Source organism: Kribbella kalugense, from assembly GCF_004365875.1.
In the GTDB taxonomy this organism is placed as follows: Bacteria; Actinomycetota; Actinomycetes; order Propionibacteriales; family Kribbellaceae; genus Kribbella; species Kribbella kalugense.
In genome coordinates this window covers 226,742-284,412 of the sequence record NZ_SODF01000004.1, presented here as the reverse complement: position 1 = coordinate 284,412, position 57,671 = coordinate 226,742, and the positions used below count along the sequence as shown (strand labels likewise).

General features: G+C 67.8%; 50 protein-coding genes and 1 riboswitch (2 of these 51 running past the window's edge). Of the genes, 23 read left to right on the top strand and 27 right to left on the bottom strand.

The annotated features are described in order from the left end of the window. Nucleotides 1–498 carry the 3' portion of a transglutaminase-like domain-containing protein gene (locus EV650_RS38660; protein ID WP_134124202.1) on the top strand. Its footprint begins 357 nt before the window's first position, so only the last 498 of its 855 coding nucleotides appear in the window; the start codon falls outside the window, past its left edge; it ends in the stop codon at nt 496–498. Here EV650_RS38660 and EV650_RS38655 read toward each other — a convergent pair. After that, entirely contained in the window at nt 495–1,103 is a 609-nt protein-coding gene (locus EV650_RS38655; RefSeq protein WP_134124201.1) for a TetR/AcrR family transcriptional regulator, read from the bottom strand. The genes EV650_RS38660 and EV650_RS38655 overlap by 4 nt on opposite strands. Nucleotides 1,104–1,152: 49 nt before the next feature. Here EV650_RS38655 and EV650_RS38650 point away from each other — a divergent pair, with 49 nt between their 5' ends. Further along, the gene (locus EV650_RS38650; protein WP_134124200.1) at nt 1,153–2,676 is read left to right on the top strand and encodes an MFS transporter; all 1,524 of its coding nucleotides are present in this window, start codon (nt 1,153–1,155) and stop codon (nt 2,674–2,676) included. Here EV650_RS38650 and EV650_RS38645 read toward each other — a convergent pair. The 3 genes from EV650_RS38645 to glgP form a co-directional block, all read right to left on the bottom strand. Further along, entirely contained in the window at nt 2,626–3,057 is a 432-nt protein-coding gene (locus EV650_RS38645) for a PadR family transcriptional regulator (RefSeq protein WP_202875310.1), read from the bottom strand. The two genes, EV650_RS38650 and EV650_RS38645, sit on opposite strands and share 51 nt — an antisense overlap. Continuing rightward, complete coding sequence (locus EV650_RS40820) at nt 3,057–3,239, bottom strand: hypothetical protein (RefSeq protein ID WP_202875309.1); 183 nt, start codon at nt 3,237–3,239, stop codon at nt 3,057–3,059. The genes EV650_RS38645 and EV650_RS40820 overlap by 1 nt, the downstream gene beginning before the upstream one ends. A 148-nt stretch (nt 3,240–3,387) precedes the next feature. Then, nucleotides 3,388–5,982, bottom strand: a complete 2,595-nt coding sequence (gene glgP / locus EV650_RS38640; protein WP_134124198.1) for an alpha-glucan family phosphorylase — start codon at nt 5,980–5,982, stop codon at nt 3,388–3,390. A gap of 190 nt (nt 5,983–6,172) precedes the next feature. On the opposite strand from glgP, the gene EV650_RS38635 reads away from it, so the two are divergent. The 3 genes from EV650_RS38635 to EV650_RS38625 all read left to right on the top strand — a co-directional run bounded on the left by EV650_RS38635 (nt 6,173) and on the right by EV650_RS38625 (nt 9,430). Further along, nucleotides 6,173–8,161 carry a maltotransferase domain-containing protein gene (locus EV650_RS38635; protein WP_134124197.1) on the top strand — a complete coding sequence of 663 codons (1,989 nt, stop codon included), beginning with the start codon at nt 6,173–6,175 and terminating at the stop codon, nt 8,159–8,161. Nucleotides 8,162–8,534: 373 nt separating this feature from the next. Then, on the top strand, nt 8,535–8,804 hold the full coding sequence (locus tag EV650_RS38630) for an Lrp/AsnC ligand binding domain-containing protein (RefSeq protein ID WP_134124196.1): 270 nt from the start codon (nt 8,535–8,537) through the stop codon (nt 8,802–8,804). A 17-nt stretch (nt 8,805–8,821) separates the two neighbouring features. Continuing rightward, complete coding sequence (locus tag EV650_RS38625; protein WP_134124195.1) at nt 8,822–9,430, top strand: hypothetical protein; 609 nt, start codon at nt 8,822–8,824, stop codon at nt 9,428–9,430. 508 nt (nt 9,431–9,938) lie between these two features. On the opposite strand, the gene EV650_RS38620 is transcribed toward EV650_RS38625, so the two are convergent. Then, nucleotides 9,939–11,096, bottom strand: coding sequence for a threonine synthase (locus tag EV650_RS38620; protein WP_134124194.1), 1,158 nt, complete (start codon nt 11,094–11,096; stop codon nt 9,939–9,941). A gap of 11 nt (nt 11,097–11,107) precedes the next feature. Further along, nucleotides 11,108–11,719 (bottom strand): winged helix-turn-helix domain-containing protein, encoded by a 612-nt coding sequence (locus EV650_RS38615; RefSeq protein WP_134124193.1) that lies wholly within the window; start codon nt 11,717–11,719, stop codon nt 11,108–11,110. Nucleotides 11,720–12,038: 319 nt separating this feature from the next. Here EV650_RS38615 and EV650_RS38610 point away from each other — a divergent pair, with 319 nt between their 5' ends. Next, nucleotides 12,039–16,397: a S8 family serine peptidase gene (locus tag EV650_RS38610; RefSeq protein WP_238174757.1), complete on the top strand. Its 4,359-nt coding sequence runs from the start codon at nt 12,039–12,041 to the stop codon at nt 16,395–16,397. Here the strand turns inward: EV650_RS38610 and folP are convergent. Together folP and EV650_RS38600 are read right to left on the bottom strand one after the other, a co-directional pair. Beyond that, a complete protein-coding gene (folP, locus tag EV650_RS38605) occupies nt 16,390–17,247 on the bottom strand; it encodes a dihydropteroate synthase (protein WP_134124191.1) in 858 nt (285 codons plus the stop codon). The genes EV650_RS38610 and folP overlap by 8 nt on opposite strands. Before the next feature lie 19 nt (nt 17,248–17,266). After that, nucleotides 17,267–17,356: riboswitch (ZMP/ZTP riboswitch) on the bottom strand. A 14-nt stretch (nt 17,357–17,370) separates the two neighbouring features. Continuing rightward, nucleotides 17,371–17,901 (bottom strand): winged helix-turn-helix domain-containing protein, encoded by a 531-nt coding sequence (locus EV650_RS38600; protein WP_134124190.1) that lies wholly within the window; start codon nt 17,899–17,901, stop codon nt 17,371–17,373. A gap of 261 nt (nt 17,902–18,162) precedes the next feature. On the opposite strand from EV650_RS38600, the gene arfA reads away from it, so the two are divergent. The 10 genes from arfA (at nt 18,163) to EV650_RS38555 (ending at nt 29,875) form a co-directional block, all read left to right on the top strand. Then, on the top strand, nt 18,163–19,251 hold the full coding sequence (gene arfA, locus EV650_RS38595) for a channel-forming protein ArfA/OmpATb (RefSeq protein WP_238174756.1): 1,089 nt from the start codon (nt 18,163–18,165) through the stop codon (nt 19,249–19,251). Beyond that, entirely contained in the window at nt 19,252–19,365 is a 114-nt protein-coding gene (locus EV650_RS41605; RefSeq protein ID WP_500778898.1) for a hypothetical protein, read from the top strand. Continuing rightward, nucleotides 19,362–19,892, top strand: coding sequence for a sunset domain-containing protein (locus EV650_RS38590; RefSeq protein WP_134124188.1), 531 nt, complete (start codon nt 19,362–19,364; stop codon nt 19,890–19,892). Before EV650_RS41605 ends, EV650_RS38590 begins: the two co-directional genes overlap by 4 nt. A 15-nt stretch (nt 19,893–19,907) precedes the next feature. Next, a complete protein-coding gene (locus EV650_RS38585) occupies nt 19,908–20,108 on the top strand; it encodes a hypothetical protein (RefSeq protein WP_238174755.1) in 201 nt (66 codons plus the stop codon). Nucleotides 20,109–20,137: 29 nt separating this feature from the next. After that, entirely contained in the window at nt 20,138–20,341 is a 204-nt protein-coding gene (locus tag EV650_RS38580; protein ID WP_134124186.1) for a hypothetical protein, read from the top strand. A gap of 223 nt (nt 20,342–20,564) precedes the next feature. Next, entirely contained in the window at nt 20,565–22,286 is a 1,722-nt protein-coding gene (gene treS / locus EV650_RS38575) for a maltose alpha-D-glucosyltransferase (protein ID WP_134124185.1), read from the top strand. Continuing rightward, complete coding sequence (locus EV650_RS38570; RefSeq protein WP_134124184.1) at nt 22,287–23,711, top strand: maltokinase N-terminal cap-like domain-containing protein; 1,425 nt, start codon at nt 22,287–22,289, stop codon at nt 23,709–23,711. A gap of 82 nt (nt 23,712–23,793) precedes the next feature. Then, nucleotides 23,794–26,670 carry an ATP-binding protein gene (locus EV650_RS38565; RefSeq protein WP_134124183.1) on the top strand — a complete coding sequence of 959 codons (2,877 nt, stop codon included), beginning with the start codon at nt 23,794–23,796 and terminating at the stop codon, nt 26,668–26,670. A gap of 105 nt (nt 26,671–26,775) precedes the next feature. After that, entirely contained in the window at nt 26,776–28,971 is a 2,196-nt protein-coding gene (gene glgB / locus EV650_RS38560) for a 1,4-alpha-glucan branching protein GlgB (RefSeq protein ID WP_255512132.1), read from the top strand. A 10-nt stretch (nt 28,972–28,981) separates the two neighbouring features. Then, nucleotides 28,982–29,875: an NUDIX hydrolase gene (locus EV650_RS38555; protein WP_134124181.1), complete on the top strand. Its 894-nt coding sequence runs from the start codon at nt 28,982–28,984 to the stop codon at nt 29,873–29,875. On the opposite strand, the gene EV650_RS38550 is transcribed toward EV650_RS38555, so the two are convergent. After that, nucleotides 29,865–30,677, bottom strand: a complete 813-nt coding sequence (locus tag EV650_RS38550; protein WP_134124180.1) for an aminoglycoside phosphotransferase family protein — start codon at nt 30,675–30,677, stop codon at nt 29,865–29,867. The two genes, EV650_RS38555 and EV650_RS38550, sit on opposite strands and share 11 nt — an antisense overlap. A 74-nt stretch (nt 30,678–30,751) precedes the next feature. Here EV650_RS38550 and EV650_RS38545 point away from each other — a divergent pair, with 74 nt between their 5' ends. Next, nucleotides 30,752–31,648, top strand: a complete 897-nt coding sequence (locus EV650_RS38545; RefSeq protein ID WP_134124179.1) for an alpha/beta hydrolase — start codon at nt 30,752–30,754, stop codon at nt 31,646–31,648. After that, a complete protein-coding gene (locus EV650_RS38540; RefSeq protein WP_134124178.1) occupies nt 31,645–32,598 on the top strand; it encodes an RNA polymerase subunit sigma-70 in 954 nt (317 codons plus the stop codon). Before EV650_RS38545 ends, EV650_RS38540 begins: the two co-directional genes overlap by 4 nt. Here the strand turns inward: EV650_RS38540 and EV650_RS38535 are convergent. Continuing rightward, complete coding sequence (locus EV650_RS38535; protein ID WP_134124177.1) at nt 32,579–33,994, bottom strand: MFS transporter; 1,416 nt, start codon at nt 33,992–33,994, stop codon at nt 32,579–32,581. The two genes, EV650_RS38540 and EV650_RS38535, sit on opposite strands and share 20 nt — an antisense overlap. Nucleotides 33,995–34,018: 24 nt before the next feature. Here EV650_RS38535 and EV650_RS38530 point away from each other — a divergent pair, with 24 nt between their 5' ends. After that, nucleotides 34,019–34,435, top strand: a complete 417-nt coding sequence (locus EV650_RS38530) for a MerR family transcriptional regulator (protein ID WP_134124176.1) — start codon at nt 34,019–34,021, stop codon at nt 34,433–34,435. Here EV650_RS38530 and EV650_RS38525 read toward each other — a convergent pair. Together EV650_RS38525 and EV650_RS38520 are read right to left on the bottom strand one after the other, a co-directional pair. Continuing rightward, nucleotides 34,378–35,634 carry an RNA polymerase sigma factor gene (locus EV650_RS38525; protein WP_134124175.1) on the bottom strand — a complete coding sequence of 419 codons (1,257 nt, stop codon included), beginning with the start codon at nt 35,632–35,634 and terminating at the stop codon, nt 34,378–34,380. The two genes, EV650_RS38530 and EV650_RS38525, sit on opposite strands and share 58 nt — an antisense overlap. A 60-nt stretch (nt 35,635–35,694) precedes the next feature. Then, nucleotides 35,695–36,066, bottom strand: a complete 372-nt coding sequence (locus EV650_RS38520; RefSeq protein ID WP_134124174.1) for a YciI family protein — start codon at nt 36,064–36,066, stop codon at nt 35,695–35,697. A 114-nt stretch (nt 36,067–36,180) separates the two neighbouring features. Here EV650_RS38520 and EV650_RS38515 point away from each other — a divergent pair, with 114 nt between their 5' ends. Next, nucleotides 36,181–37,617, top strand: a complete 1,437-nt coding sequence (locus EV650_RS38515) for a flavin-containing monooxygenase (RefSeq protein ID WP_134124173.1) — start codon at nt 36,181–36,183, stop codon at nt 37,615–37,617. On the opposite strand, the gene EV650_RS38510 is transcribed toward EV650_RS38515, so the two are convergent. Further along, a complete protein-coding gene (locus EV650_RS38510; protein ID WP_134124172.1) occupies nt 37,614–38,753 on the bottom strand; it encodes a citrate/2-methylcitrate synthase in 1,140 nt (379 codons plus the stop codon). The two genes, EV650_RS38515 and EV650_RS38510, sit on opposite strands and share 4 nt — an antisense overlap. Nucleotides 38,754–38,826: 73 nt before the next feature. Here EV650_RS38510 and EV650_RS38505 point away from each other — a divergent pair, with 73 nt between their 5' ends. Continuing rightward, nucleotides 38,827–40,047 carry a citrate synthase gene (locus EV650_RS38505; protein ID WP_134124171.1) on the top strand — a complete coding sequence of 407 codons (1,221 nt, stop codon included), beginning with the start codon at nt 38,827–38,829 and terminating at the stop codon, nt 40,045–40,047. Here EV650_RS38505 and EV650_RS38500 read toward each other — a convergent pair whose 3' ends face one another. From EV650_RS38500 to EV650_RS38490, 3 genes are all read right to left on the bottom strand, one after another. Beyond that, the gene (locus tag EV650_RS38500) at nt 40,048–41,445 is read right to left on the bottom strand and encodes a hypothetical protein (protein ID WP_238174754.1); all 1,398 of its coding nucleotides are present in this window, start codon (nt 41,443–41,445) and stop codon (nt 40,048–40,050) included. Nucleotides 41,446–41,536: 91 nt separating this feature from the next. After that, the gene (locus tag EV650_RS38495) at nt 41,537–42,439 is read right to left on the bottom strand and encodes a MurR/RpiR family transcriptional regulator (RefSeq protein ID WP_134124170.1); all 903 of its coding nucleotides are present in this window, start codon (nt 42,437–42,439) and stop codon (nt 41,537–41,539) included. Nucleotides 42,440–42,570: 131 nt separating this feature from the next. Next, nucleotides 42,571–43,560, bottom strand: a complete 990-nt coding sequence (locus EV650_RS38490) for an SMP-30/gluconolactonase/LRE family protein (RefSeq protein WP_134124169.1) — start codon at nt 43,558–43,560, stop codon at nt 42,571–42,573. Between the two features lie 99 nt (nt 43,561–43,659). On the opposite strand from EV650_RS38490, the gene EV650_RS38485 reads away from it, so the two are divergent. Then, entirely contained in the window at nt 43,660–44,106 is a 447-nt protein-coding gene (locus tag EV650_RS38485; protein WP_202875308.1) for a MarR family winged helix-turn-helix transcriptional regulator, read from the top strand. On the opposite strand, the gene EV650_RS38480 is transcribed toward EV650_RS38485, so the two are convergent. The 11 genes from EV650_RS38480 to EV650_RS38430 form a co-directional block, all read right to left on the bottom strand. After that, nucleotides 44,103–45,035 (bottom strand): tetratricopeptide repeat protein, encoded by a 933-nt coding sequence (locus tag EV650_RS38480; RefSeq protein WP_134124168.1) that lies wholly within the window; start codon nt 45,033–45,035, stop codon nt 44,103–44,105. The genes EV650_RS38485 and EV650_RS38480 overlap by 4 nt on opposite strands. 53 nt (nt 45,036–45,088) lie before the next feature. Beyond that, on the bottom strand, nt 45,089–46,888 hold the full coding sequence (locus EV650_RS38475; RefSeq protein ID WP_238174753.1) for an NAD-binding protein: 1,800 nt from the start codon (nt 46,886–46,888) through the stop codon (nt 45,089–45,091). Then, complete coding sequence (gene icmA, locus EV650_RS38470) at nt 46,809–48,482, bottom strand: coenzyme B12-dependent isobutyryl-CoA mutase large subunit (RefSeq protein ID WP_134124167.1); 1,674 nt, start codon at nt 48,480–48,482, stop codon at nt 46,809–46,811. Before icmA ends, EV650_RS38475 begins: the two co-directional genes overlap by 80 nt. 57 nt (nt 48,483–48,539) lie before the next feature. Further along, the gene (locus EV650_RS38465) at nt 48,540–50,171 is read right to left on the bottom strand and encodes a dipeptide ABC transporter ATP-binding protein (RefSeq protein WP_134124166.1); all 1,632 of its coding nucleotides are present in this window, start codon (nt 50,169–50,171) and stop codon (nt 48,540–48,542) included. Beyond that, nucleotides 50,168–50,674: a GbsR/MarR family transcriptional regulator gene (locus EV650_RS38460; protein WP_134124165.1), complete on the bottom strand. Its 507-nt coding sequence runs from the start codon at nt 50,672–50,674 to the stop codon at nt 50,168–50,170. Before EV650_RS38460 ends, EV650_RS38465 begins: the two co-directional genes overlap by 4 nt. Continuing rightward, nucleotides 50,674–52,128, bottom strand: coding sequence for a serine hydrolase domain-containing protein (locus tag EV650_RS38455; protein WP_134124164.1), 1,455 nt, complete (start codon nt 52,126–52,128; stop codon nt 50,674–50,676). The genes EV650_RS38460 and EV650_RS38455 overlap by 1 nt, the downstream gene beginning before the upstream one ends. Nucleotide 52,129: 1 nt before the next feature. After that, complete coding sequence (locus EV650_RS38450) at nt 52,130–53,011, bottom strand: ABC transporter permease (RefSeq protein ID WP_134124163.1); 882 nt, start codon at nt 53,009–53,011, stop codon at nt 52,130–52,132. Then, nucleotides 53,004–53,930, bottom strand: coding sequence for an ABC transporter permease (locus EV650_RS38445; RefSeq protein WP_134124162.1), 927 nt, complete (start codon nt 53,928–53,930; stop codon nt 53,004–53,006). The genes EV650_RS38450 and EV650_RS38445 overlap by 8 nt, the downstream gene beginning before the upstream one ends. Beyond that, nucleotides 53,930–55,306 (bottom strand): M14 family zinc carboxypeptidase, encoded by a 1,377-nt coding sequence (locus tag EV650_RS38440; protein WP_134124161.1) that lies wholly within the window; start codon nt 55,304–55,306, stop codon nt 53,930–53,932. The genes EV650_RS38445 and EV650_RS38440 overlap by 1 nt, the downstream gene beginning before the upstream one ends. Then, nucleotides 55,306–56,904, bottom strand: coding sequence for a peptide ABC transporter substrate-binding protein (locus EV650_RS38435; protein WP_134124160.1), 1,599 nt, complete (start codon nt 56,902–56,904; stop codon nt 55,306–55,308). Before EV650_RS38435 ends, EV650_RS38440 begins: the two co-directional genes overlap by 1 nt. A gap of 157 nt (nt 56,905–57,061) precedes the next feature. Continuing rightward, complete coding sequence (locus EV650_RS38430) at nt 57,062–57,565, bottom strand: MarR family winged helix-turn-helix transcriptional regulator (protein ID WP_134124159.1); 504 nt, start codon at nt 57,563–57,565, stop codon at nt 57,062–57,064. A gap of 32 nt (nt 57,566–57,597) precedes the next feature. Between EV650_RS38430 and EV650_RS38425 the strand changes: the two genes are divergently transcribed. Further along, nucleotides 57,598–57,671, top strand: the start of a protein-coding gene (locus tag EV650_RS38425) for a DUF4231 domain-containing protein (RefSeq protein ID WP_134124158.1). 373 nt of this gene lie beyond the right edge of the window; only the first 74 of its 447 coding nucleotides appear in the window; its start codon is at nt 57,598–57,600; its stop codon lies beyond the right edge, outside the window.

Below are 57,671 nucleotides of genomic sequence, written 5' to 3'. Positions count from 1 at the left end.
GGGTACAACCACGATCACGTCGTCGCGGAGTACTGGAACGGGGATCGGTGGGTGATGATCGACGCGCAGCTCGATCCGGCCGAGGACCGCCCGTTCGACGTACAGGATCTCCCCCGCGGGCCGTTCCGCTCGGCCGCCGAGGTCTGGCTCGGCATCCGGGCCGGCGAACTCGATCCCGACGTCTTCGGGGTCGATCCCGGGACGCCGATCGGCGGCGCGTGGTTCGTCCGGAACTACGTCCACCTCCAGCTCGCCCACCTGAACGGCGACGAACTGCTGCTCTGGGACAACTGGGGCGCGATGTCCGCGTCCCTGGACGACGCGGACGTCGACCTCACCGACCAGATCGCCCGCCTGATGGTTGCCTCCGACAACGGAGACGAGACGGCGACGAAGGAGGTCAACGACCTCTACCGCACCAACCCCGACCTGACCTTCGCCAGCCGCTCCTACATCACCTCCCCCACCGGCGCCCCCTTCGCCTGGATCGAGGTCTAGTCCGCGAAGCCGTGGCGGAGGGCGTTGAAGAGGTGCTCGACGCGGGCCCGATGGTCGTCTGCCACGGTGTCCGACGGGTCGCCGGCGGTGATTCGCCGGGCGGTTTCGACCAGGACCGTGGTGTAACCGGCGATGAAGAAGGCCGCGAGTAGCGACGCGTCGCCGGCGAAGACCGGGTCCTGGTCGAGCTCGTCAGTAAGGGTCTGCTGGAGCTCGGAGGCGATCTCGCGCGCCCGCGAGATCAGCGCGGGTGACGCCGCGACAGTCTGGTAGAAGGGGATCGATCCGTCCTTGATCCCGGAGAGCGCATGACGGGCATCGACGAGGCCGAGTGTCGCCGTACGCAGAGACGTCAGTACGTCGACGTCCGCGGCGCGATCGCGCACCGCCGAGCGCAGCAGGTCGGTGGCGTCGTCGGTCCGGTCCAGGAGGAGGTCCTCCTTGCGCGGGAAGTGCTTGAAGACCGTCACGCTCGAGACCCCGGCCTCCCGGGCGACCTCGGCGACCGTGACGGTGTCGAATCCGCGCTCCTGGAACAACTGGGTCGCGACGTTCGAGATCCGCTGACGGGTCTGCGGTCCGCCGCGGGCTCCGGTTCTAGGCATCTGACCCCACTCTCTTGTGTCACTAAGTTTAGTCACTTAACCTAGTGACATGTCCTCCGATCAGACAACTGTCATAGCAGCTCACTCGCCCCGATCCTTGCGGGAGGCGTGGGTGGCGCTGGCCGGACTGTCCGCGGTGTTCCTGTTCGAGATGCTGGACAACTCGATCCTGAACGTCGCCCTGCCCACCATCGGCCGCGAACTGCATGCCTCGACCACCGCGCTGCAGTGGGTGACGGGCGCGTACGCCGTCGTGTTCGGCGGACTGATGCTGGCCTTCGGCGCGATCGCCGACCGGTTCGGCCGGCGGCGGATCATGCTGATCGGACTCGTTCTGCTCGGCGTCGCGAGCCTCGCGACCGCCTTCGTCTCCAACGTGGAGCAGCTCATCGCCGTCCGGGTCGCGATGGGCGTCGCGGCCGCGATGACCACACCGGGATCGCTGGCACTGTCGTTCCGGCTGTTCGAGGGCGACGGTCTCCGGGTCCGCGCGACCACGCTCATCTCGACCGTGGGCCTGGTCGGGCTCGCAGTCGGCCCGACCGCGGGCGGCTTCGTGCTCGCGATCGCACCTTGGCAGGTCCTGCTCCTGGTGAACGTGCCGGTCGCCGTACTCGCGATCATAGGAGTCCGACTCGGCATCGCGTCCGACGTCCCGGCCGAACTGCACCGCGATCCGATAGATATCGCGGGCGCATTGCTGGGTACAGCGACGATCGTGCTCGCGCTGGTCGCCCCCACGCTGTTCGTCAACGAGGGCATGGAATCGTGGGCTCCGTGGGCGACCACGGCAGCGGCTCTAGTGGGGGCGATTCTCTTCTTCTTACGCGAGCGTTCGGCCCGGTACCCGCTGCTTGATCCCAAGCTCGTCGCCCACCCGCTGGTTTCCAGCGGCCTGGCATTCAAGGCCGCGGCCGGGCTCGCGACCGCCGGCCTCGGCTATCTGGTGACGCTGCAACTGCAGCTCGACTGGGGATGGACGCCGGCGCTCGCCGCGATCGGGATGCTGCCGCAGGTCGTCGTACTCGTCGCGGGCGGTGCGTTGATCGGTCCATTCGTACGACGGGTCGGCCTCGGCCGAGCCGCCTGGATGAGCGCCGCGTCAGTCGTCGCCGGGCTCGCCGTCTACGCGGTGCTCGGCAGGTTCGGGTACGTCGCCGTTGCGGTCGCTCTCGTACTCGTGGCGGCCGGGATGCGCGTGGTCGGTGTCGTTGCCGGGGTCAATGTACTGCGTGGTCTGCCGAAGAACCGGACCACGATCGGAGCGGCCCTGATCGACACCGCCAGCGAGGTCACCACCGGCGCCGGGATCGCAGTCACCGGCACGATTCTCGCCGTACTCTTCACCGGCCCGATCGCCACACCGAACTGGAGCGGGCATCAGACCGCGGAGTTCCACCAGGCAGTCACCGTTGCCGGCCTGACCCTCACCGCTTTCGCGGCGGCACTCGTTGCCTACGGCATCATCCGGACCAGAACGCAGACCGACCCGCCTGCTGATACAGGCGGGTCGGATGAGGCGTCACTCGCCCGGGTCGGTGTCGGGGACGACCGGAGCGTCGGCGAGCAGTAGGTAGAGGGAGCGGCGGGCTTCGGCCAGGATCTTGGCGGCCGCGGCGCGCTGCTGCTCCGAACCACTGCGGGCGACCTGTCGAGTCGCTGAGTGCAGCTCCTCGAGCAGTCCACGCAGGTCGGTGGCGGCTTCGGCGTTGGCGAATCCGGCGAACGGGTCGACGGACGTCTCGCGACGGCTCTCGACGTACTCGCGGCCGGAGTCGGACAGCGTGACGAGCTTGCGGCCGGCTTCCGCGGTCACGGTGACCAGGCCCTCGTCCTCGAGCTGGTTGATGGTCGGGTAGATCGCGCCGGGGCTGGGGGTCCAGCGTCCGCCGCTACGGTCGGCGATGGCCTGCATCAGCTGGTAGCCGTGCATCGGCTCCTCGGCGAGCAGCATCAGGACGGCCGTTCGGACATCACCGCGCGGGGCACGACCGCGGCCTGGGCCACGACGCGATCCACGCTCGGAGCCACGTTCAGGGCCTCGCCCACCGCGTCCGCGGTGCATCGGCATGTCTTCTCCCATTCGCGGTCCACCGCGACGGGGGTGGTGGCCGCGTCGGCGGCCTCGGGGTTCATCTGGGGTGTTCATAATATCCTCCTAGATATTGTTGATGACACTAACGATATATCGTTACCGTCATGAACGCAACCCCGGTGGGCACAAAAAACCGCGAACCCCGCCTAGTGAGGTAGGCGGGGTTCGCGGTGCCGAAGGTACGGAGGGTCAGAACTCCGAACCGGCGGGAAGATCCGGCGTCGACGGGTCGTCCGGATCGGACGGTCCGGCGGCCAGGCCGAGCTCGGCCACGCTGGCCAGGCCGACGTGGTTCGGGACGACGCGGACGGTGTAGCCGAACGGTCCGGTCCGGTCGAGCTTCAGCTCGCCGTCGTACCGGTGCCGGTTGCCCTCGAACGTCTCGGCCAGCGACAGAGTGGTCCGGACCGGGTCGGTGATCTCGTCGTTGGTGTCGACCCGGCCGTGCAGGACCTCGACGCAGATGTCGGTCGGGACCAGATCGCCGAGCGCCGCGAACGCGCGGATCCCGACCGTCGTCCCGAGCTGCGGTACGTCGCCAAGCCCCTGCAGCTCCACATGGTCGACGCGGATCTGCGGCCAGGCCGCGACGACCTTCCGCTTCCAGGCGGCCAGCTCGCGAGCGCCGTCGTACGTCGAATTCAGCGACCGCGAGGACTTCGCCGCGGGAACGTACAGCTGCTCGACGTAGTCCCGAACCATCCGGGTGGCGAGCACCTTCGGGCCGAGCTCCTTGATCGTGTGCCGGAGCATCTCGATCCAGCGACCGGGCACCTCACCGTCGTAGAAGCGCGGTGCGACCTGCTTCTCGATGATGTCGTACAGCGCGTGCGCCTCGAGGTCGTCACGCCGCTCGGTGTCCTCGATCCCCTCCGCGGACGGGATCGCCCAACCGAACTCGTCGTCGTACCACTCGTCCCACCAGCCGTCGCGGATGGACAGGTTCAGCGCGCCGTTCAGCGCTGCCTTCATCCCCGACGTACCGCATGCCTCGTAGGGACGCAGCGGGTTGTTCAGCCAGACGTCGCAGCCCGGGTACATCGGCTGCGCGAGCGCGATGTCGTAGTCGGGCACGAACACGATCCGGTGCCGCACCTCCGGGTCGTCGGCGAAGCGAACCATCTCCTGGATCAGCTTCTTGCCGCCCTCGTCGTGCGGGTGCGCCTTGCCGGCGATGACGATCTGGACCGGACGCTGCGGGTGCAGCAGCAGCGACTTCAGCCGCTCCGGGTCGCGCAGCATCAGCGTCAGCCGCTTGTACGACGGAACCCGCCGGGCGAAGCCCATCGTCAGTACGTCCGGGTCGAGGATCGAGTCGACCCAGCCGAGCTCGGCCTCGCTGGCGCCACGGTTGATCCAGGACTGCCGGACCCGGGCCCGGGTGTCGTCGATGAACCGCTGCCGCAGCAGCCGCTTGGTCTCCCAGATCTGCGCGTCGGTGGACTTGTCCAGCCCCTCGAACACGGAGTCGCTGTCGGCCGTGTAGTTCGCGTAGGTGAGGTCGTGGACCTCGCGCGCGACCCAGGTCGGCGCGTGCACGCCGTTGGTGATCGACGTGATCGGCACGTCGACGGAGTCGAAGCTCGGCCACAGCCCGGCGAACATCCCGCGGCTGACCACACCGTGCAGCTTGGACACACCGTTGGCGCGCTGCGCCAGCCGCAGACCCATGATCGCCATGTTGAACAGCGCCGGGTCGCCGCCTTCGAAGTCCTCGGCGCCGAGCTCGAGGATGCGGTCGACCGGAACCTCCGGGCCGAACACGTCCGGCGAGAAGTGCTGCTGGATCAGCTCGACCGGGAACCGGTCGATACCGGCCGGCACCGGGGTGTGGGTGGTGAACACGGTGCCACCACGGTTGACCTCGAGCGCGGTGTCGAAGTCGAGGTCCTTGTCGGCGGCCAGCTCGCGGATCCGCTCGATGCCGAGGAAGCCGGCGTGGCCCTCGTTGGTGTGGAACACCTCGGGCGCGGAGTGCCCGGTGATCCGGCAGTACGTGCGGACCGCGCGGACACCGCCGACGCCGAGCAGCAGCTCCTGAAGCAGGCGGTGCTCGGTCGAACCGCCGTACAGCCGGTCGGTTACCTCGCGCTCGGACGGCTCGTTCTCTTCGATGTCGGAGTCGAGCATCAGCAGCGGCACCCGGCCGACCTGGGCCACCCAGATCTGCGCGTGCAGCTCACGGTTGCCGGGCAGGGTCAGCGTCACGGTCGCGGGGGCGTCACCATCCCGGAGCAGGCTGATCGGCAGCCCGTCCGGGTCCACCAGGGGGTAACGCTCCTGCTGCCAGCCCTCACGGTTCAGCGACTGGGCGAAGTACCCGTGGCGGTACAGCAGACCGACACCGATCAGCGGTACGCCGAGGTCGCTGGCCGCCTTCAGGTGATCACCGGCGAGGATGCCGAGACCACCGGAGTACTGCGGAAGCACGTGGGTGATGCCGAACTCCGGGGAGAAGTAGGCCACCGCGCTGAGCGGCGAACCGGCGTCGCTCTGGAACCACCGGTCTTCGGTCACGTAGCTGTCGAGGTCGGCTACTGCCAGTTCCAGCCTGCGCAGGAACGTATGGTCGTTGGCCAGCTCGTCGAGCCGGGCCGCCGGGACCTCTCCGAGCAGCTTGACCGGGTCACCGCCGGTGCTCCGCCACAGCTGCGGGTCCACGGCCTCGAAGACGTCCTGCGTCTCGGGATGCCAGGCCCAGCGGAGATTGTTCACCAGGGTGCCCAGGCCGGTCAGCGGCTCGGGGAGAACAGGGCGGACGGAGAATCGTCGTATCGCTCGCACCGGGACACCGTACAAGCCCAGAGCCAGCACGGCACCCTCGGCATGTGTCGATCTTGCAACGCGAGCAAGATTTTGCAGCGGTGCATGTCACAGGCAAGGACCGGGAACCCATAACATCAGTCCTGTAGTTCCCGCCGTCGTTACCCAACCCGCCGGATCCTCAATCCGAAAGTGCAGGTTCGTCTACGCCATGACTGGGCGCATCCCGATCACCGACGTCACCCCGACCGTCGACGCCGGCGCGTATCCGGCCAAGTCCGCGGTCGGCGAGACGTTCACCATCGCGGCCACGGTCTTCCGGGAAGGTCATGACGCGGTGAACGCGAACGTCGTACTGACCTCGCCGTCGGGACAGACCAGACGGATGCTGATGGCACCGGTCGGTCAGGGCAGCGACCGGTGGACCGTCGACGTCACCCTGCAGGAGCAGGGCGCGTGGACGTTCGCAGTCGAGGGCTGGAGCGACCCGTACGGGACCTGGCGGCACAACGCCGAGATCAAGGTGCCGGCCGGCATCGACGTCGACCTGATGTTCGCCGAGGGCGCCGCGTTCTTCGACCGGGCGGCGGCCGGCGTACCGCCCGCAGTACGTGCGGACCGCGGCACGCTGAGCGACGCCGCGCACGCCTTGGCGAACGGCGCGTTGCCGCCGGAAGCCCGGCTGGCCGCGGGCATCTCCCCGCAGGTACGCGCGGCGCTCGGTCGCTACCCGGTGCGCGAGCTGATCACGTCGTCCGAGACCTACCCGGTGTGGGTCGACCGGACCCGCGCGCTGTACGGCAGCTGGTACGAATTCTTCCCGCGCTCCGAGGGCGCGAAGTACGACGAAGCAACCGGCGAGTGGAAGTCCGGCACCTTCCGGACCGCGGCGAAGCGGCTCGAAGCCGTCGCGAAGATGGGCTTCGACATCCTCTACGTGCCGCCGATCCACCCGATCGGTCACTCGTTCCGCAAGGGCCCGAACAACACCCTCGACCCGAAGCCGGGCGACCCGGGCTCGACCTGGGCGATCGGCTCCGAGGACGGCGGCCACGACGCGATCCACCCCGAGCTCGGCACCTTCGAGGACTTCGAGTACTTCGTCGGCCGGGCCCGCGAGGTCGGCCTGGAGGTCGCGATCGACCTGGCCCTGCAGGCCTCGCCGGACCACCCGTGGGTGAAGGACCACCCGAAGTGGTTCAGCAAGCGCGCCGACGGCTCGATCGCGTACGCCGAGAACCCGCCGAAGAAGTACCAGGACATCTACCCGATCAACTTCGACGACGACCCCGAAGGCATCTACGCCGAAGTACTGCGGATCGTCCGGCTGTGGATCTCCAAGGGCGTGACGGTGTTCCGGGTCGACAACCCGCACACCAAGCCGGTCAACTTCTGGGAGTACCTGCTCGGCGAGATCCGCAAGACCGACCCGGACGTACTGTTCCTGTCCGAGGCGTTCACCCGGCGTCCGATGATGCAGGAGCTGGCCAAGGTCGGGTTCCACCAGTCCTATACCTACTTCACCTGGCGCAACGAGAAGTGGGAGCTCGAGGAGTACCTCGAGGAGCTGACCAAGGAGACCGGCCACTTCCTCCGGCCGAACTTCTTCGTCAACACCCCGGACATCCTGACCGCGTACCTGCAGTACGGTGGTCCGGGCGCGTTCAAGATCCGGGCCGCGATCGCGTCGACGTCGTCACCGGCCTGGGGCGTGTACGCCGGGTACGAGCTGTACGAGCACGTCGCGCTGCGACCGGGCTCCGAGGAGTACCTGGACACCGAGAAGTTCCAGCTCCGCCCCCGAGACTGGGAAGCCGCCGAGGCAGAGGGTCGCTCACTGGCGCCGTACCTGACGCTCCTGAACAACATCCGCCGCCGGCACCCCGCCCTCCAGCAACTGCGCAACCTCAGCCTGCACTCGGTCGAGGACGAAGCGATCATGTGCTACTCCAAGCGCACAACCGCCCCCGACGGCCACACCGACACCGTCATCGTCGTCGTCAACACCGACCCACACTCGGTCCGCGAGTCAATGGTCCACCTAGACATGGCTGCCCTCGGCATGCGCCCCGAAGACACCTTCACCGTGTACGACGAAATCACGGGCGCAACGTGGCGCTGGGGCCAACAAAACTACATAAAACTAGACCCCAACACCGAACCAGCCCACATCCTCGCCGTCCGCCGAGGCCAAGCCTAAAAAGCGAAACCGCGTCGCGAGCAGCCGGCCTTCTAGCTGCCGCTACCGCGGCGGTCTGCGGGCTGCCGCCCGCCAGTGCGCGCTACCGCGCGGGCGACTACACCTGTCTCACGCCGTGCCGTGCTGAGTGAACTGGCTCGTGATCGATGCGGCCGGCACCTCGCGACCGGCGGCAACCACATTCGAGCTACCTCGCACGAGGCCACTCGGCGCAGGACGTTTCGCTACGCACCGATGCGGTATAGGACAGTCAGGCGAGGAGTTGGGGTCGAGGTGGACCCGCTGTGCCGACCTCGGTCAGCGCAGCGCCTGATTGTGCGGGCAAGGCGTGTTCCACCCAGTTGCGTCGCAACGAGGCGAGGTTTGACTCAACATGACTGCTGATACCCCGGTGACCGCGTTCATTCTGATCACAGTGCCTGCAAAGAAGTCGGGCGACCTCGTGCGCATCCTGATGGATGAGTTCTCCGAGTTCGTCACGGAAGCCGCAGCTGTTTACGGAGAGGCGGATGTCATTGCAAAGGTCGAGGCTCCCTCCGTGCAGAAACTACATGAGCTTGTCATGGAGAGTATCCAGAATCTGGCAAATGTAAGTGTGACGCGGACGTTCATCATCATTCCAAGTCTGCACAAGACCAAATAGCCGACATGAACGATGCTTTGATCGCTGCGGTCAGCGCAATCGGTGGAGCAACCGTTGCGGCGTCTGCCACTGTCATCGTCGCGCTGTACCAGCGCCTGAGTCAGCTCCGCAGCGAGCACCAACTGCGCGCATTCGAGCAACATCTTGCGGACTACGAGCGGATCTTCGTGACTGCACGTTCAGTTCAAGACGCCTTGCACGACTACATCGCGATCGAGAGCAAGGTCGTGGACAGGTCTGACCCGTTCCTGCGCCAGATACTCTCGATCTTGTCGACGGCTGCGCACGACTTCAACACTGCAGTGGATTGGCGTCACAACCCGGCGATGGTGTATCTCGATGTGCGCTCGGAGAATCTGTGTCTGCACGCGCGCACTCTGCTGATCTCCTGGTTGTCGGTTCAGCGCATCTCCACCGGGGACGTCGCATTTGTGAGAAGGGGCAATGACGTACGCCGGATTCTCGCGAGCGAGGTCAGGGGGCTGACTGTCGGCGCTTACGACGAGTTGATCGTCGAGAGTCGGCGGACCGTGGAGTCGCACCCGTCCGATCGGCGGCTTGGCGCCCAGATAGACAAGGCCCTCACCAGAGTGATCCTGGATCTCAAGAAGATTCTGGCGTACTGACCCCGTCGATCCAGACCGTGCCGACCGACCACCGCACTCAACACGGCGCCACAATCGCCTGACGGTTTCCCTCATCCCGTTCACTGATCGCCCCGGTCAACTTCTCGGCGCCCGCGAGGAGCGGACTGTGGTGAAAGGGACTGTGGTTCTGCCGGCAGCTCGACAGTACATATACGTCTGCTGCCTCAGGCCGTACGCCTGTCCACTGCGTCCATCACGACGCAGTGGGCCTATACGTACTGTCGAGCTGCAGACGGCTGGACCGCTTTGCGGAACATCCCTGTCACCACGAGCAAACTTTCTTCCGGAAACAGGCTGGCCATCAAGTCGTCTCGACTCGCCTCGCTCAACCGACCGTCTCAGGGGTCAACCCCTCAGATTGTCGGTTGCGCAGCCAGAATCCGCTTCCGCAACCGGCCAGCTCGGGGGTTGACCCCTGAGATGGCCTCGGGAGAGCGGACGGTCGGTTGGGTCGGGCGCGGGTGGCGGCCTGCCTCTCGCGGTGGGCCTAGAGCGGGACGGTTTCTGGGTATTTGAGGCCTGTGCCGGTGTTGAGGGCTACTACTTGTTCGCCGGCTTGGATCCAGCCGGACTCTCGCAGGGTGCGGATGGCGGCGAAGTTGGCGGCTCCTTCGGGGCAGATGAAGGTGCCTTCCAGGCGGGCGGCCAGGTGTTGTTCGGCGAGGATGTCTTCGTCGTCGACGGCGACTGCACAGCCGCCGGTTTCCGCGATCGCTTGCAGGACGAGGAAATCGCCCAACGCCTTCGGGACAGTGATGCCGAAGGCAACAGTTTGCGCGTCGACCCAGGGCTCGCTTTCCGGCAGACCCTTCTCCCATGCGCGGACGATCGGTGCGCAGCCGGTGGACTGTACGGCGACCAACCGCGGCAGCGGGCCGTCGATCCAGCCGAGCTCGCGCAGTTCGGTCAGTGCCTTCCAGATGCCGATGATGCCGACCCCACCGCCGGTCGGGTAGACGATCACGTCGGGCAGTTGCCAATCGAGCTGTTCGGCGATCTCCAGCCCCATCGTCTTCTTGCCCTCGATCCGGTACGGCTCCTTCAGCGTCGACGCATCGAAGTACCCGGGCTGTTCCCGGACGTACGCCGCCGCGTCGCCGATCAGCCCGTCGATCAACTGCAGTCGCGCACCGACCACAGTCACCTCACGCCGGCAGATCTCCGGTGCCGCGATCGGCATCGCGATCAACGCCTCCATCCCGGCACGAGCGGCGTACGCGGCCCATGCGGACCCGGCGTTCCCGTTCGTCGGCATCGCGATCTTGCGGACCCCGACCTCGTACGCGCGTGACACCCCGACCGCAGCACCACGGGCCTTGAACGTCCCGGTCGGGATGAGCCCCTCGTCCTTCATCAGCAGGCGGTCGACTCCGAGCTCAGCGCCGTACCGAGGCAGCGGCAGTAGCGGGGTCATCCCCTCCCCCAGCGTCACCACGTTCTCGGGCGAGCGGACCGGCAGCAGTTCGTGATAGCGCCACAGGTTCGGATCGCGGCCGGCCAGTTCGTCCTTGGTCAGCGTCACCGCGGGTACGTCGTACCGCGCGAGCAACGGCGATCCGCAGGGGCAGAGGCCGATGATCTGGTCGGCGTCGTGGGTGGTTCCACAACGAGGGCACTCGAGATGACTCAGCGCAGAGAAGGTCACACCGGAAGAAACTACCCCGCACGCAGATCGGTGATCATCGGGCGTTGGTGATCGGTGAGACGGAACCCGATGCCGCGGACGGCGTCGATGGTGACCGTCGTACCCAGCTCGTCGAGCTTGCGGCGCAGGCGCTTCACCACCGAGTGCACGTCGGCAGTGCCGCGAACATCCCGGTCCGGCCAGACGGTCTGGTGCAGAGCGTCGTACGACCAGACACGCAACGGCAACGACATCAGCCGGGTGAGCAGGTCGTGCTCGAGCTCGGTCAGCTGGATCTCGTGACCTCGCCAGCGGGCGACCGGCTGGGATCGGTTCTTGGCTCGGTCGATGGTCAGTACGTCGGCGTCCGGTTCGTCTCCTGGGGCATCGGCCGCGGTCGAGTCGACCGCGACAGGCGCCGGAGGTTCGGGGTGACCGGGAGCGGCCGGCGGGGGTTGCTGGGCGGGAACGAGCAGCTTGCGCAGTTCGTCGAGACTGGAGACCAGCAGCAACGGAGCGACGTCGTCGACGAGCTCGGCCAACCGGACACGCTGCTCAGCAGAAGCCGCGACCGCTATCAGTAGCGGGAACGGCTCCGAGGTCAGATCGACGTCCGGGGCGGACGGGACACGGGCGGTGACCATCCGGTCACGATGTCAACATCTGCCTCGGATCGTCAACGGAATGCCAACGTTTGCCTACGTTGCTTCGATTGGCGCGACAGCTAGTCACGTGTTGCTCACCAGGTGTGCTTGTTACCACGTTGTTCTGACACATAAGGTCCACGTCAGGCTTGCGTTGTCACATGCCGCAGCCTGGGGGGCACGCAGAGTGCTTGGGGGCCCTCCTGCAGCAAATGACTCGGGGGAGTCGACTCGGGGTCGTTCCAAGTGAGGGGCTGCAGAGATGTCACATCAACCACGAAGGGGACTCGCCAGATCCGTGGTGAGTGCCCTGGCGGCGATGGCTGTCGTCGCGTCCGGGATGGCCGCCGCCGGCCAGGCCCAGGCGTCGCCACCCACCAAGCCGGAATCAACGCCAACGCCCGCTGCCAAGATCAAGCCGGAGCTGCTGAAGCAGCTGGACGGCAAGGACGCCAAGGCCGCCACGGACTACTGGGTCCGGTTCGGCGCGAAGGCAGACCTGACCGCTGCCAGCAGGATCACGAACTGGAATGAGCGCGGCACGGCAGTGGCCGCCGCGCTGAAGAAGGCCGCCGCGGACAGCCAGGCGACGATCCGCGCCGAGCTGGACGCGCAGCACGTGAAGTACGAGGCGTTCTGGGGTACGAACGCGATCCGCATCGAGAGCGGCTCGCTCGCGCTGGCCCAGAACCTTGCCACCCACAACGAGGTCGAGGGTCTCTACGCGCCGACCCAGATCGAGGTGCCGAAGGTCACCCCGGGCCAGCAGGAGAAGGCGGTCCAGGCGGTCGAGTGGGGCGTCGCCAACATCAAGGCGGACCAGGTCTGGTCGCAGTACGGCGACAAGGGCGAGGGCATCACCGTCGCGAGCATCGACACCGGGGTGCAGTACGACCACCCGGCGCTGGTGAAGCAGTACCGCGGCAACAACGGTGACGGCACCTTCAACCACAACTACAACTGGTTCGACGCGGCCGGCACCTCGCCGAACGCACCGTCCGACGGCAACGGCCACGGCACTCACACGATGGGCACCATGGTCGGCGACGACGGCGCGGGCAACCAGGTGGGTGTCGCCCCGGGCGTGAAGTGGATCGCCGCGAACGGCTGCTGCCCGAGCGACGCCGCGCTGATCTCGTCCGGCCAGTGGATGCTCGAGCCGACCGACCTCGCCGGGCAGAACCCGGACGCGAGCAAGCGGCCGAACGTCATCAACAACTCGTGGGGCTCGACGCTGCCGTCGAACGACCCGTTCATGGAGGACATCACCCTGGCCTGGACCGCGTCCGGGATCTTCGGTGCGTTCGCCAACGGCAACAGCGGTGAGAGCGGCTGCAACACCTCCGGCTCTCCGGGCAGCCTGACGAGTAACTACTCGGCCGGCGCCTACGACATCAACAACAACATCGCGTCGTTCTCCGGTCGCGGTGTCGGCCAGGACGGCACGATCAAGCCGAACATCTCGGCCCCGGGCGTCAACGTCCGCTCCAGCCTGCCGGGCAACACCTACGGCAGCTTCAGCGGTACGTCGATGGCCACACCACACCTCGCGGCCACGATCGCACTGCTCTGGTCGGCCTCGCCAACGCTCAAGGGTGACGTCAACGCCACCCGGGCGCTGCTGAACCAGACCGCGATCGACACCCCGAACAGCGAGTGCGGCGGTACGCCGGAGAACAACAACTCCTTCGGTCAGGGCCGACTGGACGCGCTGGCACTGCTGAATGCCGCACCGATCGGCGACACCGGCACGCTCGCCGGTACGGTCACCGCCGCCACCGGTGGTGCCGCACTCGCCGGCGCCAGCGTGACGGTGCACCAGGACGGTCAGGCCGACAAGGTCCTGACCACCAGCAGCAACGGCACGTTCTCGTCCGTACTGCCGGCTGGTGACTACGCCCTCACGGTCGCGTCCTTCGGGTACAAGACCGCTACGGCGACGGCCACCATCACCACTGGTCAGACCACCACCAAGGACTTCGCCCTGGAGAGCACTCCGCAGGTGAGCGTCGGTGGCACCGTCACGGACGGCTCCGGCCACGGCTGGCCGCTGTACGCGAAGGTGTCGGTCGAGGGTCCGGGTGGCGTGTTCGACTACACGACCCCGAGCAACGGCCGTTACAGCCTGAAGGTCCCGTCCGGTGCGGCGTACTCGCTCAAGGTCGAGGCGAAGTACCCGGGCTACCAGACCGTCAGCCAGCCGATCACGGTCGGCAGCGGCAACCTGACCAAGAACATCGCGGTACCGGTCAGCTCTGACGCCTGCACCACCGCGCCCGGCTACAAGTACGGCTCGGACGGCGTCTACGAGACGTTCGACTCCGGTGCCGCGCCGAGCGGCTGGACCGTCGCCGACAACAAGGGCAACGGCCAGGTCTGGCAGTTCAACGACCCGGGCAACCGGGGCAACCTGTCCGGCGGCAGCGGCAAGTTCGCGATCGTCGACAGCGACCACTACGGCGGCGCCGGCTCGCAGGACACGTCGCTGGTCAGCCCGGTCGTCGACCTGAGCGCGGTCACCGCTCCGGTGATCCGGTTCAACGAGGACCTGAACTACCTCAGCGGCGAGAAGGCCGATGTCGACCTGTCGATCGACGGCGGCACCACCTGGACCAACGTGCTGGCCCAGGCCGCGGACGCCCGCGGAGTCAAGGAGATCGCGATCCCGCAGGCGGCCGGCAAGTCCGCCGTACAGGTCCGGTTCCACTACTACGACGCGTCGTTCGAATGGTGGTGGGAGGTCGACAGCGTGCTGATCGGCAGCCAGATCACCTGTGAGCCGACCGGCGGCGGTCTCGTCGTCGGCAACATCAACGACGCCAACACCGGCGGTTTCCTGAACGGCGCGGTCGTCACTCGTGACGGCAGCACCGAGTCCGGGACCACCATGGCGACGCCCGAGGACACCGGTCTGAACGACGGGTTCTACTGGCTGTACTCGTCGGCGGACGGCGACCAGAGCTTCACCGCCAAGGCCGGCAACTACACCAGCGTGACCGCGACCGTCCCGGTCGAGGCCGACTGGACCACCACGGCCGACTACACGCTCAAGGCCGGTCAGCTGGCCGTCACGCCGGGCGCCATCACCGGCAACCTGAAGCTGCCGACCGGCACCGTGACCAAGTCGTTCAAGGTCACCAACACCGGCGGCGCGGACGTCGACGTGAAGTTCGGTGAGAAGGACAGCGGGTTCGTCCTCGAGAACGCGAACGGCACCAAGACGACCAAGGCACAGGTGGAGACCGGGGCCGGCGCGCCGCTGCAGCGGATCGCCGTCAGCACCTCGTTCGCCCGGATGCTGTCGGGCAAGACCGGCACCGCGCCGGTCGCCGCGAAGCCGCAGGCGGCTCCGTGGACCGACATCGCCGACTACCCGGCGACCGTGATGGACAACCGGGTGGTCAGCCTCGACGGCAAGACGTACTCGCTCGGCGGTGGCAACGGTAGTGCGTCGACTGCCAACAGCTACGTGTACGACCCGGCGTCGATGGCCTGGACGGCGATCGCACCGCTGCCGGGTGCTCGCAACGCCGTCACGGTCGGTGTCGTGGGTGGCAAGATCATCGCCAGCTCCGGTTGGGCCGATGCCGGTCCGGACCCGGCGACCTGGTCGTACGACCCGGCTGCCAACGCCTGGACCGCCGTGGCGGACAACCCGGCACCTCGGGCCGCGGCCGGTCAGGCTGTCGCTGACGGCAAGCTGTACGCCATCGGCGGCTGCACGACCGCCAACTGCACGCCGATGAGCAACACGGTGGTCCGGTACGACCCGGGCGCCAACGCGTGGCAGACGCTGGCGAACTACCCGCAGTCGGTCGCGTTCGCGTCCTGCGGCGCCATCGACGGCAAGGTGTACTGCGCCGGCGGTAACGATGGCGTGAACTCGCTGAAGTCGGCGTACGTCTACGACCCGGGAGCCGACTCCTGGACCGCGATCGCGGACGCTCCGGCCGACCACTGGGCGGCGTCGTACGCCGTTGCCGGCGGAAAGCTGCTGATCGTCGGCGGTGTCCAGGCCGGTGCCGTCACCAACGCCGGGTTCTCGTACGACCCGTCGTCGGACAGCTGGACCGCACTGCCGAACGCCAACCTGCCGCGGTACCGCGGTGGTGCGGCGTGTGGCTTCTACAAGGTCGGTGGTTCGTCGGGTGGCTTCACCGCTACCGCGGACAGCGAGGCCCTGCCGGGTCTCGAGGACTGCACCGAGTCGTCGGCGGACGTGAGCTGGATGTCGCTCGACAAGACCGAGGCCACCCTGGCCCCGGGACAGTCGACGACGGTCAAGGTCACGCTCACCGCGAACGTCGACCAGCCCGGCGCGTACAGCGGCGCCGTGACGATCGGCGAGAACACCCCCTACACGGTCGCACCGGTCGGCGTGACGATGAACGTCACCCCGCCGAGCACGTGGAGCAAGCTGCTGGGCACCGTCACGGGCGTCAGCTCGTCCGGCGCCACCGCCGCCCTCCCGGGCGCGACCGTCGAGGTGGACTCGTGGGCGCAGTCGTACACCTTCATCACCGACAAGGACGGTAAGTACGCCTACTGGCTCGACCGTCGCAACAACCCGCTCACCCTGATCGCCGCCAAGGACGGCTATAAGCCCCAAACCCGCACCACGAAGCTGGTCGCCGGTACGCCGGTCACCGAAAACTTCGCCCTGAAGTCGATCAAGTAGTCACGCGATAGCCAGGCCGGCCCTCGTCCTTCGGGACGGGGGCCGGTCCCGTTCTGTTCGCGGTGAGCGCGGCGCGGACGGCGAGGGCGTCGGAGAGGGCTGCGGGGTCGTGGGTGCGGATGTAGGTCGCGCCCTGATCAGCTGCGGTGAGCTCCGCCGCGAGGGTCGCCGGCCCGATGCCGGCGAGGCTGGTGCCGGTGATCGCCCGCAGAAAGGACTTCCGCGAAGGTGAGACCAGCACCGGCAGGCCGTAGCGCGCCTTCAACCGCCCGAGCTCTCCGAGCACGGCTACCGACGGTTCCGGCGTACTGCCGAGGAAGTAGCCGAGGCCGGGGTCGAGGATCAAGCGGTCGCGCGCGATACCCGCTGCCTCGAGGTCCGCGATCCGCTGGTCGAAGAAGTCCTCGATGGACGACCAGATCGACCGCGGATCCGTCCACACCCGAGTCGCCGGGCCGTGCCGCTGTATCGAGTGCATCACCACCAGCTGACACCTGAGCCCGGCCAGTTCGCCGTACCGGCGCGGATCTGGGAAGCCCTGGATGTCGTTCAGGTACGACGCACCCCGCGCCGCCGCGAACCGCTGGGTCTCGGGGTGATAGGAATCCACACCCCACGGGATCCCCTCCAGCGCGTGGATCACCCCGGTCAGCCGCTCGATCTCCTCCCCCGGCGACACCTTCTCCGCATCCGGATGACTCGACGCCGGCCCGAGTTCGACCACATCCGCACCCGCCGCGCGCAACTCCTTCGCGTGCGCGATCGCGTCCCCGGGCGACAGATACCGTCCCCCATCGGAGAACGAATCCCTTGTGACGTTGACGATCCCCACCAACCGCGGTCGCACCATGCCGGGCCTCCCGGTAGATCCCAGAAGCCCAGGCGCACGGCACACGTCGTCGAGACGAGACCGCTCCCCGGTGGTTGGCCCACCTCACGCGCCAGTCACGGTCCAGGGTGAACGCTACCCCGATCAGGTAGCGGGAAGTAGGTGGAAGCCGACGCCGCGGACGGCGTGGATGGTGACGGTGGCGCCGAGGTTCGCGAGTTTCTGGCGGAGGCGTTTGACCACCGAGTGGATGTGCGAGCCGTGGCCGAGGTGCTCGTTGCCCCAGACCGCGTGGTGCAGGCGCTGGTACGTCCAGACCCGGCCGGGCTCGGTCACCAGGCAGTGCAGGAAGTCGTGCTCGAGCCGGGTCAGCGGCATCTCGCGGTCCTTCCAGCGGACCACGCGCCGGTCGACGTCCAGGCGCAACTCGCCGACCGGCGCGGGCGCCGCCATCGCGGGCACCGCCTTGATCGGAGCCGGCTGCAGCACCGTTGGCGGCGCCAGCACCGGACCGGCCGCGGTGACGCCGGTCAGCTCCAGGAACGCGCGTGCCTGGTCCGCGCTCGACACCAGCAGCAGTGCGTCGGCCTCGCCGAGCAGGCGTGCCAGGTTGACCCGTTCGGCCGTGGACGCGGCCACGCCGATGATCAGCGATGAGTCGGACGGCGTCTCCATCGACAACACAGCTAGCCCCTCCCCAGTTGATCCAGCCCGCCACAAGTACGGTTCACGGCACGAACTAAGTCAAGGGATTCGCAGCGCACCGGGCTGGCACATATGCGTCCTGTCCGAGACAGGACAGCGACAGGACACGAGACAGGACAGGGAAAAGTCCGCGTTAACATCGCGACGCTCCCAGTTGGAAAGTGCGATCGCCGGGCCAAGCGGAGTAGTCTCCTCGCGCACGGTCACTCTGACCGCATCCACGGAGGAACAGTGCCCCGTCTCATTCGACGGCCGCTCGTCGTCTGGCTGCTCGCGGCCCTCGCGGTGCCCGTACTGCTGACGGCTGTGCTGATTCCCGCCAAGGCAGGCACCACCGAGGACGACCTCCGCGACCGTACTCTCGCCGCCCTGCAGGCCCGCGGCATCGAGACCAGCTCGGTCGATTTCAACGGCCGGGACGCGAAGATCACCGTGCCGGACGGGGTCGATCCGAACGCCGTACGCGCGGTTGTCACCGGAGTCGAAGGTGTTCGGTCCGTCCGGATCGAGGGCGGCACGACACCAACGCCCTCACCGACGAGCGCTCCGCCTGAAGAGTCCGGCGTACCTGCGTTCGAGGTCGGGCGGACGGATCAGGCGATCCGGGTGCAGGCTCCGGTTCGCAGCCAGGCGGTCAAGGATGCGATCGCGGCCGACGTCGACCAGTTGCTCGGCGAGGACCGTGAGTACGACGACCGTACGACGATCGACCCTGCTGCCGGGCTTGCCGACGCTGCGCCGATCTCCGCGCTGCTGCGGGCGCTCGCGATCGGGACCGGCGACGCCTCGGTGCGGTACGACGGGGACACGGTGACGCTGAGCGGTCAGGTGCCGGACCAGGCGACCAAGGCGACCGTCGGCCGGGCCGCGGCGAAGGCGGTCCCCGGCGCGGTCGTGGCCGACCAACTGCAGCTTCCGACGCCGCCGAAGTCCGCGGTGAGCGAGCCGTGCCGCACGTTCCAGACCCGGCTGGCCGAGTTCAGCCGGATGTACAAGATCAACTTCCTGTCCGGTACGTCGATCGTGAACGACGCCTCGAAGCCCTCCGTGGTGAAGGCCGCCGCCGTACTGAAGTCGTGTACGACGGCACGTGTCGAGGTCGCCGGTCACACCGACGACCTCGGTTCACCGGCCAGCAGTCTGCCGCTGTCGGAGCGCCGGGCCGCCGCGGTGAAGGCCGAGCTGGTCCGGCTCGGGATCAACGCGAACCGGATCCTCGCGAACGGGTACGGGCAGGCCTTCCCGATCGCTTCCAACGCCACGGGCGCCGGCCGGGTCGCGAACCGCCGCGCCGAGATCCGAGTAGTGCAGGGGAATTAGATGAGTTGGCTGATCGCCGAGACCTGGATCCTGCTGCTGGTCGCGTTCGTGCTGGGCAGCGCCGCCGCCTGGCTGGTGCACCGACTCGTTCGGACGAGAGGAGCAGGCGCATGAGCTGGCTGCTGCGACACAACTGGTTGTGGTCGCTGCTCGCGTTCGTGCTCGGCGCGATCATCACCTGGATCCTGCTCGACCGCCGCCGGCCCGCCGCCGCTCCCCCACCGCTGGAAGAACCCGAACCCGTGCTGGTCGGAGCCGCGGTCACGGAAACGAAGGCGTCTGCCCCCGAGCCGGTCTTCTCCCGGGTGATGGACACCGAGCCCGGCTCCCGGGTCATGGACGCGCCGACTCTCTTCGACGTCGAGCCCGCCGTACCCCAACCGGCGCCGCCTGCGAAGGTGGCGCCCGGACGGTACGGCGAAGGCTCGGCCGAAGCGGTCCCGCACCAGGGTCCGCCGGACGGGTTCACCATCAAGGGCAACGCCCAGTCGATGCTGTTCCACACGCCCGATTCGCCGTACTACGGCCGGACCAAACCCGAAGTCTGGTTCCGCACCGAGGCCGACGCCGAGCGCGCCGGTTTCGCCAAGTACGTCCGCCGCCCCCGCAAGTCGACGAACCCAGCGACCGACCCCGACTGACCCCGAGGAACCATCGTGCCCCAGCTCCACGTCCCCTACGTCGTCGAACAAGACGAGGACGGCACCTGGGTGGCCGAAGCAGCCCTCACCCCGGACATCTTCGTCCAGGGCGAAGGCGCGACCCGCGAGGCCGCCATCGAGGACCTCCGCACCTCGATCACCCAAGCAGCCACCGACTCCGGCATCCCCGAGCAACTAGTAGTCGACCTCCCGTAACTGACCCAGCTCAGTCCTACGATCAGAGCGTGATCGAACCCGACGCGCCGGAGCCGATTGTCCCGGACGAGATCCTCACGGCTGACGAGTTGTTGCAGAAGAGGGATCCGCGGATCGGGGTTGCGGATGCGAAGGGAGCGGTGAAGCCGCGGCGGCGGTGGTTGTCGGGTGGGCGGCGCCGGGGTGCGTCGCAGAACCCGCAGCGGGAGCAGGAGCGCGGCCGCAAGCGCTGACCGCAAGCCTGTCGGGAAATCGGTTCGCGAGCCCATTTGCTTGTACTGGCAAAGGGCCGTCAGACTGTGCTGAACGCCTTGCGGAACCGTCCGACCGTCGGCGTCAGCCACGTCACCGCAGTATTCCCGGAGTCGTCCGGGATCAATGCACTGCCCTACCCCCTTTCAGGGCCCCTTTTAGGTGCGCCCGAACGGGGTACGGGAACTAGGTTTGGAGACACCGATGGAGGTGAGCGTGACCGACATGCTGCCGGAGCAGCACCACGGACTGACGAAGAGTGACCCGCTGTGGTTCAAGCGGGCCGTCTTCTACGAGGTCCTCGTGCGGTCCTTCAAGGACTCGAACGCCGACGGCATCGGCGACCTGCAGGGCCTGACCGAGAAACTCGACTATCTCGAGTGGCTCGGTGTCGACTGTCTCTGGTTACCCCCGTTCTACCCGTCGCCGCTGCGCGACGGCGGCTACGACATCTCGCACTACACCGAGGTGATGCCGGAGATCGGCACGGTCGCCGACTTCGCCGCGTTCCTGCAGCAGTCGCACGCCCGCGGTATCCGGGTGATCGTCGACTTCGTGATGAACCACACCTCCGACCAGCACCCCTGGTTCCAGGCGTCCCGGGAGGACCCCGAGGGTCCGTACGGCGACTTCTACGTGTGGTCCGACACCGACGAGTTGTACTCCGACGCGCGGATCATCTTCGTCGACACCGAGTCCTCGAACTGGACCTGGGACCCAGTTCGCGGCCAGTACTTCTGGCACCGGTTCTACTCGAACCAACCGGACCTGAACTTCGAGAACCCGGCCGTCGGCGACGCGATGATCGAGGCGCTGAAGTTCTGGCTCGACCTCGGCGTGGACGGGTTCCGCCTCGACGCGGTGCCGTACCTGTTCGAGACCGACGGCACGAACTGCGAGAACCTCCCCCGCACCCATGAGTTCCTCAAGCGGGTCCGCAAGGAGGTGGACGCGAACTACGAGGACCGCGTCCTGCTCTGCGAGGCGAACCAGTGGCCGGCCGACGTGGTCGAGTACTTCGGCGACCGCGACTCCGGTGGTGACGAGTGCCAGATGGCGTTCCACTTCCCGGTGATGCCACGCATCTTCATGGGCGTACGCCGCGAGTCCCGGTTCCCGATCTCGGAGATCCTGGCGCAGACCCCGGAGATCCCGGACACCTGCCAGTGGGGCATCTTCCTGCGCAACCACGACGAGCTCACCCTCGAGATGGTCAGCGACGAGGACCGCGACTACATGTGGGGCGAGTACGCGCAGGACCCGCGGATGAAGGCGAACATCGGCATCCGCCGCCGGCTCGCACCGCTGCTGGACAACGACGTGAACAAGATGGAGTTGTTCACCGCGATGCTGCTCAGCCTGCCCGGCTCGCCGATCCTGTACTACGGCGACGAGATCGGCATGGGCGACAACATCTGGCTCGGTGACCGCGACGGCGTCCGTACGCCGATGCAGTGGTCCCCGGACCGGAACGCGTCGTTCTCCACCGCGACACCGGGCAAGCTCAGCCTGCCGGTGATCATGGACCCGGTCTACGGTTTCCAGGCGGTGAACGTCGAGGCCGAGATGGAGAACGCCTCGTCGCTGCTGCACTGGACCCGGCGGATGATCCAGACCCGCAAGCAGCACCCGTGTTTCGGGATGGGTACTTTCACAGACCTAGGGGGTTCCAACCCCAGCGTGCTGTCGTACGTACGTGAGTTCGGCGACGACGTGGTGCTGTGCGTGAACAACCTGTCCCGCTTCCCGCAGCCGATCGAACTCGACCTGCGGCAGTGGCAAGGAGTGGAGCCGGTCGAGCTGCTGGGTGGTGTGCACTTCCCGACCATCGGGGAGCTGCCCTACCTGCTGACCCTCGGCGCCCACGGTTTCTACTGGTTCCGGCTCCCGGTGGCGAAGTCGGAAGACCACGAGGAGAGCATTTAAGTGACTTCCCATCTGGACCAGGTCCAGTCCTTCTGTGCGAGCCAGCGGTGGTTCGGGGAGAAGGGACACGACGTCCGCGTCGAAGCGGTGGCCACCTCGGTGTGGCTGTCGGACGCGGGCGCCTGGCCGGCGGTCCGGATCGGGTTCGTCTATTGTGCGGGGCCGCCTGGGGTCGACATCCCGATCCGGGTGTACCAGCTGCCGCTCAGCTACCATCGCGCGCCGGTCGACAACCTCGGCCACGCGCTGATCGGTGAGTGGGCGGAACCAGATCTCGGCGACGAGGGTGTCTGGGTGTACGACGCGCTGCACGACAAGGAAGCGACGCCGTACTGGCTGGACGGGCTGACGCACGGACGGCGGCTGGACGGGCTGGAGTTCCATCCCGTCCAGGCTCCGGACCGGACCATCGAGGTACCGGAGGACGCGCAGTCGCTGGTGCTCACGGTCGAGCAGAGCAACACGTCGCTGGTGTTCGGCGATGTTGCGCTGCTGAAGGTGTTCCGCCGGCTCGAGCCCGGGAGCAACCCGGGGGTCGAGATCGAGTCGGCGCTCACCGAGGCCGGGTCCGAGCTGGTCCCCGAGGTGCTGGGCTCGGCACGCGGTCGGTGGCCGCGGGCCGGCGACGGTCCCGAGGGTGAGACCGTCTCGGGTGAGTTGGCGATGATGACGGCGTTCCAGAGCAACGCGACCGACGGCTGGTCGTTCGCGACCTCGTCGGTGCGGGACCTGTACGCCGAGGCCGACCTGCATGCCGAGGAGGTCGGCGGCGATTTCGCGCCCGAGTCGCACCGGCTCGGCGCGAGCACCGCGGAGGTGCACTCCGAGCTGGGCAAGGCGCTCGGCACCGACATCTGGGAGCCGGCCAAGCTGGTCGAGCACGCCGCGGCGATGCAACGCCGGCTCGATCTGGCCGCCGCTGCGATTCCCGAGCTCACGCAGTACAAGGCCGGCCTGGCGCGGTGGTTCGAGGCGCTGGCGGCGTACGACCAGCCGGTCACGGTGCAGCGGATCCACGGCGACTTCCACCTGGGGCAGGTACTGCGGACCATCGACGGCTGGAAGCTGATCGACTTCGAGGGCGAGCCGGCCAAGTCGCTGATCGAGCGGCGGGCGCTGGACACCCCGGTGAAGGACATCGCCGGGATGCTGCGCTCGTTCGACTACGCGGCCCGGTCGCTGCTGGAAGACCACCGGGGCGACCAGCAGATCGCCTACCGCGCGGCCGAGTGGGCGACCCGCAACCAGCAGGCGTTCTGCGACGGGTACGCCGAGGTTGCCGGCAACGATCCCCGCGAGGAGACCGTCCTGCTGAACGCGTTCCTGGCCGACAAGGTCATCTACGAGGTCCTCTACGAGGCCCGCAACCGCCCCACCTGGCTACCGATCCCGCTGTCCGCAGCGGCACAGCTGGCCGAACAGTAGTACCCCAAATCTCAGCCAAGTAATCTCACTTCGGCTGAGAATTACAGAGCGTGGGTGGCCGACCACTGTAATACTTGCCGGTATGCCACCCGAGCCGTTGCTAGAGGTCGGTGTTCTCGGTCCTCTGGTGGTCAGGCTCGACGGCATCCCGCTGGCGGTCGATCGCCCACTGGAACGCGCACTGCTGGTCCGGCTCACACTGGCCGGTGGCATGTCGGTTCCGGACGGCCGGCTCGCGGCCGATCTGTGGGGTGACGTCGACCTGGCCCGTCCGACCGAGCGGTTGCGCGTGCTCGCCTCCCGGCTCCGGGCCGCGCTGGACTCGCCGGAGCTCCTCACCCGCGTCAACGGCGGCTACGCGCTGGCGGCTCGGGTCACCGATCTCACCGAGGCTCAGGCAGCCGCCGAGCGGATGCACGCGGCCGCCAGATCGGGCGACCACCTCACGGTGCGTACGGCAGCACGGACGGCGCTGGCGAACTGGCGAGGCCCGTCGCTGGCCGACCTGCGCACGGTGCCGTACGCCGTCATCGAAGGCGAGCAACTGGACGCCTGGCGACTGACACTGCAGGTCGAGCTGCTGGACGCCGAGCTGGCTCTCGGTCACGCTGCGGAGGCCGCGCGCGAGCTGGAGGCGCTGGCCGGCGAGAACCCTTTACACGAACGGCTCTGGTGCCTGTTGGCTCTCGCGCTGTACCGGACCGGCCGCCAAGCGGATGCCCTGGCCCGGATGGCGAAACTCCGCAGCCGCCTGGCCGACGAGCTAGGCGTGGATCCCGCACCAGACACCGCCGCGATGGAACTCCGGCTCCTCCGCCAGGACCCCACCCTGCTGCTCCAGACCACACCTGCACCGACCGTGGTGGCTGAGCTGCCGGCTGCGTTGACCAGCTTTGTCGGTCGGGAGAAAGAGCTGGTGTCGCTGGTACATCGGCTCGGCGAACCCGGTCTGATCACGTTGACCGGCGGCCCGGGCAGCGGGAAGTCCCGGCTCGCCTTCGAGGCAGCACGAGCCGTTCCGGGTCGCGCCGTACGCCTCGTAGAACTAGCGCCTCTGCAGCGTGAAAGCGCCGTACTGGAAGCGATTGTGGGCGACGACGCCAGCGGCAACGACCCGATCGGCGCTGCCGCCGCGGCGCTGGGCGCTGCCGTGCTCGTGCTCGACAACGCGGAGCACGTGGTCGAGCAGACCGCCGAAATCGTCGCGGCATTGCTCGGCCGCGCTCCCGCATTAACCGTCCTGGTCACCTCGCAGCGACCGCTACAAGTCGCAGCCGAGGAGATCCGGCCGATGCGCCCGCTCGACGCGTTGGACGCTGCCCGCCTGTTCACCGAACGCTGCGCCGCCGATGCGCTGGGAGCCGACCCGGAGCAGGTGGCCGCGATCTGCACGGCGGTCGACAGGTACCCGCTCGGCATCGAGCTGGCCGCTGGTCTCACCCGCACGTTGACCGTCCCGCAACTGGCCAAGCGCTTGTCCGACCGGATGCGGCTGCTGGTCGCCGGATCCCGTGACGCCCAACTGCGGCACACGAGTCTGGTGGCGGCATTGGACTGGAGTCACCAGTTGCTCGGCGACGTTGAGCGCGCCGTACTGCGTCGCGTCGCGGTCTTCGCCGGTGGATTCACCTTGGAAGCCGCGGAACAAGTCGCCGTCGATCCGCGGGACGTCGCGCCGGCGCTGACCGAGCTCGCCGACCGGAGTCTGCTGACCGTCGAGGCAGTCAACGGCCGCCGGTTCCGGTTGCTGGAGACTGTGCGCGACTACGCGCTGGCGAAGCTCGACGAGGCCGGCGAGACCGAGGGCGCCCGTACCGCGCAGCTGAACTGGGCGGTCGGATTCGTCGAGACACTCGGGCGCAGCGCCGACGACTTCGCGACGGCCGAGTCGATCACCGAAGTCTTCGCCGAATGGCCCAACCTGCTGGACATCCTCGACCGGGCGCCCGGGACCGACCACGCCGGCGGCCTGCGCCTCGCGCTCGCGCTACACACCCCCTGGCTGATCCGCGGCTGGTACGCCGAGGCCGCCCGTCATTTCGGAGCGCTCGCGGACGCGCCGGGTGCGACCACCGCCGAGCGGGTCACCGCGCTCAGCAACCAGGGTTTCGTCCTGACGATGCGCGGCCGGTTCGACCAGGCCGCGGCGTCCCTGACCGAAGCCGAGGCGCTGGCACGGACGCAGGACGACGACACCCTCACACTGACCGCGCTCTACTACCGCAGCATCGTCGAGATCGAACGCGGTCATCTCCTCGACGCCTTCACGCCCTTGCTCGCCGGTCAGGCGCTGGCCCGGACCTCACCGCAGCACGAGCGCAGACTGTCCGCCTGCACCGACGCGCTCGGCACCCTGTACGTCTACACCGGTCAGCCGGCGAAGGCGGTCGAGTGTTACGAGACCTGCATCGTCGCGGACCGCGAGTACGGCGACGAGCACGGCCTGTCCCGTGGTCTCAGCAACCTCGCCGGCGCGCTCGTCAGTCTCGACCGGTTCGAGGACGCGCTGAAGGCCGCGACCGAGTCCGACCACTACGCACGACGGCTCGACGACCGGCAGATCCTCCCGCTGAACGAGGTGATCCGCGGCGCGGTCGCCGTCGCCCGAGGTGATCTCGACGCCGCCGAGAAGTACCTGCGGGCCGCGGTCGAGTACGCAGTCGCCGACGACAGCGGTACGACGCACGCTCACCTCGACCTGGCCGACGTACTGATCCGGCAAGGCGAGGTCAACGAGGCAGCCACTCTCCTCGACGCGGTCTTCGCCGAAACCGCCGAACACGGCACCTCCTGGCTCGCTGCCCGCGCCGTCGCCGCCGCCCTCGCGCTGGCCCAGGGCGAACGCGATCGCGCCACCACCCTGGTCACCGAAACCACCACCGCCTACACCAGAACGGGCTTCGCCTGGCCCCGCTACCTCGCCCGTCTCAACGCCGTACGCGATGCGCTGACTGCCTAACAGTTGTGTACGTCGGGATTCGACGGGTACGGGGTGCAGTGATGAGGGGGTTGATCGGGCAGGATGTGTTTCATGGGAGAGCGCGAACCTTTTGAGGAGCCGGTGGTGGCGACGGACGAGCCTGTGGTGACAGCGGTTCCGGTGGATCGGACCGAGCTCGAGCGACTGGTCGCCGGCACGTACCACGATCCGCATCGGGTGCTCGGGCCGCATCTCGGCGAGTTCGGTGTGACGGTCCGCGCGCTGCGCCCGTTCGCGAAGAGCGTCACGGTGCTGTACGACGGGCAGCGCCTCGACCTGCGGCACGAGCACGACGGGATCTGGGTAGGAGTACTCGACACCGACAAGGTCCCGGACTACCGCCTCGAGGTGACCTACACCGACGGTCCCGCGACCGTGGTCGACGACCCGTACCGCTACCTCCCGTCGCTCGGCGAGGTCGACCTGCACCTGATCGGCGAAGGCCGGCACGAGCAGCTGTGGACCGTGCTCGGCGCCCACGTCCGCCGGTACGACGGCCCGACCGGGACCGTCACGGGTACGTCGTTCGCCGTCTGGGCCCCGAACGCACAAGGGATCCGGCTGACCGCGGACTTCAACTTCTGGGACGGCCGCGCGCATCCGATGCGCTCGCTCGGCTCGTCCGGCGTGTGGGAGCTGTTCGTGCCGGGCGTCGGCGCGGGCACGCGGTACAAGTTCGACATCTGCGGCCGTGACGGCGTCTGGCGGCAGAAGGCCGACCCGATGGCGAACCTGGCCGAGACTCCCCCGGCGAACGCATCCGTCGTCACCGAGTCGTCGTACGAGTGGAGCGACGCGGCCTGGCTGGAGCACCGGGCCGCGGCCCAGGCGTACGCCGAGCCGATGAGCGTCTACGAGGTGCATCTCGGGTCCTGGCGGAAGGGCAAGTCGTACCGCGAGCTGGCCGACGAGCTCGTTGCCTATGTCAACGAGATGGGTTTCACCCATGTCGAGCTCATGCCGGTGATGGAGCATCCGTTCGGCGGCTCCTGGGGTTACCAGGTCACGTCGTACTTCGCGCCGACGTCCCGCTTCGGCGACCCGGACGACTTCCGGCTGCTGGTCGACCGGCTGCACCAGGCCGGCATCGGCGTACTCGTCGACTGGGTGCCGGCGCACTTCCCGAAGGACGCCTGGGCGCTGGCCCGGTTCGACGGTACGCCGCTGTACGAGCACCCGGATCCGCGTCGCGGCGAGCAGCCGGACTGGGGCACGCTGGTGTTCGACTTCGGCCGTCCGCAGGTCCGCAACTTCCTGGTCGCGAACGCGCTCTACTGGGCCGAGGAGTTCCACATCGACGGCCTGCGGGTCGACGCGGTCGCCTCGATGCTCTACCTGGACTACTCGCGCCAGGAGGGCCAGTGGGTGCCGAACCAGTTCGGCGGCCGGGAGAACCTCGAGGCGGTCTCGTTCCTGCAGGAGATGAACGCGACGCTGTACAAGCGGGTCCCGGGCGTGATCACGGTCGCCGAGGAGTCGACGTCCTGGCCGGGCGTCACCCGGGCGACCCATCTCGGCGGGCTCGGGTTCGGCTTCAAGTGGAACATGGGCTGGATGAACGACTCGCTCCGCTACCTGGAGCACGAGCCGGTCCACCGGCAGTACCACCACCACGAGATGACGTTCTCGATGATGTACGCGTACTCCGAGAACTTCGTCCTCCCGCTGTCCCACGACGAAGTTGTCCACGGCAAGGGTTCGCTGCTGCGCAAGATGCCCGGCGACCGCTGGCAGCAGCTGGCGAACCTCCGTGCGTACCTGGCGATGATGTGGGCGCACCCGGGCAAGCAGCTGCTGTTCATGGGCTGCGAGTTCGGTCAGGAGTCGGAGTGGTCGGAGAAGGGCGAGCTGGACTGGTGGCTGCTGGACCACACTGACCACCAGGGTCTTCAGCAGCTCGTCCGCGACCTGAACCGGACCTACAAGGACAATCCTGCGTTCTGGCGGACCGACCACGACGCGGAGAAGTTCAGCTGGATCGATGCCAACGACGCCGGCAACAACATCTTCTCCTTCCTCCGGTACGGCGACGACGGAGCGCCGACTGTGGCCTGTGTGGCGAACTTCTCCGCACTCCCGCACCACGGCTACCGGCTCGGCCTGCCGTACGCCGGTCGCTGGGAGGAGGTCGTCAACACCGACGCCAGCACGTACGGCGGCTCCGGTGTCGGCAACTTCGGCGCCGTCGAGGCGGACGGGCCGGAGTGGCACGGGTTGGTGACCAGCACCGAGCTGTCCGTGCCACCCCTGGCGACGGTGTACCTGCGCTTCACCGGGTAGCGTTCACGGCGTGACCGCCGTACATCCGCTGTCAGATGATGAGCTGACGCTGCGTCCCTCGCAGCCGAACGGGCAGTTGGTGACCTTCGACGTCGAGCGCACTGACGTCGAGCCCAGCGAACCGGTCGGCACAGTCGAGGTACGCCAGACGACGCCGGGCGTCGGCCTGGTCACTTGGGCGCTCGACGGCGGTATCGGGGTGGCGGAGCGGACTGTGCGGCTCGTCGCCGAGTACGCGTTCGGTGAGCTCGGCCTGGAGCGGCTGCAGGTGGAGGTCGATCCCGAACTGCATTCGTCGGGCCGGATCGCCATCCGGTCCGGTTTCCGGCGCGAGGGCATACTGCGTGGCGCGGCTCTGGCCGACGGCGAGCGCCGGGACGTGGCGATCTACGGGAGGCGCGTCGACGACCCGCGGCCGGACACGGTGACCGGCTGGACAGCGTTGATGGACTCGACGCTGCCCAAGAAACGCGTCATCGCGCACGTCGTCGTACGCGACACGGCTGGTCGGGTGCTGCTGTGTCAGGTCAGCTACAAGAAGGACCTGGAGCTGCCGGGCGGTGTGGTCGAGCCGGACGAGGACCCGGCGACCGGTGCGTCCCGGGAGATGCAGGAGGAGCTCGGTACGGCGTTGCCGCTACTCGGCGTACTCGCGATCGACTGGCTACCGCGCTGGGAGGGCTGGGGCGACGCGGTCGAGATCCTGTACGACGGCGGCGTACACGACCCCTCGCTGATCGACCGGCTGCAGCCGGACGGGTTCGAGATCAAGGACCTCTCGTGGCATGCGCCGGACGAGCTGGCCGGCCTGGTCTCGCCCCTGAACGCCCGCCGCCTCCCGATGATCCTGGCCGCGCCGGATCAGCTGCACAACCTGAGCAACGGTTCGCCGATCACCTCGTGAGCTGGTTGACGCACCAGATGTAGTGGCCGTCGCCGGCGTTCTCGTCGTACACGGTGGCGGTGATGATCGCGTACGCCTGGCGGTAGAGGCGCATCCGCTCCCGGTCGTGACCGAGCTGCTCGAACCGGTCTGAGAGCTGGTCGTCCAGCCGACGCGCGTCCGGCCCGTACATGTCGAAGAAACCGGCAGCCAGCGAGGCCTCGAAGGTGGTGTCGCCCGCCGTCGACAGGAAGCCCCAGTCGAGCACGGCCGCGACCTGTGGCCCGTCCATCAGCAGGTTGGGCGGGCAGATGTCGCCGTGCACAACACTCAACTCGGGCCGCAGTTGAGTGAGGCCGTCGAGCACCTTCTCAAGCAGGCCTGCGAAACCGGGCACGTCACGCTCAAGATGCACCCGCGAAACCGCTGCCCGGCGGTCCACGAGCGCGGCCAAGCTCTCACCCCAGGTGTTCTGCCAGAACGGCTTGCTCAGCACACGCAGCGCCTTGCTCGCGGACCCGGGCTCGGCGGCTCGCAGTGCTTCGACGACCAGCACGAACGCGTCCAGCGCCTGCTCCTCGGGCAGACCGGCCTCGTGCAGCGGTACGCCGGTCAGCTTGTCCTCGACGCTGACTGCCAGACCGTTCTCGCCGACAGTGATCTCGCGGATCCGCGGCGTCCGGAACGGCAACGCCGGCAGCTCGTCCAGGAACGCCTTCAGCGGCCGCACGTCCTCCGGCCGCCGGTCGAACCACACCTTCCGAACGGTCCCGTCCCCAAGGTCGTAGACCGCGCCTTCCATCCCCTGCCCGATCAGCTCCACCGGACCGACCCTAGACGACACCGATTCCTTTTCGGCCGGTCGCTGGTCAGTACCAGGACGAAAGGAGATTCAGGATGGCGAGCAAGGAATCCGAGGCGGTCCGGCAACACTGGGCGGCGGCGCGGGTGGCGTTCGAGCAGCAGACCAGTGAGGGCGATCAGGAGTTGGCCGATCATCAGTGGGCTGGTCTGACCAGTGAACCGCCGGACGTCGACTACCTGTCCGTCCAGGGACGGCCGGCGGTCTGGATCGTGCCGCACGACGCCACGTCGGACCGGGTGCTCCTGTGTCTGCACGGCGGCGGGTACGTCGGCGGATCGCGGGTCTCGCACCGGAAGCTGTTCGCGCACCTCGCCCGCGCGGTCGGGGTACGGGCGCTGGTCTTCGACTACCCGCTGGCGCCCGAGCACGCCCATCCGGCTCAGCTCGACGACACGGTCGACACCTACCGCTGGCTGCTGGACCAGGGCATCGCGGCCGAGCACATCCTGTTCACCGGCGACTCGGTGGGAGGCGCAATGGCCATCACCACCCAGCTCCGCGCCCGCTCGATCGGACTGCCGCTGCCCGCCGGCGCGATGCCATTCTCCCCGGCGGTGGACTTCGAGGCGGCCGGAGCGTCGTACGACGCCAACCGGGAGCGTGACGCGTTCTTCGACCGGGACCTGGTCCGCGGGCTCGCCTCGCTGTTCCTGGGGACCGACGGCTCGCCGGACGATCCGTTCGTCAACCCGTCGTACGGCGACCTGACCGGACTCGGACCGATCTACATCCAGGTCGGCGGTGACGAAGTACTGCTGGACGATGCGCAGCTGCTGGCCGCGGCCGCTGAGAAGGCCGGGGTCGAGGTGCGGCTGGACGTGTTCCCGGAGATGCAGCACACGTTCCAGATGGCGGCGGGTCGCGCGCCGGAGGCGGACGATGCCATCGAGCGGATGGCACGCTGGGCACGTCCGGTGCTGGGCCTATGACGATCGAGGAGGTCGTGGTGACGACCGAGTTCACTGGTCAGACCGAGCCGTTCCGCAAGGAACTCTTGGCGCATTGCTACCGGATGCTCGCCTCGGTGCACGAGGCCGAGGACGCCGTACAGGAGACGTACTTGCGGGCTTGGAAGGCGTGGTCGGACTTCGAAGGCCGCTCGTCCGTGCGGGTCTGGCTGTACCGCATCGCGACCAACGTCTGCCTCACCGCTCTCGACCAACGCGGCCGTCGCGCCCTCCCGTCCGGGCTGGGTGCTCCGGCCACCGACCTGTCCCCTGGTACGCCGCCCGACGACCCGGCCGTCCGGTTCGTGGAGCCGATCGCAGAGTCGTTGCTCGATCCTGCGTCGATCGTCACGCGTCGGGAGAGCCTGCGACTCGCGCTCATCACGGCACTGCAGTACCTGCCGGCCAAGCAGCGGGCAGTGCTGATCCTGCGCGAAGTACTCGCGTTCCCGGCGGCCGAGGTCGCGACCATGCTCGACACGTCGGTCGCGGCGGTGAAGAGCACGCTGCAACGAGCGCGGGCTCGTCTCGACGAGATGCCCACGTCCGACGAGGTCATCGAGCCCGACGACCCACGGGCGCAGACCTTGCTGGCGGAGTACATCTCAGGCTTCCAGAACGCCGACACCGCGGCTCTCGAACGGGCTCTCCGCGCCGACGCCGCGATCGAGATGGTCGGTACGACGGCCTGGTTCAACGGCCGGGTGATGTGCATGCAGTTGCTGGCTTCCGCAGTCGGCGAGCCCGGCGACTGGAAGATGATCCCGATCGTCGCGAACGGCCAGCCCGCGGTCGGCACCTACTACAAAGGCGAGCCGTACGGCGTCGCCGTACTCACGCCGACCGCCACCGGCATCACCCACATCCACGTCTTCAGCACCCCAAGCCTCGTCACACACTTCGGCCTACCACTCACACCACCGTCGCTGTGAGCTGAGCCCGCCGGCTCGTGCTCACCAAGCCCAACGCCAGCACGGCAAGCCCCATGCCGACGATCGGCCACCACACAACGTGCGCAGCGTGCGTAAACGCCTCGGGATCGGTCGTCGCCTTGGACCCGACGATCGATCCGGCGATCGCGACACCGAGCGAAGTCCCGGTCTGCCGGCCGACGGACGCCAGCGACGCCGCGAGCCCAGTCATCGACGCGGGCATCCCGGACACGGCCGAGTTCGCGATCGGCGGGTTGATCGTGCCGAGGAAGACACCGAAGAACAGGAAGATCGCGAGGATCACCGGCAGCGGAGTGGTAGTACCGATGGTGATCGACGCAGCCGCTCCGAGGGTGAGCGCCGTACCCGCGACAACCAGCGGCAGACGTGGGCCAAGCGAACCAACCACGCGACCCGTCATCGGCGACAGGAAGCAGATCAGCACCCCGACCGGCAGCAGGCACAGGCCAGCATCCAGAGCGGACAGATTCCGGACGCTCTGCAGATAGAGCGTGGTGACGAACAAGAACGCACCGAACCCGGTGAACGCGAACATCGCGATCAACACCGCCGAACTGAACGGAATGCTCCGGAACAGCCGCAACTCCAGCAGCGGCTCACGCCGACGGCCCTCGTACCCGATCAGTACGACGGCCGACACCGCCGCGACCACGAGCAGTCCGAGCACCAGCGGCGTACCCCAACCGTCCTTCTCAGACTCGATGATCGCCGACACGACACCTCCGAGGACCAGTACAACGACGAACTGTCCGACCGGGTCGAAGCGACGCCCATGCGCGGCCCGGGACTCCGGGACGAACAGGCTCGTGCAGATCACCGCCACCACGACGATCGGCAGGTTCACCCAGAAGATCGACCGCCAGCCGAGGCCGTCGACGAGCGCGCCACCGAGGATCGGTCCGAGGACGAGCGACAGTCCCGCGGTCGCGCCGAAGATTCCGATCGCGCGCGCCCGCTCGGCACGGTCCGGGAACACCGTCACCACGATCGCCATCGCCACCGGATTGAGCATCGTGCCGCCCACCGCCTGGACGGCGCGCGCAGCAATCAGCCAGCCGATCCCAGGCGCCAGGCTGCACAGCAACGAACCGATCCCGAACACGATCAGCCCGAACCGGAACATCCGCCGCCGCCCGAACCGATCCGCGGTCGAGCCGGCCAGCAGCAGGAAACTGGCCAGCACCAGGGTGTAGGCGTCGACCGTCCATTGCAGCCCGGCCGTCGAGGCGCCGAGGCCGTCCCGGATCGAGGGCAGCGCCACGTTGACGATCGAGATGTCCATCACCGAGATCAGCAGACTCGCGCAGCAGATCACGAGTACGGCGTACCGGCGTGCACTGGTCAGACCAGTGTCCTCGAGCGTTGGAAGGGTCATACCGACCACGCTAGGATTTAGAGCGTGCTCGAAGTCAATGAACGCGGGATCAGCATCGCCGAAGCCGCCGAACGCACCGGCGTCAGCGTCCACACGCTCCGGTACTACGAGCGCGCCGGACTGGTCGTCACCACCGTCGACCGTACCGCCGGCGGGCGCCGCCGGTACCACCAGCGCGACCTGGACTGGATCAAGATCTGCACCAGGTTCCGCGCCACCGGCATGCCGATCCGCACCATTCGCAAGTACGCCGAACTGGTGATCGCCGGCCGTGGCAACGAGAAGGACCGGCTGGAGCTCCTCGAGTCACACCGCTCCGACGTGCTCAGCCAACTCGCCGAGCTGCAGGAATGCCTGGACCTGATCGACCACAAGGTCGACGTCTACCGCGGCCGCCTCGAAGCCGGCGACGCCGACCAGCTCTGGGCTCCGCGCGCCTGAAGCCGAGCGGTCAGGAAGCGGCGCTCAGCCTCGTTGGCGGTCAGCGCGATCGCGGCCTTGTATGCGTCGGCTGCCTCGTCCGGCCGGTTCAGCCGAGTGAGGATGTCTGCTCTGGTCGCCGGCAGGTAGGCGTACGTCGCCAGCGCCGGCTCGTTGCTCAAGGCATCCAGTTCGGCGAGGACCGCGGTCAGGTCAGCGCCTGGGACGAGGCTGTGCGCGGCGGCCCGGTTGAGCGCGACGATGGGCGTCGGCCAGCTGACCATCATCGCGTCGTACATCCGCACCACCTGGCCCCAGTTCGTTTTCGCCCACGACGGCGCGGTCACATGCAGCCCGGCAACCGCCGCCTGCAAGGCGAATCGCCCCTGCCCGCGCTCCAACGCCTCCGTGGCCCGCGACACTCCCTCCACCAGCAGCTGCATGTTCCACCGCGACCGATCCTGATCAGCCAGCAGCACAAGCTCGCCGTCCGCACTCACCCGAGCATCGCCGCGCGCCTCGGTCATCAGCAGCAGCCCGAGCAACGCCTGCGGCTCCGGTTCGTCGGGCATCAACCGCTCGAGCATCCGTGCCAACTCGATCGCCCGCCCGGTCAGATCGGTCCGCGTCAGCTCCGACCCGGCCGCCACATGCCCGGCCGTGTAGACCAGATGCACGACGGTCAGTACGACGTCCAACCGCGCCGACAACTCATGATCCGCCGGGATCCGGTACGGGATCCCCGCCGCCGCGATCTTCTTCTTCGCCCGAGTGATCCGCGCCGCCGCCGTCGGCTCACCAATCAGCAGGACCGCCGCTACCTCACGGGTGGTCAGACCGCAGATCAGCCGCAGCGTTAGCGCGACCTGCGACTCGCGCGCCAGTGCCGGGTGGCAGCACGTGAACACCAGCCTCAGCGGGTCTGTCGGCTGCTCGATCTCGCCGGGCTCCTCCACCAGCAGCGGGAGCTTCCGCCGCAGAGTCGTCTCCCGTCGCAGCCGATCCAGCGCCAGCCGCCGCGCGACGGTCGTCAGCCAGCCACCCGGATTCGCCGGGATCCCGTCCGGCCAGGTCCGCAACGCCTGGACGAACGCGTCCTGAGTGCAGTCCTCGGCCAGGTCGAGGTCCCGCGTCAGCCGGACGACCGATGCGAGCACGGTCGACCAGCTCTCCCGGTGCGCCCGGTCGACGACCCGGGTCACCTCGACGGCTTCAGTCACTGCTCCTCCCCCACGGGTACGCCGACGGGACAGAGCGTCGGCGTACCCAGCTGACGCATGTCAGCCCTGCGGCCCCGAGTCGCCGGACGTGTCCATCACCGGGCGGACCTCGACGTTGCCGGACGGGCAGATCTTCGCCAGCTCCAGCGCCTGGTCGAGGTCGCGCGCCTCGATGACGTAGTACCCGCCGAGCGCCTCCTTGGTCTCGATGAACGGACCGTCGGTGACCAGCGGCTCCGCCCCCTCGCGTTGCTTGACCGTGCTCGCGGTGGTGGAGCGCTCGAGCGCCTCCCCGCCGAGGATCCGTGCCCCGGCCTTCTCCACCGCCTCGGCGAACGCCCCGTGCAGCTTCATCGCCTGCTGCCAGTCGTCCGGCGTGACGTTGTCGTACCACTCTTCGCTGTCGTACAGCAGGAACATGTACTGCGCCATCTCAGGCTCTCCTCGGGTAGGGCTTCTACTGGAACATCTTGCTGACGAACACCGCCACACGGAATCGACAACGCCGCGGAAGAATCTTCATTACTGTTGAGTACTGTGACGGATATGGAGCATTTCGACGTCCTGATCGTCGGCGCGGGCCTGTCCGGGATCGGCGCGGCGTACCGGCTGCAAACGCGGTGCCCGGACCGAACGTACGCCGTACTCGAGGGGCGCGACGCCCTCGGCGGGACCTGGGACCTGTTCCGGTACCCGGGGGTGCGGTCGGACTCCGACATGTTCACGCTCGGGTTCCCGTTCCACCCGTGGAAGGCGGCGAAGGCGATCGCCGACGGGCCGTCGATCCTCGACTACCTGCACGAGACGGCATCGACGTACGGCATCGACAAGCACATCCGCTTCGGCCAGCGCGTCGTACGCGCCTCGTGGTCGTCGGCGGACGCACTGTGGACGGTCGAGACCGGAGACTCGTCGTACACCTGCTCGTTCCTCTACGTGTGCAGCGGGTACTACGACTACGACTCGGGGTACGTGGTCGACTTCGAGGGGCAGAGCTCGTTCGAGGGCCGGATCGTGCACCCGCAGCACTGGCCGGCCGATCTGGATTACACCGGGCAGCGAGTGGTCGTCGTCGGCAGCGGCGCGACCGCGGTGACCCTGGTGCCCGCGATGGCTGGTACGGCGGAACACGTGACGATGCTGCAGCGTACGCCGAGCTACGTCGCCTCCCGTCCTGCGCACGATGCGTTCTCCGACCGCCTCCGCGCCGTACTGCCCGAGAACCTCGCGCACCGGTTGATCCGCGGGAAGAACGTTGCCGTGAGCACCGCCGTCTACAGCGCGTTCCGCAAGTGGCCGGCGCATGCGGCGTGGTTGCTGAACAGCACTGTGGCCAAGGAACTGCCATCGTCGATCCCGGTCGATCCGCATTTCACGCCGCAGTACAAGCCTTGGGATCAGCGGCTGTGTCTGGTGCCGGACGCCGATCTGTTCAAAGCGTTGCGGGCCGGGTCGGCCTCGGTGGTGACTGACGAGATCGACCGGTTCACCCCGCACGGTTTGCTCCTGCGGTCCGGGCGGGAGCTGGAGGCCGATCTCGTGGTCACCGCGACCGGCCTCCGCATGGTTGCGCTCGGCAACATCCAGGTCGTCCTCGACGGGCGGTCCGTCGATCCGCATGACACCTTTGTCTACAAGGGCATGATGCTGAGCGGCGTACCGAACCTGGCCTGGTGCATTGGCTACACCAACAACTCCTGGACGCTGCGCTCCGACCTCACCTCGCAGTACGTCTGCCGGCTCCTCAACCACCTCACCGCCACCGGCACCCGCATCTGCATCCCCGAGGTCGACCCGGCCGAGTACGACGCGCCACCCCGACCGGTCGTCGACCTCTCCTCCGGCTACATCCGCCGAGCCGCCGCGATCCTCCCTCGCCAAGGCACCTACGGCCCTTGGCGCCTCCGCCAGAACTACCCCCGCGACCTACTAACCCTCCGCTACGCCCGCCTCGACGACGGCGCCATGCGCTTCACCGCTTAGGGAATTGGTGTTGGTGGCTGGGGGCCGACGTACATGGCGGCCGGGCGGATGATCTTCGGGTCTTCTGCCTGCTCAAGGATGTTGGCGGACCAGCCGATGATGCGGCTGACGGCGAAGGTGGGCGTGAACATGGCGCGCGGGATGCCGCAGAGTTCCATCACGACGCCGGCGTAGAACTCGACGTTCGCGTACAGGTTGCGGCCGGGCTTCAGCTCCGCGAGTACGTCGACGATGCGCTGCTCGACCGTGGTCGCGAAGTCGACCAGGTCTCCGCCGATGCCGCGGGCGATGTCGCGCAGCATCAGCGAACGCGGGTCCTCGGTGCGGTAGACCGCGTGACCGAAGCCCATGATCCGGTCGCCCGCGGACACCTTCGAGCGGACCCAGGCGTCGATGCGATCCGGCGTACCGATCTCGTCGAGGCTGGCGAGGGCGCGATCCGGTGCACCACCGTGCAGCGGGCCGGAGAACGCGCCGATCGCTCCGGCGACGGCCGACACGACGTCCGCGCCGGTGGAGGCGATCACCCGCGCGGTGAACGTGGACGCGTTGAAGCCGTGGTCCACGGTCGAGACGAGGTAGTGCTCGATCGCGGTCGTGTGTACGGCGGTCGGCTCGGTGCCGGTGACGAGGTAGAGCCAGTTTTCGGCGGCTGTCAGGTCGGCGCGCGGCTCCAACGGCTCCTGACCCTCGCGGAGCCGGTAGAGGGCGGCGAGGATGGTCGGGGTCACCGCGCAGACGAGCATCGCGTCGGCTTTGCGTCGGGCCGGGTCGGCGTCCCAGAGCGGCGGGAGGCCGCGGACTGCGGCCAGGAGCGACAGTGCGGTGCGGAGACCGGCGAGCGGGTTGAACTTCGCGCCGGCGGTCGCGATCGCGGGCAGTACCGCGCGGACCTCGTCGGGGAGGACGCGCAGTGGCGCGAGCTCGGCGACGAACCGGTCCCGCTCGGCGTCGGTCGGGAGGTGGCCCTCGAACATCAGGTACCAGACGTCTTCGAGCGTCTTGGACTTGGCGAGATCGATCGCCGAGTACTCGCGGTAGTGGTAGAAACCCTCGTCGCCCCGGACGTCGCCGAGGGTCGTCTCGGTGACGACGACGTTGCGCAGGCCGGGCGGCACATTGATCGTTGTTGACATATCTTCAGAGTTGACAGGCAATCAACTATTGTCAATATTGATCCAGTCAATGTGAACGGTCTGAGGAGCGGGGATGACGGCCGAAGGTGACGAGAATTACCTGACCACCGCGGAGGTCGCGCGGCGACTGCAGGTGAAGCCGGAGACCATCTACGCCTATGTCAGCCGAGGCCTCCTGACCAGCATCCGAGCCCGCGGCCGCCGCGGAAGCCTCTTCGCCACCGCCGAAGTTGAACGCCTCGCCAGCAGGTCCGTCGACCACTCCGGCGTCGTCGAACGCATCGAGTCCGAACTAACCCTCCTCCACAACGACAACCTCTACTACCGAGGCCACTCCGCAAGCACCCTCGCCACAACCTCCACCGTCGAACAAGTAGCCAACCTCCTCTGGACCGCCCAACCCCTCGAACACCCACCAACGACAGGTCACGTGGGGGCGGGTCATGTTGGGGAGGCGCTCCCGGCCGGTGCGGCCGGGTTTGGGATTGGGCGGGAGGGGGTTTTGCTTGCTCGGGCGGGGATGGAGGTGGTGCCGGAGGGGGCTCGGTTGACGGATCGGTTGCGGGTTGCGGTGGCTGTGCTCGGGGCTGCCGATCCGTTGCGGTTCGACTTGTCGGTGCCGGCGGTGACTGCTGCAGCCGGCCGGCTGATCGGGACCTTGGTGACCGCGCTGCCCGGCGACTACGTGAGCCCCGACGCGACGCTCGGCGCGCGCCTCTGGCCGAAGCTGTCGAGCGACGAACCTCGACCGGAGCTACTCGACGCCACCCTGATCCTGCTTGCCGACCACGGGCTCGCCGTCTCGACCGTCGCAGCCCGGGTCGCCGCCAGCGCCCGCGCGAACCTGTACGCCGTGATCTCCGCAGGACTCGGCGCCCTCGACGGCCAGTACCACGGCGCCGCGCCGACGCTCGCCTACGAATTCCTCCAACGAGCACAGCAAGACCCGCTCAAGGCACTGTCGGACCAGTTGCGATCAGGCGAGCCCATCCCCGGCTTCGGCCACCGGATCTACCAACACCGCGACCCGCGAGCCGAAGTACTGCTCGGCATGCTCGGCGACCACCCGATCGTCGACACGATCACCGCGATCGCCGCGCGTACGCCGACCTTCCCCAACAGCGATCTAGCCATCGCGGCGATCATGCACGCGTACAACTTCCGCCCGGACGCCGGCGACGCCCTGTTCGCCCTGGCCCGGATGATCGGCTGGACCGCGCACGCCCTCGAGGAGTACGCGGCCCCAGCCCTGCGCTTCCGCGCAATGGGCATCTACACCGGCCAAACCACCTGACTACTTGGCGCCAAGCTTGATCAGGGTCGCTGCTCCGGGTGCGAGCGAGACCTGCACCGGCCCAACCCGCTGCGACACGTACTTCTGCTTCGCCGGCTGGAACACCCCCACCGACCCCACCGTCTGATCGTCGACCCCGACCACCGCCCGCGCCCGCGCGCTGTGCGAACGGTTGGCGACCAGCACCCACCGATCACCAGACGCCGCATCTCGCGACCGGAAGGTGCCGACGACAACCGAGTTCCCGGAGATCCCGGACACCAGGTTGGTTGGCGTGAACCCAACGGCACCATTCGGCAGCGGAGTCTCGTTCGCGTGTACGACGGACTCCGAGACCAACGGCTTGAGCTCGCGACCGACCTGGTGGAGCCACGTGGTGTTGATCTGCTTCGCGGCGTCGTACCGCGGGGTCCGCTTGCCGTCGACCGTGATCAACGCCGGCCCGAACCCCTCGCCACGAGCGGCCTCCGGCGTCCAGTAGGTGAAGTACTGGATGCCCTTCGCGCCGTACGCGAGGCTGATGTTGATCTGCCAGAGCAGTTCGGCCGCGGTCGGTTCGCGATGGTTGTTGTAGGCAAGCGTCTGGATGTACACCCAGGACGGGATGTCCCCGTGCAGCGCGGCGTCGCGGACGATCGCCCAGTTGTGGAAGTAGTTCGCGTCCTCCTGGCCCGCCGCCAGCAGCGGGTACCGGTCGAAGGAGATCAGCGACGGCTTCACCACGTCGACGAAGTTGCGATAGTACGACGGGTCGTCGGAAGGCAGCAGGTTGATGTACGGCAGCAGCTGCGGCGCCAGTTCGCGCGAGATCGCGAGCGCCTTCGCCAGGGTGGCAAACCAGCCGGCGCCGGGTTCGTCGTAGAAGTTGAAGCCGGCCAGCGACGAGTACGGGCCATAGGCGTCGCGGGCGCGGATGTAGAGCGCGCTGGCCTCGGCCGGCGTCACGCTGAGGAAGTCGGTGGTGGTGTCCGAGATCGAGAACCAGCGGGACATGTTGCGGATCTGGATGTCGTCCGAGATCAGCATCTGCAGACCGGCGTCGCGGGCGAGGCCGAGCTGGTACTGGAAGATGTTGCCGTCACCGGCGTAGTTGCCGGAGATGACGAAGTCGAACCCGGCGTGCTTGATCTCGGCGAACCGCTCCGCCGTACTCGCATACGGATGCGGCGGCCAGAACAACCCAATCGGGAACTCAGACCCGCCGGTCAGAGGCAACGTGTCCGGCGACGGTACGGCGACATCGGCCGGCCCAACACCGCCCGCCGCAGCGGAGGTGGTCGAGGCTGCTGCGGTGGATGCGGATGCGGTGCTTGCGGCCGCCGCGGTGAGGGCGGTGGCGCCGGCGCCGAGGAGCAGACTGCGGCGGCTGGGACCGAGGATCTGGTGCGGGCTCTGCATGGTTCTCCTTCGGAAGGCGGTCGAACGGAGTTACGGCAGAAAGCTGTTCAGGACGGCGCTTTTGACCGAGCCTCCGGCGCCGGCGGTGGGGTCATGAGGACTTGGGGGGGGGCCAGGAGCGGTCGCGGTGGGTGGCGACGGCTTCCGCGGTGGCGTCGAAGGCTTGTTCGGCCAGGGGGTAGTCGCGTTGGGCGACGCCGAGGTAGAGGGCGTCCAGGACGATCATCTGGGCGTGCCGGCCGGACAGTCCCCCGGTGCGGAACGTGACGTCGCGGGCAGCGGTGACCAGTACGACGTCCGCCGCCCGCGCCAGCGGCGAGCGGGGATAGTTGGTGATGGCAACAGTCGTCGCCCCTTGCCGGCCGGCCCGGGTGAGCGGCTCGAGCACCTCGATCGTCTCGCCGCTGTGCGAGATCCCGATCGCGACGTCCCCGGTCCCGAGCAGCGCGGAACTGGCAAGCGCGGTATGCACGTCGCTCCACGTACTCGCCCCACGGCCGATCCGATGCAGCCGCAACCGCAGATCCTCGGCCACCGACGCCGACCCCGCCACGGCGTACAGATCGATCCGCCGCGCATCCGAGATCGCCTGCACGGCACGCCGGAGCGCATCAACGTCCAGGGACGCGACGGTGTCCTCGAGCGCCCGGGTGTCGGCCCGCAACAACGTCCGGAGTACGTCGTCCAACGAGTCGTCTGGTCCGACCTCCGAACCAGTACCCCGTTCCCAGCTCAGACTGGTCCGACCACTCTCGGCCGCCAGCGTCAGCCTCAGCTCGGCGTACCCGGACAGACCGAGCGCGAGACAGAACCGGGTGACGCTCGGCAGCGACGTACCGCAGCGGGCCGCCAGCTGGCCGATCGTCGACGAAGCCACCGCCGCCGGATCTCGCAGTACCTCGGCGGCGATCCGGGCCTGCGCCGGACTCAACGCCGGCAGCAGGCCGTGGATCCGCGCCTCGAGACTCGGCGGCGGCGATTCGACAGCACTCATGTAAAGAATTCTCAGAGCATCGCAACACCAATTACAAGAATTCACACTGTCCGATACCGGCCAGATCAACAGCACCGACTCCGGCCGCCGGGATAGCGAACCGGTCAGACCAGCCCCGGAAAGTGAACTGGTCAGACCAGGCGTCGGATCGTGAACTGGTCAGACGACCCGCCGCCGAGCAGTACGTCGATTCGTCCGCTCAGCACGTAGACGCCGTACGGCGTGATCGCGGCCGTTGTCGGGCCGGAGACCGGCCACGGCTCGACCGAGCGCACCTGAGCGGTCCGGTAGTTGTCGCGACTGGTCAGCACAGTCGCCTGCTCGATACCCGCCGCACCGAGCTTGTTCGTGATCGCGATCAGTCGCCCGTCCCGAGTGAGCGCCAGGCCGTCTCCGCCGACCAGTGCACTGGTCAGACCAGTAGTACTGAGTTCACCGCGCGACGAGATCCGGAACAGGGTGCCGGTGTCGTAGCGAACGGTCAGCAGATATCCGGCCGGATTCCAGACGATGCCGTTGGGCCCGATCGTGTCGCTTTGCAACCGCTCGTCCCGGACCAGCACGGACGCCGCACCGGACGGCGTGATCCGGTAGATCGCGTCCGACGCCGGGTCGGTGACGTACGCGTTGCCCACGGCATCGATTGCGAGATCGTTGACGCCGTGGCGACCGCCGGCCGGATTCAGCCGCGGCGTGTTCAGGTCCACCTTCCGTTCTAGCCTGCCGGAGCGCAGGTTGTAGATCGCGACGCCGGACTGCTTGTACAGCGTCGCTTCCGAGGTCCGCTCACCGTTCCCGATGTCGGCGTACGTGACAAGCACCCGGTTGCGGACGGCATCGACATGCAACCCGAAGGTGGACACGCCAGGCGCGACACCGAACGGATGCGGTACGCCGTCCCGGCCGACCGAAGAGATCCGGCCGGTGGCAAGCGACCCGATGAGGAACGCGTGCCGGGTCGGGTCCCAGGCGATCCCCTCCGGATACCTGTCTGCTGTCCGACCATCAATCTGCACCGGATATGCAGGGCGGACGGCAGGAGAAACAGCTGCCGTGACCGGCAGCGCGGCCGATGACGCCGCTAGAACGACCAGCATCGCGGCCAGCGCACGAAACCTCATGAAGAGCCCCTCTCTCGATGTGTACGAGCACAGAGACTAATCAGAGTTCTGATGGTCGTCAATGCATATATCATCGACGCCGTTCGTACGATGGTCCTTATGCGGATGTCCTTCGAGGAACGGCTCGGTAGTCACCTCAAGCGGGTCGAGCAGGAGCTCCAGGCGGCGAAGTCGGCCGCTGTGAAGCCGGCCGGGCTGACGGTGCCGCAGTACGCCGCCCTGTTCGTGCTGGACGAGCAGCCGGGGATCTCGGCCGCCGAGCTGGCCCGTCGCTGTCTGGTCACGCCACAGACGATGACGACAATCCTGCGCAATCTGGAGTCGGCCGGCCTGATCGAGCGGACGCCGCATCCACTGCACAAGCACGTGATCGAGACGCGCCCGACCGCAGCCGGCCGCAAGGCCCTAGATCAGGCGGACAAACGGGCCGCCGCCGTCGAGCGCCGGCTGGCCGCAGCGTTCAGCGAGGAGGAGGCGGACACACTCCGCGCCCTCCTCGCCCGAGTTTCGGAGAGTCTGACAACAGACCCGATCCTCAAGAGCTAGAACAGCGCAGCCATCAGCCGCCGACGAGCCTTGATCACCCGCTCGTCATCGGCACCGACGACCTCGAAGAGCTCCAGCAGGTGCAGCCGTACCGTGTTCCGCTCATCGCCCGCAGTCGCCTGGACCGTGCTGATCAGCCGCGCGAACGCGTCGTCGACATGCCCACCCATCAGGTCGACGTCGGCGACCAGCATCTGCGCCTCGACGTCCGTCGGGTTGTCAGCAGCACGCGTCCGTACGTCGGCCGGCACGTCCTGGGTGCGCTTCACCAACTGCACCCGAGCCAGCCCGGACTTCGCCTCGGCGTCGGCCGGCGTCTCCTTGAGCAGCTCCTCGTACGCCGCGATGGCGCCGTCCAAGTCACCCGCAGCGACCGCGTTCTCGGCCGCCTCGTACCGCGGGTTCGGCGCCTCTTCCTCGTCGCCGTCAGCCTCAACAGCCGAGCCGACCGGCTCAGCCCGCCCAGTGATGCCGTTAGCCACCGCCACAGTCAGCAACTGATCGAGGTACTGCCGCACCTCGGGCTCACCAAGGACGCCCTGGAACAACGGCACCGGCTGACCGCGCAGGATCGCGATCACCACAGGCACCGCCTGTACGCCGAATGCCTGGGCCACCTGCGGGTTCGCGTCGACGTCGACCCGCGCCAGCAGGAACTTCCCGGCGTACTCGGTCGACAGCTGGATCATCACCGCACCGAGCGCGTTCGACCCCTGAGAGCGCGGCGACCAAAGCTCGACCACCACCGGCGCCTGAATGGAGCGCTCGATCACGTCGGCCTGGAAGTTCGCCTCGCTGACGTTCAGCACATACAGCCCCCCGGCTGCGGCGCCACCACCCTGAGCGGCTGGCGCTCCTGGAGCACCGGCCGGCTTGCGCAGGGCCGACAGATCGATCGCCCCGGGACGGGAGAAGTTGGACTGGCTCACCACTGTCCTCGCATTCCGTGCGCAGTACCTACTACGTTCACAAGGTCTATCCTCTACGACGCGGCCGAACTCTGCTGCCCCCGGGTCGCCATCAACAGTCGCGCCAGCCCACTCCGGGTGCCCGCGACCGCAATCCGGTCGCCCGGCCGGATCTTGCGCTCCGGCGACGGGCGCCAGTCCCAGGCTCCCCCGAGGTCCTGCCGCGCCAGCACCCGCAGGCCACCGGCCTCGTCCAGTTCACCAAGCCGCCGATCAGCCGCGACCGACCCGGACTCGACGGTCACCTCGGTCAGTAGGAGCACGCGGCGGCCGGCCAGGACGGTCACCTGGCTGCGCCGGTTCGCCACCGCGGCAGCGATCTCCGGCGCGACCAGCATCGACACCGACCGGCTGTGGCCGAGCCCGAGCCGGCGCTCGACCCGCTGCGCCAGGTCGTGGTCGAACATCCGCATCGTGATCCGGGCGTCCGGGTTCAGGTCCCGGGCCATGATCGCGCACTCCAGGTTGGTGATGTCGCCGTCGGTGATCGCGAGCACCGACTGGCACCGCTGCACGCCGGCCGACCGCAGTGTCTCCTCGTTGCTGCTGTCCCCGATCACCACTGGGATCCGCAACCGGTGCGCAGTCTGGATGCCAGGCGCGTCGTCGTCCTGGTCGACGCCGACCACCGGGACCCCGCGCTCGGTGAGAATCTCGAGCACCCGGGAGCCGACCGTACCGAGGCCGCACACCACCACATGGTTGCGCGGCCGGCCGCGGACACCGCCGATGATCCGCGACAGTCGCGCACCGATCAGCGAGTCGACCACGACCGCGGTCAGCAACGCCATCAGCACGATCCCGGTCAGCTGGACCAGCACCGCGCTGACCTTCACCCACGGCTGCGCGTCGTTGAACCGGTCGTCGTCGATCCCGGCCGACGTCACCACGCCGGCGGCAAGGTACAGCGCCCGCCACCACTCGATGCCGCCGAAGAAATGAATCACCCCGGTCCCGGCCGCGATCAGGAACGCCATCACCGCGGCGATCTTCCGGACCCGGGTGTCGAGGATGTCGCGGACCGCCATGAACCAGCCGGCCGGACGTACGTCGCGGCTTCGGAAGACCGCGCGTACGCCGGTGCCGAGGACGATGTCGCCCTCCGGATCGGCGCTGGACGTCGGCAGCAGCTCAGGCGTCGCGGACGAGGTCGTGTCCGCAAGCACGGTCAGATGCGGCTCCCGGATCAGGTCGGCCTGACCGGCCACCAGCCGGCGGCCGCCGAGATCGAGCCAGGTCAGCTCGTCGTCCTCCAGCGCGTCCGAGACGAACGCCGGGGCCGCCAGCGACGGCCCGTTGATCACCACGCAGTCGCCGAGCAGGCTGTTCATCTGCTTGCCCAGCCGCGGGTTGACCATCTGGACGATGATCCGCAGCTGCGGATCCATGTCCCGCGCGGTCAGGGCGGTGTGCACGTTGTGGACGTCATCGGTGTCCAGCAGGACCAGGGCGCGCGCGGTCGACGGCGTGCCTTCCTTGGCGTCGATCCCGGCCCGCCGCAGCAACGACTCGCTGATCACCGGGGCGCGCACCATGGTCGGCCCCAGCTCGCCGATCCGCTCGTAATGACGGGAGGCGGGGTTGACGATCGCTGTCACCCGCTCGCCCGAGCCGACCAGTTCGGTGACCACCCGGAGCATCGTCCGGTCCGAGCCGCAGACCAGCACCGGGCGTCCGTCAGCAGGGCCGACGGCTGCTGCTACCGCGCTGGACTGTTCCGGCTGTGCCTGCTCCTCAGAATCGAGCAGGCTCTCGGTACTCGCCCCACTCTTCCCGAAGAACGTGACAGATTTCCCCCATCGTGGCCTCCGCACGCACAGCCTCCAGCATGGGTTCGATCAGGTTGCCAGTGCCCCTGGCCGCCTCGACCAGAGCCGACAGCGTACGCCGTACCTGGTCCTCGTCACGGTGTGCCTTGCGCTCCGCGAGGACCCGGCACTGCTCGACTTCGACCTCGTGCGAGACCCGGAGGATCTCCAGCTCGCCGGACACGGTGTCGGTCAGCGTGTTCACGCCGACGATCTTCTTCTCGCCCTTCTCGAGCTTCTGCTGGTACTCGAAAGCGGCGTCGGCGATCTCGGCCATGAACCAGCCGTCCTCGATACCGCGCAGGATGCCGGCCGTCATCGTCCCGTCCGGGCTCATCTCCTTGATCCGCGCGAAGATCTGCTCGGCCTCGGCCTCGATCTGGTCGGTCAGCGCCTCGACGTACCAGGATCCGCCGAGCGGGTCTGCGACGTTGGTGACCCCGACCTCCTCCATCAGCACCGACTGCGTCCGCAGCGCGATCTCGGCCGACTCCTCCGACGGCAGCGCCAGCGTCTCGTCGAGCGCGTTGGTGTGCAGCGAGTTCGTCCCGCCGAGGATCGCGGCCAGCGCCTCGACAGCCGTGCGTACGACGTTGTTGTAGGGCTGCTGTGCGGTCAGCGACACGCCCGCGGTCTGGGTGTGGAACCGCAGCCACTGCGCCTTCTCGGTGCGAGCGCCGTACACGTCGCGCAGCCAGCGGGCCCAGATCCGGCGGGCCGCGCGGAACTTCGCGATCTCCTCGAAGAAGTCCAGGTGACTGTCGAAGAAGAACGACAGGCCGGGCGCGAACACGTCGACGTCGAGACCGCGGGACAGCCCGAGCTCGACGTACCCGAACCCGTCGGCGAGCGTGTAGGCGAGCTCCTGCGCGGCCGTCGAGCCGGCCTCACGGATGTGGTACCCCGACACACTGAGCGGCTTGTACGCCGGAATGGTGGTCGCGCAGTACTCCATCAGGTCGCCGATCAGGCGCAGATGCGGCTCCGGCGGGAAGAGCCACTCCTTCTGCGCGATGTACTCCTTGAAGATGTCGGTCTGCAGCGTCCCGTTGAGCTTGGTGATGTCCGCGCCCTGCCGCTCGGCCGCGACCAGGTACATGCAGAACGCCGGTACGGCGGGGCCGGAGATCGTCATCGACGTCGTGACGTCCTGCAACGGGATGTCCTTGAACAGCCGGTCCATGTCGACGGCCGAGTCGATCGCGACGCCGCAGTGCCCGACCTCGCCGAGCGACTTCGGCTCGTCGGAGTCGCGGCCCATCAGCGTCGGCATGTCGAACGCGACCGACAGGCCGCCGCCACCGCCGTTGAGGATCATCCGGTACCGCTCGTTGGTCTGCTCGGCGTTGCCGAAGCCGGCGAACTGACGGATCGTCCAGGTCCGGCCGCGGTACCCGGTCGCGTACAGCCCGCGGGTGAACGGGAACTCACCCGGCCAGCCGATCCGCTCCATCCGCGGGTCGTCGACACCCTCGGGCGGCCCGTAGGCGGGCTCGATCTCGGTGCCGGACAGCGTGGTGAAGTCCGCCTCCCGCTTCCGCGCCGCGTCGTACCGCTGCTGCCACCGGCTCCGGCCGGCCGCAATCCGCTCGGCATCCATCAGTCAGACCTCCTAGAGGGGTGCTCCCAAAATACTAGGACGTCCAACTATTTCCAACTATCCGGCCAGCCGGATACCTCTTCGACGCGCCTGCTCGCGCGGATCCGGGACGGGAGCGGCCGCGAGCAGGCGGACGGTGTAGGCGTCCTGGGGATCGCGCAGGACCGACTCGCGATCGCCTTGTTCGATCAGGCGGCCCTGGCTCATCACGGCGACCCGGTCGCAGACCTGGTCCACCACGGCGAGGTCGTGACTGATGAAGAGACAGGCGAAATGGAGCCGGTCCTGAATCGAACGAAGCAACTCGAGGACGGTCGCCTGGACCGAGACGTCGAGAGCGGACGTCGGTTCGTCCGCGATCAGCAGGTCGGGATCGAGGGAGATCGCCCGGGCGATCGAAACGCGCTGACGCTGACCGCCGGAGAGCTCATGTGGATAGCGACCGGCCCACGCCCGCGGCAGCTCGACGCTGTCCAGCAACTCCTCGACCCGCCCGCGCAGCTCGGTGCCTCGGACACCACGGTGTACGGCGAGGGGTTCGCCGATGGACTGCCCAATCGTGGCGCGTGGGTTCAGCGAGCCGGCCGGGTTCTGGAACACGACACCGATCCGGGCGCGGGTCTGACGAACGTCCGCGGACGACGCCTTGGTGAGAGCCTGACCGGCGACCCGGACCTCACCCGAGGTGATCGGCGCGAGGCCGAGAACAGACTTGCCGATGGTCGACTTGCCCGACCCCGACTCCCCCACCAGGCCGGTGATCTCGCCCGGGTTGAGCACCAGGTCCACGTGATCCACGGCGCGCACCGTCCTGCCCCGACGACCGCGATACTCGACCACGAGGTCCTCGATGGACAGCGCAGGAGCGGTATCGGACGCGCTGTCCGCTGGAGCCTCGGCACGCAAACCTCCGCGAGGTACAGCGTCCAGCAACGCTTGGGTATAAGGCTGCGTCGGATGGTCGAACAGCTCATGCACCTCGGCCGTCTCGACCACCGCCCCCTTGCGCATCACAACGACCCGATCGGCCACATCCGCGACCACACCCATGTCGTGGGTGATGATCATGATCGAGCCGGAGATCTTCGACCGCATCGCGAGCAGTACGTCGAGAACCTCCTGCTGCACGGTGACATCGAGGGCCGTCGTCGGCTCGTCCGCGATCAGCAGCTCGGGGTCGCACGCGACCGCGATCGCGATCATCACCCGCTGGCACTGACCGCCCGACAGCTGATGCGGGTAGTACTTGAACCGCGTCTCGGGGATCTCGACCATCCGCAACAGCTCGAGCGCTCGCTCCCGGGCCTCGCCGCGGGACAGCGCCGGCTGATGGGTGCGAATCATCTCGACCAGCTGCGCGCCGATCGTGAACACCGGGTCGAGCGCACCGACCGGATCCTGGAAGATCATCGCGATCCGTCGCCCGCGCAGTGTGGTCAGCTCCGAACGCGACATCGACAGTACGTCGTCGCCGCCGAAGCTGATCCGGCCGCCGACGGAGGCGTTCGACGGCAGCAGACCGAGTGCCGCGAGCGCGGTGACGCTCTTGCCGGATCCCGACTCGCCGACGACCGCGAGGACCTCGCCCGGCTGGACTCCGAAGCTCACCTTGTCCACCGCGCGATGCGTCGTACCGCCGACCTCGAAGTCGACGGTCAAGTCTTCGAAGGAGAGAACCTGGTCGCTCACTCGCCTTCCTCCGCGTCGAGTTTGCCCTTGTAGTCTTCCCAATCCGCCAGCATCTTGCGGTGGTACGACGCGAGCCACTCCATGTAGTTGCGCGCGTTCCGCAGCCGCTTCCGCGGACCGTCCATCCCCTCGGGCAGCTCGGCGAGCATGTCCTCGAAGATCTGCCGCTGCTTGCCCAGCGACCTGCGTTCGCCGGCCAGGAAGCTGCCCCACACGTCGTCGTCGACCTTGAAGTAGTGACTGCGATCGCCTGGTACGGCGTGCCGCGCGATGAACCCGAGGTCGATCAGCCGCCGGGTGGTGCTGGAGATCGATCCGGCGCTGGCCGACAACGCCCGGGCCAGTTCGGCCGACGACACGTACGGCTTGTTGCTCACCATCAGATAGCCGAGCACCCGGCCCTCCATCCGCGGTGAGCCGGCCAGCTCTCTCAGCAGGGCGAACTGTTCGACGAAGTCCGCGCGACGGGAGTCCTCCTCCCACGCATCGTCGTCAGTGGTCATCAAGGCCTCCTTGCCAACTGATGTACGTCGGCCTCCGCGATCTGCGCCGTCCGTCGGGCCCGGAACTCCTCGACCGGCCACCGCGTGCTGCCGCCGTACCGGACCGTCGACGGCTGCCCGTCCGCGTCCCAGGTGTACTCGACCTTCTCGCCGATCGACCCGAACCCCGGCGCGGGGACGACAGCCAGCGTGTTCTCGTCGACGACCTGGAGCTCCTCGTAGCTCGCGGTCGGATCCGGTGCCGCCGGGAAGAACGCGACCAGCCGGCCGCCGAGCAGCGAGATGCTCAGCACGCCCATCAGGTTGGCGAAGGTCCCGCAGAACTTCCGCAGGTCGATGTCACTAGCCGCCTGCTCGGTCGAGTTCTGAGCGGCGAGGTTGAGCAGCTTCACCACACCGATCGCCAGTTGCTCGGCCGGCCCGCCGATGCAGTTGGTCAGCACCGAGACGACGATCTGGTCGACGGGGTCGATGAAGGTCCGGGTGATGTGACCCGGGTACCCGCCGCTGTGACCGACCAGCCGCCGGTCGCCGATCGTGTTGATGATCATCCCGAGCCCGTACCGGCCGACCTCCTGGCCGTGCGGCTTGACCAGGCTCTCGTCGCGCTGCAGCAGTCGCTTGCTCGCGTCGGTCACCAACTCGTCGGCTCCGAAGTAGTGCGCGGCGCCGTACCTCGTCATGTCCTCGGCGGTCGAGTAGAATCCGGTCGCCGCGGCCATCGAGCGGGTGTCGACGTGCGGGATGACCTCACGGACGTCGCTCCCGTCGAGCAGTCCGGTATGTCCACCGGCGAACTGATCGGCGCGCTCCGGATCCCACTCCGCGCCGGTGTTGCTCAGTCCGAGCCGATCGACGATGTTGGCCGCGACATAGTCGCCGTACGACGATCCGCTCGCGGACTCGATCACCAGGCCGAGCAGGGAGTAGCCGACGTTGGTGTACTTGAAGTACTCGTTGGGCTCGAAGATCTGGCCGTCGGACAGGCACAACGCGATCAGCGCGGCCCGGTCCGGGAACGGGTCCATCAGCTGCCAGAAGTCCTTGTCGACGCCGTCGCGGATCACACCGCCCTGGTGACCGAGCAACTCGCGCACGGTGACCGACGCGAGGTCGCTGCCGGCGAGTTCGGGGACGTGGGTGTCGATCGGGTCGTCCAGGCGGACCTTGCCCTGCTCGACGAGCTGCAGAATCGAGGTCGCGGTGAAGGTCTTGCTGTGCGACGCGATCCGGAACAGGTGGTCCGTCCGCAGCGGCGTCCCGGCCACCTCGTCGCTGTGGCCGAGCGCTGTCGAGAAGACCAGTTCGTCACCGACCCGGATCGCAGCCTGCACCCCAGGGGTTCTCAGGTAGCGACGTTGGTAGTCGAGCCAGCTCTGGATCGCAGGCGCTGCTTCGCGGGCGGTTTCGAGATCGTAGGACAAGGCGGTGTCCGTTCTTTGATTGATGGTCATTTCAGGAGCGTCCCTTCGGGTTCACCGCGTCGCGGAGTACGTCGCCGAGGGTGATCAGGCTCAGTACCGTCGCGGCGAGGAAGATCCCCGGATAGATCAGTGTGTGCGGTGCCTGCTGGAATCGCGACTGTGCGGTGGCAAGTTGCAGGCCCCAGGAGATCGACGGTGCGCGCAGGCCGAGGCCGAGGAAGGTCAGTGTCGACTCGGCGACGATCACGCCGCCGACGGTCAGCGTCGCGACCGCGAGCACCGGGCCGATCGCGTTCGGCAGCACGTAGTGCGTGAGGATCCGCCGGATCGGGAAGCCCATCGCCTTCGCGGCCTGGACGTACTCCGCGTCCCTGGTCGCGCGGACCGTCGTACGCACCATCCGGGCCAGCGTCGGCCAGGAGAACACCGCGAGTACCAGCGAGACCGACAGCACCGACCGCTTGCCCAGGCTGTTCAGTACGACGATCGCGCCGAGCAGGAACGGGAATCCGAGGAACACATCGGTCAGCCGGGCCAGGACCGAGTCCGCCCAGCCGCCGACGTACCCGGCGATAGTTCCCACGAGTACGGCGATCACGAGGGCGATCAGAGTGCAGACCAGGCCGACCGACAGGGACGCGCGGGCGCCGTGGACGACGTTCGCGTAGATGTCGCAGCCCTGCAGGTCCTCGCCGAATGGGTGTCCGGGCGAGGACGGGCGCGCGCTGGCGGAGATGTCGCAGGCGCGCGGATCGGTGCTGGTGAAGAGCTGCGGGAAGACAGCCATCAGCACGAGTACGACGAGGACGCCGAGCGGAAGCCAGAAGAGCACCCGGCGGCGGACCGTGGCCCAGACACCGCGCCCGGCCAGCACATCCTCGTCGACGGTTTGCGCAAGTACCTGATCAGTCATGGCGGATCCTCGGGTCGAGGAGGGAGTTGAGCAGGTCGACGATCACGCTGGTGATCAGGAAGATCAGGATCAGCGCGGTCGCGATCCCCACCACCGTCGGCCCTTCGTGCACCCGGATCGACTCGAACAGCAGCTGACCGACCCCGGGCAGGTTGAAGATCCCTTCCGTCACCACGGCTCCACCCAGCAACGCGCCGAGGTCGATCGCGAGGTACGTCAGCACCGGGATCGACGAGTTCCGCAGTACGTGTACGCCGATCACGCGACGCCTGCTGAGCCCTTTCGCCCACAGCGCGCGGACGAAGTCCGAGCTCATCGTGTCGATCACGCTGCCCCGGGTCAGCCGAGCCACCGCGGCCAGACCGTAGATCGCCAGAACCGTTGCCGGTAGCAAGTAAGACACCGGCCAGCCGTCGCTGACGCCGGCGATCGGCAGCAGTGACAGCTTCACTCCGAACACCAGCTGCGCCGTCACCGCCATCACAAAGATCGGCACCGACGCGATCAGGATCGTCAGGATCAGCACGCCGCGGTCGATCCAGGTGTTCTTCCGCAGCCCAGCGACCAGGCCGAGACCGACGCCGATCACGACCTGGATCACCCAGGCCGTCAGCGCCAGCCGGATCGTCACCGGCCACCGGGCGGCCAGACGCTCGGCCACCGACCGGCCGCGGAAGTCGACACCGAGGTCGCCGGTCAGCAGGTGACCGAGGTAGCGCAGGTACTGCGACCACAGCGGATCGTTCAGGTGATAGAGATCCCGGATCCGTTCGACCACGGCCGGCGACAACGGCTGATCGCCACCGAGACTGGAGATCGGATCACCGGGCAGCGCGAACACCGCCGCGTAGATCGCGAACGTCACCCCGAAGAACACCAGCACGAGCTCGATCAGCCGCCGGATTGTGAAGCGCAACATCAGCCCGCCTCTCGCCGTACGGCGTCCAGCAGGGCGAGGGTTGCGGCGTACTGGACGCCGACCAGATCCTTGATCGGAACGGTGTGCAGCTCGTGATCGAGGGTGACGGCCTCGTCCTGCCACTCGCGGTAGAACGACCGCATCCGCTGGGCCAACGGGTGCAACGCGGCGGCCGCGCTACCGCGCCCGATCTCGCCTTCGATTGCCCGCAGCAACATCCCGCCGAACCGGAGCCGGTGGGACCGGTGCATGTCGGTGAGCCCGAACTTCTCCGCGACCGTCGCGATTCGCGCCGGGTCTTCCTTCTCGGCCCGGAGTCGGTCACGTTCGGGCCGTTTACTCAAGTACGGAAGGAAAGCGGCGGTCGCACGGACCAGCTGAGAATCGTCGGACAGATACGGGCGGGCGCTCTCGAAGATCTCCACCATCACCTCGATGTCCTTGCCCAGGGCATCGGCCATCTCGGCCAGCAGCTCGCCGTACGGCGTATCGCTCGGGGTCTGATCGTCGTTCGCAGGATGCGTCCAGTACGGCAGCTCGGCGACCAGGCTGACCGTCCCGTGCCGTTCGGCGTACTCCGCCGACGACCCACCCGACGACGAGTACGGCGTCATCCCGAGGCTCTCGGCATAGTCGTACGTCGCCTTGGCCGAGATCATCTCGTAGACCGCGGGACCGATCGGCCGGGCAGCCGGAGTCTCGGCCTCACCGAGCTCGAGCGGAAGCTCGAAGGACGCGGCGATCGCGTGCAGCTCGTCGACGAGGCCGTCGAGCTCCTTGGTGAGGTAGTAGTACACGCCGCCGAGTTCGGTGTTGTGCAGCGAGACTGCGATCGTCGGCTTCAGCTCGTCGATCACCCGCATCAGCGCGAACGCCTCCGGCATCACCTGATCGAAGTACGCCGTCTTGTACTGGAACGGGAACGACCATTCGACCTGCTCGCCCGGGGCCGGGCGGTAGAAGTGTTCGAGGCAGTGCACGCGGTTGAACGGGCCGTCGAACCAGCCCTCGTTCAGCCGGGTGCCGTCGGGGTCGATGCAGCCGATGATGTTCCAGCGGCACCCGGTCCGGAGCTGCTCGTCGGCGCACAGGTCCTCGGCCAGCCGGATCGCGGTCCAGAAGCCGATCGGTTCGTTCGGGTGCACACCGGCGTACACGAGGGCCTCGTCGGGGCCGGTGCCGATCGAGTACATGGTGATCGGGTCGCCGAGTCGCGACGTACCGATCCTTCTGCTGGTGATCAGGTCCGGGTGCTTGCCGGCGAGGTCGTCGAGGCGCTGGGTGATCTCGTCGACGCCTGGGAAATGGGCGAGGTCGGGGACGCGGTGGGCCCGCTCCAGGATCGCCTGGAGCAGGCCGTCGTTCGTTGCCGCCATCAACTGTCCGCCAGGGTGGTGTTCTCGAGTTCGAGGCTGCCCGCACCTTCGGCCAGCTTGGCGATCCGGTCCGAGGTCGCGTACGCGTACTTCTCGAAGAACATCGGCGGCGCCGGGAAGTCCTTCAGGATCGCCTTCTGTACGTCGACGTACCCCTGGATCGCCTTCTGCGGGTCGACCTCGGCATCCGCCTTGGCGATCAGCTGCTCGATCTGCGGGGTGTAGTAGGGGATGCAGTTCACGCAGCCACCCGCCTTGGTGTAGAAGGACCGCAGCGTGTTCTGCTGGCTGGCGTAGAGGGCGCCCCAGCGGGAGAAGTACGGGCCGCTCAGGTTCTTGTCGTTGCGCAGCTTCTGGAACTCCGGGAAGTCGGTGGTCGGCGTCGCGGTGACGTCCTTGATCCCGAGGTTCTGCCGGAGCTGGTTGGCGTAGGCGTTGTAGAGATCGTCCAGACCGGAGCCGCCCGGATAGCGGATCTCCATCTTGCCGGTGAAGCCACCGGCCTCGGCGAGGAGCTGCTTGGCCTTGGTCGGGTTGAACTTGCAGAGGTCGCCGCAGAGACCGACCGGCGTCCCCGGCTCGCCCGGCGGGGTGAGCGCGGTCGCGGGCTCCCAGATGCCGCCGTAGATCACGTTGCTGACGGCCTGCCGGTCGATCGCCATCGAGATCGCCTGCCGGACCCGGATGTCCTGGTACCGCTTGTCCCACAAGGGCAGGCCGAGATAGTTCATGCCGAGGCCCTGGAAGACATACGCGCGGTCGCCGAAGTCCTTCTTCACCTGCGCCATCCGGGACGCGGGCACGAACAGGATGTCGGTACTACCGGCCTGTACGTCGGTGTACGCCGTGGTCATGTCGGTGTACGGCTTGAAGACGATCTCGTCGACGGTCGGCTTCGGACCCTGGTAGGCGTCGTACCGCTTGACCGTCATCGGCTCGTTCTCGGTGTACGCGTCGACCATCTCGAACGGCCCGTTGCCGATCGGCTTCTTCGCGAACCCTTCGAGGTCCTTGTACGCCGCCTCCGGCATCGGGAAGAACCCGGACTGCGCCTGGGACAACTGGGTCGGGAACTGACCGTCCGCACTCTTCAGCGTCACCGTGAAGGTGAGGTCGTCGACCACCTTCAGCCCGGAGAGCTTGGTGGTCGTGGGCTTGCCCTTGGCCGGATTGAGCGCGTCGTACCCGGCGATGTTGACCAGCTGGCCGCTGTTCTCCCAGGCGTTCGGGCCGTAGGCGACCGTGTCCCACGCCTTGACGTAGCTCTCGGCGGTGACCTTCTCGCCGTTGTGGAACGTCCAGTTCGGGCGGAGCTTGATGGTCCAGTGCACGGCGTCGGTGGACTTCACCGACTCGGCGTTCAGGTAGGTCAGCGAGCCGTCGCTCTTGATGAAGGTGAGGCTCGAGAACAGTTCCTTGATCTGGGCGAAGGCGATCGTCTGGCGGCCCGGGTTCAGGGTCACCGGGTCGGAGACGGCGTACGAGACAGACTTGGTCCCGCCGTCGGCGGATCCACCGGAGCCGCCTCCGGAACAGCCTGCCAGGACAATGGATCCAGCCAGGGTGCCGGCGAGGAGAGCGGCGGCAGCACGCTTCATGGGGTCCTCCAGCTACGTCGCGGCCCGCAGGGTGGGCCGACTGTCTCCCGATCCTGGACGGCGGGAGCATGTAGCGCAATAGGGAACCTTGGGAAGTTTCAGTAGGAAATGAACTTTTAGCGTGGACGTAACACGACTCCCAGGCTCAGCAGTGAGCTCAGGCGAAGTCTCCGGCGTTGTGGCGCAGCGGTTCGAGCACGGTCCAGAGCATCTTGAGCTGCTCATCGGTGAGGCCGGAGACGGCGAAGTCCGCGGCGACCAGGTCGGCAGTGGCGCGTTCGACCAGGTCACGGCCCTCTTGGGTGATCTCGCACAGGATCGCCCGGCCGTCGTCAGGGTGCGGCGTACGGGTGACCAGTCCGGCCGCCTCGAGCCGGCGGACGATCGACGTCACCGACGTCGGGTGCACCTGCAGCCGCTCGCCCATCTTCCCGAGCGGCAACGACCCGCGCCGGGAGAACGTCAGTAGCACCAGCGCCTCGAACCGCGCGAACGTCAGCCCGTGCTTGCGGAGGATCTCGTCCAGCTCGTTGATCACGATCTGCTGCGCCCGCATCAGCGACGTCACGGCCCGCATCTGCTCGACCGCACCCCACCGCCGCCCCCACTGCCGGGACGCCTCGTCGATCGGATCGAACGGCAACGCGCTCTTCCTCGCCATGGGCCGAAGATTAGCCCGACACTAGGCAGACCATGTCGAAACTCAGAGATTCGGACTTCCCCGCCCTCGGAACCGACGCCCCGGCCGAGCAACTGATCAGCCTCAG

Bases quoted from the DNA above. Each gene is read 5' to 3' on its own strand.
- EV650_RS38655 (WP_134124201.1), bottom strand. From the start codon at position 1,103: ATGCCTAGAACCGGAGCCCGCGGCGGACCGCAGACCCGTCAGCGGATC.
- EV650_RS38650 (WP_134124200.1), top strand. From the start codon at position 1,153: ATGTCCTCCGATCAGACAACTGTCATAGCAGCTCACTCGCCCCGATCC.
- EV650_RS38645 (WP_202875310.1), bottom strand. From the start codon at position 3,057: ATGCTGCTCGCCGAGGAGCCGATGCACGGCTACCAGCTGATGCAGGCC.
- EV650_RS40820 (WP_202875309.1), bottom strand. From the start codon at position 3,239: ATGAACCCCGAGGCCGCCGACGCGGCCACCACCCCCGTCGCGGTGGAC.
- EV650_RS38635 (WP_134124197.1), top strand. From the start codon at position 6,173: ATGACTGGGCGCATCCCGATCACCGACGTCACCCCGACCGTCGACGCC.
- EV650_RS38630 (WP_134124196.1), top strand. From the start codon at position 8,535: ATGACTGCTGATACCCCGGTGACCGCGTTCATTCTGATCACAGTGCCT.
- EV650_RS38615 (WP_134124193.1), bottom strand. From the start codon at position 11,719: ATGGTCACCGCCCGTGTCCCGTCCGCCCCGGACGTCGATCTGACCTCG.
- EV650_RS38610 (WP_238174757.1), top strand. From the start codon at position 12,039: ATGGCTGTCGTCGCGTCCGGGATGGCCGCCGCCGGCCAGGCCCAGGCG.
- folP (WP_134124191.1), bottom strand. From the start codon at position 17,247: ATGGTGCGACCGCGGTTGGTGGGGATCGTCAACGTCACAAGGGATTCG.
- EV650_RS38600 (WP_134124190.1), bottom strand. From the start codon at position 17,901: ATGGAGACGCCGTCCGACTCATCGCTGATCATCGGCGTGGCCGCGTCC.
- EV650_RS41605 (WP_500778898.1), top strand. From the start codon at position 19,252: ATGAGTTGGCTGATCGCCGAGACCTGGATCCTGCTGCTGGTCGCGTTC.
- EV650_RS38590 (WP_134124188.1), top strand. From the start codon at position 19,362: ATGAGCTGGCTGCTGCGACACAACTGGTTGTGGTCGCTGCTCGCGTTC.
- treS (WP_134124185.1), top strand. From the start codon at position 20,565: ATGGAGGTGAGCGTGACCGACATGCTGCCGGAGCAGCACCACGGACTG.
- EV650_RS38565 (WP_134124183.1), top strand. From the start codon at position 23,794: ATGCCACCCGAGCCGTTGCTAGAGGTCGGTGTTCTCGGTCCTCTGGTG.
- EV650_RS38545 (WP_134124179.1), top strand. From the start codon at position 30,752: ATGGCGAGCAAGGAATCCGAGGCGGTCCGGCAACACTGGGCGGCGGCG.
- EV650_RS38540 (WP_134124178.1), top strand. From the start codon at position 31,645: ATGACGATCGAGGAGGTCGTGGTGACGACCGAGTTCACTGGTCAGACC.
- EV650_RS38535 (WP_134124177.1), bottom strand. From the start codon at position 33,994: ATGACCCTTCCAACGCTCGAGGACACTGGTCTGACCAGTGCACGCCGG.
- EV650_RS38520 (WP_134124174.1), bottom strand. From the start codon at position 36,066: ATGGCGCAGTACATGTTCCTGCTGTACGACAGCGAAGAGTGGTACGAC.
- EV650_RS38515 (WP_134124173.1), top strand. From the start codon at position 36,181: ATGGAGCATTTCGACGTCCTGATCGTCGGCGCGGGCCTGTCCGGGATC.
- EV650_RS38510 (WP_134124172.1), bottom strand. From the start codon at position 38,753: ATGTCAACAACGATCAATGTGCCGCCCGGCCTGCGCAACGTCGTCGTC.
- EV650_RS38505 (WP_134124171.1), top strand. From the start codon at position 38,827: ATGACGGCCGAAGGTGACGAGAATTACCTGACCACCGCGGAGGTCGCG.
- EV650_RS38500 (WP_238174754.1), bottom strand. From the start codon at position 41,445: ATGCAGAGCCCGCACCAGATCCTCGGTCCCAGCCGCCGCAGTCTGCTC.
- EV650_RS38495 (WP_134124170.1), bottom strand. From the start codon at position 42,439: ATGAGTGCTGTCGAATCGCCGCCGCCGAGTCTCGAGGCGCGGATCCAC.
- EV650_RS38490 (WP_134124169.1), bottom strand. From the start codon at position 43,560: ATGAGGTTTCGTGCGCTGGCCGCGATGCTGGTCGTTCTAGCGGCGTCA.
- EV650_RS38485 (WP_202875308.1), top strand. From the start codon at position 43,660: ATGCGGATGTCCTTCGAGGAACGGCTCGGTAGTCACCTCAAGCGGGTC.
- icmA (WP_134124167.1), bottom strand. From the start codon at position 48,482: ATGGATGCCGAGCGGATTGCGGCCGGCCGGAGCCGGTGGCAGCAGCGG.
- EV650_RS38460 (WP_134124165.1), bottom strand. From the start codon at position 50,674: ATGACCACTGACGACGATGCGTGGGAGGAGGACTCCCGTCGCGCGGAC.
- EV650_RS38455 (WP_134124164.1), bottom strand. From the start codon at position 52,128: ATGACCATCAATCAAAGAACGGACACCGCCTTGTCCTACGATCTCGAA.
- EV650_RS38450 (WP_134124163.1), bottom strand. From the start codon at position 53,011: ATGACTGATCAGGTACTTGCGCAAACCGTCGACGAGGATGTGCTGGCC.
- EV650_RS38445 (WP_134124162.1), bottom strand. From the start codon at position 53,930: ATGTTGCGCTTCACAATCCGGCGGCTGATCGAGCTCGTGCTGGTGTTC.
- EV650_RS38440 (WP_134124161.1), bottom strand. From the start codon at position 55,306: ATGGCGGCAACGAACGACGGCCTGCTCCAGGCGATCCTGGAGCGGGCC.
- EV650_RS38435 (WP_134124160.1), bottom strand. From the start codon at position 56,904: ATGAAGCGTGCTGCCGCCGCTCTCCTCGCCGGCACCCTGGCTGGATCC.
- EV650_RS38430 (WP_134124159.1), bottom strand. From the start codon at position 57,565: ATGGCGAGGAAGAGCGCGTTGCCGTTCGATCCGATCGACGAGGCGTCC.